This window comes from Pseudomonas sp. URIL14HWK12:I5 (genome assembly GCF_900176445.1).
GTDB classification, from domain to species: Bacteria; Pseudomonadota; Gammaproteobacteria; order Pseudomonadales; family Pseudomonadaceae; genus Aquipseudomonas; species Aquipseudomonas monteilii.
In genome coordinates this window covers 167,360-223,369 of record NZ_FWXQ01000006.1, presented here as the reverse complement: position 1 = coordinate 223,369, position 56,010 = coordinate 167,360, and the positions used below count along the sequence as shown (strand labels likewise).

Here is a 56,010-nt window from a genome sequence, read left to right as displayed (position 1 = left end):
CATTTCTGCGCGAAACCCTGGTGAGTGATCGTTACTCCACGCCCGCCCTGGTACGCGGTGTGTATTGGTCGTCTGTGATGCAGCAAGGCGACATGCGCAATGCCTTTGTCCGTGAAGCCGCACAACCCTACAAGACGAAACTTCCGTTGCGTGAAGGCAAGGCACAAGGCAAGGCATTGGCCTTCTTCATTCAGCAAGCCTTCAGGCGGGTCATCTATCAGGAGGCCGGCCTGGCGGGCGACAACGTTCGGGTGGCGCGCAGCAAGCGTCAACTGCTGTGGGTCAGCTCGGGCGTGGGCATCCTTGCGTTCAGCATCGCCTTGGCGAGTTGGCAACGCTATTTCGATATCAATGGGTCCAAGGCCGCCAGCGTGCTCGCCAAAAGCCAGGAGTACAGCCATCACCAGGTCGATCAGCGCCTAGACCCGACCGGGCGCAACCTGTTGGCGCCACTGGACCAGATCCGCGATGCGGTGGCGGTGTTTGGCGACTATCGCGTGGCATGGCCAGGGGTTGCCGATCTTGGCCTTTATCAAGGGCGCAACATTGGCCCCACGGTTGACGAAGCGTACCTCAGCTTGTTGTCCAGGCGTTTTTTGCCGGCCTTGGCCAGCGGTGTGATCGATGCCATGAACGCAGCACCGCCGGGCAGCGAGCAACAAATGGCGGCGCTCAGGGTTTACCGGATGATCGAGGACCGCCACAGTCGCCGGCCTGAATGGGTGGAAGACTGGATGGCGCGCCAATGGCAAAAGGCGTTCCCTGGTCAGGGGCAGTTGCAGCGAGACCTCATGCACCATTTGGAATACGCCCTTGCCTACGCTGACACCGATTTGCCGCAGTACCGTGAGCGCGTCAGCGAAGTGCAGCAGGCATTGCGTAAATTGCCTCTACCACAGCGGGTTTATGAGGGGCTGAAGCAACAGGCTCACGAGCAATTGCACACCGGCCTGAACCTGCGTCACCAGGTAGGCCCTGCATTCGATGTCGTGTATCAGCCTTCGTTCGGGGCCAGGCAAGGGGAGGAGGATGTGCAACTGCCCCCCATGCTCACAGCCAAAGGCTTCAGGGAGTACTTTGAACCGCACAGCCAGCGGTTCGCTGAAATGGCGATGGTCGATCAGTGGGCGCTCGGGGAGCGCGCCCAGCTCGATTATTCGAGCGTTGATCGAGAGGCGCTGACCGAACGGCTGCACAACCTTTACAGCGCCGATTACGTCGACAGCTGGCGTCGCGCCTTGAACGCCTTCACCGTGGCAGACTTCCGTGATCTGAACCATGGTGTCACCGTTCTGGAGCAGTTGACTGGCCCGGCAGCACCGTTGCAGCGGCTGCTGTATACGGTCAGGGATAACACGTCGCTTGCGTCACCCACAGTTGTCGAGGCACCGGGCGAGGTGGGTTCGTTGCGGCCACAAACAGGCAACCCCGAGCAACAGCAAGCACAGGCCATCCAGCGGGCTTTTGCAGGCCTGGGCGCCATGTTGCTGGTGACAGGAGACAAACCGAGCTACTACGACGAAACCCTGGGTGCCGTATCGGCTGTGCTGGACTATGCCAAGGCCGTACAGGACAGCCCGGACCGCGGCAAGGCTGCGCTGCAAGCCGTGCATCAGCGCTTCTCGATGACCGGGCAGGACCCGATTGGCACCCTGCAACGTGTTGCCACAGGTTTGCCGGAACCGATCAACCACCAGGTCAGAAAGCTTGCCGACCAGACAGCCAAAGTGCTGAACGTTGAAGCACTGCGCGAACTGGAGCGACGTTGGGATGCTGAGGTGTACAGCTTCTTCCAGCAACGTCTGGCAGGCCGCTACCCCTTTGTGGTGAGGGCACCTGATGCTTCACTGGATGACTTCGAAGCATTCTTTGGGCCCAAAGGGCGTTTGAAGCAGTTTGATGATCAGTATCTCAAGGTCTTCCTCAAGGACAACCTTGAGGCGTTGCAATCTGGCCAGCACGGGCATTCCCTGATTCGCCCCGACGTGATCGAGCAGCTCGAGCTGGCCGAACGTATTCGCGAAACCTTCTTCGATCAGCGCGGCAAGTTGAGTGTGCAGTTCAGTGTCGAACCGTTGGGGCTCAGTGCGAATCAGCGTACCAGCCTGCTGGACCTGGATGGCCAGTTGATCTCCTACACCCATGGGCCTACCCAGATCACCGGTATCGTCTGGCCCAATACCATGGGGCAGCAGGTACGCAGCAACCTGACTTTACTCAGGCAGAACGGCAATAGCAGCAGCCTCGAATACCGTGGCCCATGGTCGATGTTCCGCTTGCTCAGCCGCGGCTCGCTCAATGGGCGAACGGCGACCAGCGTGGACCTGAGCTTCAGGACAGGCGACGGTGTAATGCGCTATCGGTTGAATGCTGAAAAGGCCTTCAACCCCATTACCCAGCAACCGTTCAAAGGTTTCCGCTTGCCACGCGGGTTAATGCAACAGCCAACCAAGGTTGCTCAAACCGGGCAACCGCATGAACAGCCTTTATGACGCCATGTCTCGCTGAGGTCATGCCGAGCCCAAGCCGCTCAACGCCCTACCGGCCAGATACCCAAAGGTCATCCCCGGACCAAGGGTAATGCCGCCGCTGGGGTAGTGCCCACCCATCACGCTGTGCATGTCGTTGCCCACCGCAAACAGCCCGGGTATCGGCTGCCCTGCGCGGTCCAGCACACGGGCCGAGGCGTCGGTGCCCAGGCCGGCGAAGGTGCCCAGGCTGCCCGGCAGTAGCTTCACGGCGTGAAACGGCCCATGCAGCAAGGGCCGCAGCGACGGGTTGGGGGCTTGCAACGGTTCGCCCTGAGCCCGGTTGTAGGCCGATGCGCCACGCTGGAATACGGGGTCCTCACCTTGGGCTGCATGCCGGTTGAAGTCGTGCACCGTGCGCTGCAGCTGCGCGGCATCGATCCCGCAGCGCTGCGCCAGTTCCGCCAGGCTGGCGCTACTGTGCAAGTAGCCACGGCGTTGATAGAAGCGGGTTGAGAACGGAAAGGGCTTGGCCCAGCCAATGCCATAGCGGCGTTGTGCTGCGTGGTCGCAGATCAGCCAGGCTTCAGGTGTTTCGCCGTGCGGTGTTGCGGCGAACAGTGCGTTCATGAAGTCATGGTAGCAATCGGCTTCGTTTACGAAGCGTCGGCCATCGCGACGTACCGCGATGAAGCCAGGTTTGGCGCGGTCCATCAGGTGCGGGAAATGGCCGAAACTGCCATCGCCGCATGGCACCTTCGATACAGGCGCCCAGGCGCCAGCCTGGGCCAGTGCCGTACTGACCAGGCCACCGGCTTGTTCACCCAACCGCAGGCCGTCGCCGCTGTTTTCCCTGGGTGCAGCGGAGTAGTGCTGGTCACCCTGCGGCGCATGCGGCATCAGTTGCGCGATGCGCTGGCGATCATGCGGGAAGCCACCGCAGGCCAACACCACACCACGGCGTGCCTGGATGACCTGGCCGTCGGCAAACAGTGCGCCACTGACTCGGCCTTCGCCCAGCAGGTGGCAGGCCGGTTTGTCGGTCAGCAATGTCACATCAAGGTCGAGGGCGCTGCGTAGCAGGCGCGCCATCAGCGCATTGCCATTGACCAACTGCTGGCCGCGACGATGCAGCAGCAGGTCTCGCCCATGGCGCAGCAGGCGCTTGCTGACATGCAGCGCCGCCTTGGCCGAGCGCGTGGCGTTGAAGAAGGCGGCCATGTCTGTGCCACCGGCAATGCCCATGCCGGCCAGGCTGACGATGTCCAGCGGTGGGCGTAATGTGTGCAGCCAAGGCCCGAGCTGGCGCCCGTCGTAGGGCAGGGCACACAGTGAGCGCCCGCCGTGTGCACTGCCATCGCCTTCACGCATGTCGGGCATGCGGCTGCCGCTCTGGAACTGTACCGCCGTGTGCTGCTGGAAAAACGCCACCATTTCCGGGCCATGGCGCAGGAACGCACGTTGACGCGGGTCCAGTTCGTGGGTGTGGGTTTGCGCACGCAGGTAGCGCTCTGGGGCATCGTCGGCTTCGACGATGCCTTCGGCGATGGCCAGCGGGTTACGCGGTATCCACAACCAGCCCCCCGACCAGGCGCTGGTGCCGCCCAGCTGGCGGGCTTTTTCCGCAACGATCACATGCAGGCCGTGATGCGCGGCGGTTACGGCGGCAGCCAGGCCCGAAGCGCCGGAGCCAATGACGAGTACGTCACATTCGAGGGGGTGCATGAAGGGGTCCGCTCAGGCGTTGGTAGAGGGTGGCGCGCTTTACTGCAGCGGCGAAAAACCGGTGGGCCGCAGCAGCCGCGATTGCAGGCGCACAACGGCCCCGAGCTCGCGGTTAAGCCGCGAAAACGCTGCCCAGCGCGGGTCCGCTGCCATGGCTGTGCGCCGTGCGATGCGATCGTCGAGGCTGGCATAGCCCCAGATGTGCACCACCTGGTTGACGTCGCCGAACTCGCTGGTGAAAAAGCCGACCAGGTTACCCAGGTGTTCGCTTTGAACGTCCAGCGCATGGCTTTGGTACAGGGCTAGCCAGTCGGCCATTTTCAGTGGGTCGAGGGTGTAGGTTCTCAGTTCGTAGTACATGCCGGGGTCTCCGTGTGGGTGGCCGGCGCCTGCAGGCGCGCGGTGATGTGGTTGGCAGCGAGCCAGCCGAAGGTGAGGGCAGGGCCCAGGGTGATGCCGGGGCCGGGGTAGGTGCCCTTCATCAGTGAGTTCATGTCGTTGCCGACCGCATACAGCCCGGCAATTGGCTGGCCGCTACGGTCAAGCACGTTGGCGTCGGCGTTGGTCACCAGGCCACGGGCCGACCCGAGGTCGCCGGTGTGAATGCGGATGGCGTAGAACGGCCCGTTGCTCAACGGCGCCAGGCAGGGGTTGGGCGTGTGTTGCGGGTCGCCCATGTAGCGGTTGTAGCTGTTGCCGCCTTTGCCGAACGCACGGTCGATGCCATTGCGGGCATCCGTGTTGAACTGCTCGAGGGTTTGCGCGAACATTTTGGGCTCTACGCCAATGGCCTGGGCCAGGGCTTGCGGTGTCGCGGCCCGGTACAGGTAGCCGGCGTCGATCAACGCCTGGTTGTTCACAGGCTTCGGCCGCGCCAGGCCGAGCCCATAGCGGTTCATCGCCTCGGCATCGCACACCAGCCAGCAGCTGGCAATGCCGTTGGCGAACATGGTCTGCACGAAGTGGTGGTAGGAGTCGGACTCGTTGACGAAGCGCCGCCCGGTCGGGTCTACCGCAATCACGCCAGGCTTGGCGCGGTCGGTGACCAGGTGCGGGAAGCGCTCCCGCTGGCCACCGGGATGGCGCCGTTCGGAAACCGGCGCCCAGAAGAAGTTGGCCGCCAGGCCTTCGCCCTCGGCGGCCGACACCGCCTGACCAAGGCGCAGGGCGGCACCGTCGTTGAAGGGGGGCGACATGGTCAGGTGCGGCGCCTCTTGGGCGGGGCGGTAGCTGGCGGCCAGTGCGCCTGCAGCGAACCCGCCCATGGCGCACACCACACCGCCACGTGCCATTACCCGCTGACGCCGGCCCTCGTGCAGTACAACCACGCCGGTCACCACGCCGTGCTCGACAATCAGCTCTTCGGCTTCGCTGCGCAACCACAGTTGCGTGCCATGGGCGAAGGCACTGGTGGCCAGGCGGGCGATCAATGCGTTGCCGGTGGTAAGCCGAGTGCCACGCGGGTGCTTTAGGCGGTCCCGCGCGTAGCGCACTATCAGTTTCAGGCAATGCCACAGCGAGCCGGGCGAGCGGCGAATACTGAGAAAATGCTGGATATCCACGCGGTTGACCATCATGCCGCCGAACAGCAGCATGCCGGGCGGTGGCATCTGCAGGTCCTTGAAGCGCGGGCCAAGGTGCTTGCCGTCGTACTCGACCATTTCCAGTGCCCGGCCGAACTGCGTGGCGCCGGGTGCATCCGGGTAATAATCGGGTGAGTGCGGGCGTAAGGCATAGCGCAGTTCGGTGTGGCGCTCCAGCCAACGCAGTGCCTGGTGCCCATGCTCGATGAAGGCGTCGCCCAGCATGGGGTCGTAGCCATCACCGATGACGTGTTTGAGGTAGGTGCGCATGGCCTCGGGGGAGTCCTTGGCACCCGCGTCCCGGGCCTGATCGGTGCCGTACAGCCATACCGCACCGCCGGAAATCGCCGAGGTGCCGCCAAAGCGTTCGGCCTTTTCCACGACCAGCACCTTCAGCCCGCGGCAGGCCGCCGTGGCCGCCGCAGCCAAGCCGCCGGCACCACTGCCCAGTACCACCAGGTCAACGCTGTGTTGTGTGTGTTCAAGGGTCGCCATGGCTTCAGATCTCCAGCGGCGTCACGCCCATGAAGGCGCCAAGGTGGCCGAGTTGGGCGTAGGCCATTTCCGGGCCCGTCTGGATCGGGCAGCCGACTTGCCGTGCGCGGTTCAGCAGTGGGGTGATTTCGGGCGAAGTGACCACGTCGGCCACCAAGGTGTCGGGTTGCAGGGTAGCCAGCAGGGCGGCGGGCAGTGGCAGCTCTGCGCTTGTGCCCATGCCGACCGGGGAGGCGTTGGCCACCAGGTCGAAGTCTTCCAGCCCACTGAACTGTGTGCTGACCGTAAGCCCGGGGAAGGCATTGCCGAGCAGTTCGCACACCGCCCCCATGCGCGTTGTGCTGGGGTCGCTGAGGGTAATGTTGGCAATGCCTGCCTCGCCCAGCGCATAGGCGATGGCACTGCCAACACCGCCGCAACCGATCACCAATGCCCGCTTGCCCGTCGCTTTGAAGCCATGTTTGCGCGCAGCGCCCAGGAAGCCGGCGCCGTCGAGGTTGTCGCCCAGCAGGCGCCCGTCGCGCTCGCGGCGTATCACATTGACCGACCCCAGTGCCGCCGCACGTTCGCTCAGGCTATCCAGGCGGTTGGCCAGGGCCTGCTTGTACGGCACGGTGACCACGCAGCCGCGCAGGTTTTGCCAGCCGCGCAGGGTGCCGGCAAAGCTGTCCAGCGCCGCCTGGTGCAGGTCGATGGGCAGCATGGCGAGGTTGCAGTTGTTGTGGGTGAACCAGGTGTTGAAGTTTTCCGGGGACTTCACCTGGGCGATGGGCGAACCGACGATGGCGACCAGTTCAGTGGAACCACGAATCATGCTGACCTCCTTATTGGCGTTGTTATGACGGCAAGCGTGAAGCAGCGGGGTGCGGGCAACAATGCGCTAATCGGTGGTTTAGTGCGATAATCGCAATCATGTTCCGGTTATCGCGGTAATCGGCTGTTTTTTCTCCCCACTTGCGAGTGAAGGCATGAACACCCCCGCCATTCATCCCCGTGACCTGATTGCCGGCTTGCAGAAAGGCCTGGCCCTGATGCAGCTGTTCAGCGCCGAGCAGCCACGCCTGAGCGTGCCGCAGGCAGCCAGGCTGTCTGGCCTTACGCCCAGCGCCACCCGGCGCTTTTTACTGACTTTGGTGCATGAGGGCTTTGCCGAAACCGACAGCCGCGAGTACTGGCTGACGCCCAAGGCGTTGCGCCTTGGCCAGGCGTATGTCGACTCGGCGCAACTGCCGCGCATGCTGCGGCCGATCGTCGAGCAGGTGGCGCGGCAGACCCAGGAGCATGTATCAGTGGGCACCCGCGATGGCGACGAGATCATCCACCTGGTGCGCAGCCGCTACAGCCATGTGGCGTCGTTGTCGATCAGGCCTGGTTCGCGGGTGCCGATGTATTGCACGGCGGGGGGACGGATATGGCTGGCTTGGCTGGATGAAAGCGAGCGGGATGACTACTTTGCACGCAACCCGCTGCGGGCACTGACGCCTTACACACAGACTGACCGTGGGCTGCTGGAGGCGGAGTTGCTGCGGGTGAAAACGCAGGGCTTCTGTATTGTCGACCAGGAATATGAGATGGGTATGCGTGTGTTGGGGGTACCGCTGCTGGATCGGGCCGGGCAGTTGAAAGCAACGCTCACCATCACGACCCATGCTTCGCGCCTGAGCGTGGATGAAATTAGGTTGCGGTATGTGCCGACACTGTATGAGGCGCAGGCGTTGTTGCAGCCAGTGATGGCTTGAGGCGGCATGGCTGGGGAATTGCGTAGCCATCTTCGCGGGCAAGCCCGCTCCCACAGGTATCGTGCAGAGTGCCGGGCTTGCGCAATCCCTTAGGAGCGGGCAGTACATACCCTTAGAAAATATTGAGCGGGTACTCGGTAATTACCCGCACTTCATCAATCTGGCCACCACGCTCCGAGCTACGGTAGCTGGCCTGCCGCACCCGGAACGACAAGTCCTTGGCTACGCCGGCCTGCACCACATAGCGTACTTCAACGTCACGCTCCCAGGCCTTGCCATCCAGGTCGCCGCCGGTGCCGCTCTTGAAGTCGGTGCCTTTCACATAGCGGGTCATGAAGCTCAGCCCTGGTACGCCATAAGCGGCCATGTTCAGGTCGTATCGGGCCTGCCAGGACTTTTCGTTCTCGTAGTCGAAGTCCGAGTACTGCACCGAGTTGGCAAAGTTGTAGACCGCGTTGCCGTCTGGCCCGTACACGTAGTCGCCGGTGCCGGACACCTTCTGGTAGGCCAGGGTGAAGGCATGAGCGCCCAGCGTCCAGGTCCCCCCCAGGCTCCAGATGCGGTTGTCCAGGTCGCCACTGCGGGCCTGGCCGATGCTTTGCGTGTCGTAGGCGTTGAAGTCGAACTTAAGCGACTGGCCGGAACCCAGCGGCAACAGGTAGCGGGTGTTCACGTAGTACTTGCGAAAGTGCTCGGCAGTTTTGGCGTAGTACAGGCTGCTGGAGAGCCGCTCATTGAACGTGTACACCCCGCCCAGGTAGTCCACGGCGGTCATGCGCCCGCTGTCGCGGGATGACTGGTTGCGGTTGGTCAGGCCGGTGAAGTGCCCCGCGTCCAACTGCAGATTGCGGATTTCCTTGCTGGTGAGCGAGAAGCCGTCGACGGTTTCCGGCAGCAGGCGGCTGTCGGAGGTGGCCAGCACAGGCACTGCCATGACCTGCGTGCCGTATTTGAGCACGGTGTTGGACGCGCGCATTTTCAGCACTGCCCCGGCTTTGCTCATGTCTTGCTTGGCGCCATGGTTGTCCTGCTCCAGCAAGCCCGTACCGCCCCCCGTGCGGCCGTCACCCGTGTCGAGCCTGAAGGCGTACTGGCCGATCAGGTCGATGCCAAAGCCGACGGTGCCTTGGGTGAAGCCGGACTGAAAGGTACCGATAAAGCCCTGGGCCCATTCCTCGCCGTAGTTTTGCCGTGCGCCGCTGGCGCGGTTGTCACGCTGCATGTACATGTTGCGTGCCTTGACAGACAGCTTGCTGCCTTCGATGAAACCCGCCGATTCGGACTGCTCGCTGGCCTGCAGCAAGGGGCTGGCAGACGCCAGCAACAGGGCGGTGACGCCGAGTGTGTTGATGCTCATTTCATGCTCCGTTTGCTTGTTCTAGTTAGGTGGCAGCGTGATGCAAGGGGTGCCTGAGCCGTTTTGCAGGCGTGCAGAAGCCCTGTCCGCGCCTGTGCAGGGCAGAGCATTCTTACGTTTACAGATGGCTCAAGCGGGTGGTGCGCCCGCGGGCCGGCATCCGAGGTACCGGCCAGCGGGCCAGGTGGCGTCGGCCTATCGCTCGATCTGGCGATTCCAGCGGGCGTTCCATTCCGGACGTTGGGTATTGACCTGGTCCCAATCGATGGTAACGGCCGTTTGCAGGTAGGTCTGCATGGCCTCGACCTGACCACGGGTCTTGTCGCTGGTCGGGGTGTTGGGGTTGGACGGGATCTGGTCACCTAGCTCCAGAGCCGGAGCCTGCGCTTCGGGGCTCAGCAGGAATTCGGCGAGCTTTTGCGCAAGCTCCGGCTGGTCGTTGTTGGCGGTGACGCATTCGGCCTGGTTGAGCACCACGGCGCCTTCCTTGGGCGCTGCGTACTCCACCGGGATGCCTTTGAGCTTCAGTGCCGTCACTTGGGTGGGGGTGAGCGGGAACAGCGCGGCTTCGTCGGTTTGCACCATTTCCGAGAGCTTGGCCGAGTTGGGGATGTACTCCAGCACGTTCGGGCCAACGTTCTGCTTCCAGGCAGCGAAGCCCGGGTTGACGTCGGTATCGGTGCCGCCGTGCAGGCGGTTGTACATCAGAAAACCGTGCAGGCCGAAGGTGGACGAGGCCATCGACTGGAACACTACCTTGTCTTTGAAGCGCGGGTCGGCCAGGTCATTCCACGAGGTGGGTGCGGCCCAGCCCTTTTCCTTGAACAGGCGGCTGTTGTAGGCCAGCCCGGTTACCCCCAGGCTGACGGCGGCGGCCTTGTCCTTGATCAGGGCTTTTTCCGGCAGCTGGGCCAGGGTTGGGTTGGGCTTGAGCGTGCTGCACAGCCCCATGCCAATGGCGCGGTACATGATGCCGTCATCCAGCACCATCACATGGATCGACGGCTTGTTCGGCGTAGCCTGGACCTTGGCCAGGATGTCGGCCGACGTACCGGGCACGATCACCACCTTTACATCGTTGGCCTTCTCGAACCGGGGCAGGATGTTGTCGCTGAACAGCCGTTCCATGGTGCCACCGTTCATGCCCAGGTACAGCGTGGGTTGGGCCATGGCGGGCAGGCAGGCGAACAGGCCGGGCACGGTGCAGAACAGGGCGAGCAAACGTTGCTTGTGCGTCATGACAGGTTTTCCTTGTGGTGGTGGTTGGGCTGAAAACGGTGGATGGAGAAGGCCGCGAGGCTGATGGCGGGTGTGCCCTGCAGGATGCATTGCGCCAGTGCTTCACCCGCCGCCGGGCCAATCTGGAAACCCGCGCCGGCAAAGCCGAAGCCGTGCAGCAGGCCGGGTCGGTGCAGGCTGGGGCCAAGCACCGGTTCGTCGTCGGGCAGGTAGCCTTCGGTGCCGCTCCAGGTGCGGATGGCCTGGGCACCGGCCAGGGCCGGGTACAGCTCAGTGGCGTTGCGCAATATGTCGAGCACGGCGGCCTGGCCCGGGCGTGCGGTGGTCGGGGTCAGGGCAAAGCCGCGCCCGCCGCCGAGCACGCAGTTGCCACGCGCTACCTGGCGGGCGTAGATACCGCCGCCTTCGACCCCGGTGCTGGCGGTCATGAACAGCGGCAGCGGCTCGGTGACCAGCATGGCCGGGTGGGCGGCGGTGAGTGGCACCGGTTCGCCGAACTGTTCGGCCAGCTGCGCCGACCAGGCGCCGGCGCAGTTCAACAGCCAGGGTGCCTTGAAGCACTGGCCGGTGCTGGTGTGTACGCTGAAGCGCTGGCCGTCGTGGTCCACATCAAGCACGTTGCACTGCTCGTGCACCTCGGCACCGCTGTGCCGGGCTGCCTGGGCGAACGCCGGCGATACAAGGCGAGGGTTGGCGTGGCCATCCTCGGGGCAATACGAGGCACCGACGGCGATGTCGCCCACCCAGGGAAAGCGTTGGCGCAGCTCGCGGCGTTCCAGCAGTTGCAGGCGCAGGTCAAAGGCCTGGGTACGGCGTGCATAGGCCTTCAGGGCATCGAAATCGGTTTCGCTGCGGGCCAGCTTCAGGTGGCCGCTGCGGGCGTACTCGCCGTCGATGCCGATCCATTCGCGCAGCTGCCCCCAAATGGCATGGGCGCGCATCGACAACGGCAGCTGGGCCAGCGAGCGTCCCTGACGGCGCACGCCGCCGTAGTTCACCCCGCTGGAATGCGAACCGCAGAAGTCGCGTTCCAGCAGCGCCACCTGCTGGCCAGCACGGGCCAGGGTCAAGGCAGCGCTGCTGCCGACGATGCCGGCACCCACGATGATGGCGTCCACTTCAAGCAGCCTCATGGCTTTATCTCCAGACCAAAGGGCAGCGGCTTGACCGGTGCCTGGCCGCGCAAGCGCCCGACCTGATCAAGGGGCCGACCGCTTTCGCAGGCAATCAGCTCGGCGGCAGCGGCGCCGCACACACGGCCTTGGCAGCGGCCCATGCCGACCCGGCACATGGCCTTGACCCGGTTGATTTCCCAGTGCCCGGCGCGCACGGTTGCGCGGATTTCCCCGGCGCTGACCTGCTCGCAACGGCACACGGTCAGCAGGTCGGAGGCTTGGCTGGCCCATTGTTCGGGGAACGGGAAGGCTTGCTCCAGGCCCTGACGAAAGCGCTGCAACGTGGCCAAGCGCTTTTCCAGCTGTCGCTGGCGTTGCGGGTTGCCAGGCTTGCCGAGATCGTCCAGCAGCGTCAGGGCTGCCAGTTCACCGGTCATTTCCGCACCATCGGCACCCAGGATGCCGGCACCGTCGCCCGCCAGGTACACGCCGGGGCTGCTGGCGCGGCCCTGGGGGTCACGTACCGGTAGCCAAGCGCGGTTGAGGGTGTTCCAGGCAAACTCGCAGCCCAGCAGGTCGGCCAGCTGGGTTTCGCTGCGCAGGGCGTGGGCGAAGGCCACGGCGTCGCAGGGCAGCTGATGCTGCTGACCGTTGAGTGACCAGCGAACGCCGCTGGCGCGTTGTTCGCCGTCAATGCCGAGCAGGGTTACTCCCTGGTGCACCGGTATGCCTTTGCGGGCAAGCCAGGCGCGGTAGTAAAGGCCTTTGGCAAAGGTGCCCGGCTGCAGCAGCAGGCGTGGCAGGGCACGTACCTGGGCGCTGAACGGCGAGGTGTCGAGCACTGCGCTGACCGTGGCGCCGGCCTTGGCGTACTGATAGGCCACCAGGTACAACAGCGGCCCACTGCCTGCCAGCACCACCCGCTCGCCGATGGCGCAGCCCTGGAACTTCAGGGCAATCTGTGCGGCGCCCAGGGTATAGACCCCAGGCAAGGTCCAGCCGGGGATCGGCAACACGCGGTCGGTGGCGCCGGTGGCGACAATCACCCGGTCGAACGCCAGGCGGTCGGCCAACTCGCCCTGTTGCAAGGTGTCCAGCACCTGCTGCTCGGCGTTCCACACCAAGGTATCCGGGCGGTAGTCGAGTTGCCCGCGCAGTTGCTCAAGGGTGGTATGCACGGCTTGTGCCTTGCCAGCCTCGAAACCGTACAACGCCTTGGCCGACCGGCGAAAGTTGGCTGGCTGCTGGCGGTAGATCTGCCCACCGCCGCGGCTGGCTTCGTCCAACAGCACCGGGCGAACGCCGTGGGCCACCAGGGTTTGCGCGGCGCGGATGCCGGCGGGGCCGGCACCGATGATCACGATTGCAGTCATGGCCGGCGCCCCGGATCGCGGGTGATGCACTGGCCGGCTTCCAGAAAGGTCGAGCAGGCGCGCACCCGGCGCCCATCCTGCAGGCGTACCCAACAGTCCTGGCAGGCACCCATCAGGCAGAAACCGGCGCGCGGCTCGGCGCTGAAATCGCTGCCGCGCAGGTGCGTGGCATTGGTCAGGATAGCGGTCAGCAGGGTGTCGCCGTTCATGCCCTGGGCTGGCTGGCCGTCGAGCAAAAAGGGCAGCGGCTCGCGGTCGTGCTCGGCCACGCGCTTGAACAGGGGCATAGGGGCATTCCTTGTCATTGCTTGCCCACCAGGACGCGGTCCAGGCCGTAAACCCGGTCCAGGGCGACCATGGTCAGGGCGGTGACGGCGATCACCAGTGCCGAAACGGCGGCCATCATCGGGTCGATCGATTCGGTGGCGTACACGTACATGCGCACGGGCAGAGTCTGCGTGGCGGGTGAGGTGACGAAGATCGACAGCGTGACTTCGTCGAAGCTGTTGATGAACGCCAGCAGCCAGCCACCGGCCACCCCCGGCAAGATCATCGGCAGGGTCACTTTGCAGAACAGCGTGACGCGGCCTGCGCCCAGGCTCTGTGCGGCCTGCTCGGCGCTGCGGTCGATGCCAATGGCGGCAGCCAGCACCAGGCGCAGCACGTAGGGTGTAATGACCACCACATGGGCAAACACCAGCCAGGCGAAGCTGCCATTGACCCCAAGCAAGGCGAACAGCCGCAGCAGGGCTACACCCAGCACCAGGTGCGGGATGATGATGGGTGACAGCAGCAGCCCGTTGACAAAGCCCTGGCCCGGGAAGCTGTAGCGGGTCAGCGCCAGGCCAGCGGGTACGGCGATCAGGGTGGCCAGCGAGGCCGCCAGGGCGGCGAGTTTCAGGCTGTTGTAGAACGCGTCAAGGAAGTCGGCGCGCTCGAACACGGCGCTGAACCAGCGCAGCGAGAAGCCGGCGGTGGGCAGGCTCAGGGTGTTTTCCGGGGTGAATGCCACCAGGCACACCACCACCAGCGGGGCGAGCATGAACAGCATCACCAGGGCGTGAAAAGACAGGGCCAGCGGGCCGTTACGGGTCATGGGTTCAAACTCCAAGTGCGCGTTTGTAGCGGCGTTCCACCAGCCGGTTCCAGCTGAGCATCACCAGCAGGTTGATCAGCAGCAGGGCGACCGCGATGGTGGCGCCCATCGGCCAGTTCAGTTCGGCCAGGTACTGGTCGTAAATCATGGTGGCGACCATCTTCAGTCGGCGCCCGCCCAGCAGCCCGGGGATGGCGAACGAGCTGGCCGCCAGGCCGAACACGATCAGCGTGCCCGACAGCACGCCCGGCATGATCTGTGGCAGCACGATGCGGCGGAACACCGTCCACTGGCTGGCGCCCAGCGACAGTGCAGCCTGTTCGGCGGCCGGGTCGAGCTTCTGCAACGAGGTCCATACCGGGATGATCATGAACGGCAGCATCACGTGGACCAGGCCGATGATCACCGCGAACGGGGTGTACAACAGCTTTACCGGCTGCCCACCGAGGGCGCTGATGCCTTGGTTGATCAGGCCGTCAGAGCCCAGCAGCAGGCTCCAGCCGAAGGCGCGCACCACCACCGAAATCAGCAGCGGGGTCAGCACCAGGATCAGAAAGATCGAGCGCCACGGCGCGCCCATGCGGCTAAGCACCATGGCCTCGGGGATGCCGATCAGCACGCACAGCAAGGTGACCAGGGCGCTGATCCAGAAGGTGCGGAAGAAAATCTCGTAGTAATAGGTGTCGGTCACCAGGCTCAGGTAATGGCTGAGGGTGTACTGGCCGGCCTGGATGCCGCTGGTGTAGTCGAACGCGTTGAACGACAGCAGCACGGTCAGCCCCAGCGGCATCACCAGCAAGGCCAGGAACAACAGCAGGGCCGGGCTGCTCAGGCCGTAGCCCCAGGCATTGTTGCGCAGTTTTGCCGTACTCATGCCGCCACCTCGGCCGCATTCAGCACCCGCAGCAGGGCATCGTTCCAGTCCAGGCCAACCGGCGCACCTTCGTCCAGCGGCGCGCTGCCATCGTTGGCGCGGACCACGGCCAGGTTGCCCAGGGCAGTATCAACGCGGTACAGCCACTGGCTGCCGAGGAAGTAGCGGCAGCTGATGCGCCCTGCCAGTTTGCCGCTGCCCGCCGGGCCGAGGCTGATCTTTTCCGGGCGCAGGCTGAGGGTGAGCGGCCCCTGGGGCGCTGCCTGCGGTTGGCCGCCGGGGCCGGTGACACCACGCAGGCGGTTGGCCTTGCCGACAAAGTCGGAAATGAACGGTGTGCCCGGGTGTTCGTAGAGACGGTAAGGGTCATCGACCTGGGTGATGCGCCCGGCTTCCATCACCACCACCCGGTCGCTGATCGACAAGGCTTCGGCCTGGTCGTGGGTGACCATCAACGTGGTAATGCCGACTTCATTCTGGATACGGCAGATCTCGAACTGCATTTCTTCACGCAGGTGTGCGTCCAGGTTGGACAGCGGCTCGTCCAGCAGCAGCACGGGCGGTTCGATCACCAGCGCGCGTGCCAGTGCCACGCGCTGGCGCTGGCCGCCGGACAATTCCCGTGGGTAGCGGTCGGCATGCTTGTCCAGGCGCACCAGCGCCAGCGCCTGGTCCACGCGGCGGGCGATGTCGGCATTGCCTACCTTGCGCATGCGCAGGCCAAAGGCAACGTTGTCGCGCACGGTCATGTGCGGGAACAGCGCGTAGCTCTGGAACACCACGCCCAGGCCGCGGCTGGCTGGTTTGGCGTGGGTGATGTCGCGGCCATCGAGCACGATGCGGCCACTGGTGACCTCGACGAAGCCGGCAATCATCTGCAGGGTGGTGGTCTTGCCGCAGCCGGAAGGGCCGAGCAGGGAGACAAACTCGCCTTTTTCGATGGCCAGTGACGAACTGGCCACGGCCTCCGTGGCGCCATAGCGCTTGCAGAGTTTGTCGATCAACAGAAAGGTCATGGCTGTGCTCCATCGCAAACGGAACCGGGATGAACCGGCAGTTTCAGGGTGGGCAGAGCGCCAGCGGCGAAAAGCAATGCTTTTACGGACGTTGGCGCTCGCTTCTGTGGCGGCGGCCGATGTTGTGATATCGCCCTATGGACCGGAGAGTAGGGCAATGATTAGGATGGCGACAAAGGGTAATTTCACTGAGTGACAGCTATTTTGAAATTATTCCACTCAATGAAATTTGAAAGGTTTTAGCGAAAAATGGATTCCGATAAACGAAATGAGAAAGCCAGGGAAGTGGGTGTCAGTGCCGTGTCCCGTTTGTTCGCCGTGTTGCGTGCGCTGGGTGATTGCGGTGGCGAGGGCGAGAAGGTCAGCCAGCTGGCCCAGCGGGTTGGCCTGGCACAGCCCACCACACACCGGCTACTGCGCAGCCTGATCGAAGAGGGCATGGTCGACCAGTGTGCGACCAGCAAGCGCTACCGCCTGAGCCTGGATTTCTTTGCCCTGGCGGCCAAGGCCGGGCAGGCCGGCAATTTGCGCGATGTGGTGCGCCCCAGCCTGTTGCGGCTGTCGGCTTCGCTGGGGGATTCGCTGTTTCTGCTGGCGCGTTCGGGGTTTGACGCCGTGTGCCTGGACCGCAGCGAAGGGCCTTACCCGATCCGCACCTTTACCGGCGACATCGGCGGCCGTGTGGCGTTGGGCGTGGGGCAGGGCAGCCTGGCCATTCTGGCTTTCCTGCCTGAGGAAGAACGTGACGAGGTGATCCGTTACAACCTGCCGCGGCTCAAGGATTTTCACCATTACGACGAAGTGCTGCTGCGCGCCGAAATCGACAATGTGCGCAGCCTCGGGTATGCCGGGCGCAATACCGGGGTACTCGACGGCATGGCCGGCCTGGCTGTGCCGATTCTCGACCGCAACGGCCACGCTGTGGCTGCGCTGAGCGTGGCGACCATCAGCGACCGCCTTGGGCCTAACCGCATGCCGACTGTGGTGGCCTTGCTCAAGCGTGAGGCGGCGGCGATCGGCGAGCGGGTGAACCCGTTCGACCCGGTGCTGCGCCGCCCCTCGCATGTGTTTGGCTAAGGCCTATTCCACCGCCTCGGCCACTCCTTGGTCCTCACCCAGGAACCCGCCGCTCTGGTGTTGCCACAGCCGGGCATAGGTGCCCTTTTTCGCCAGCAACTCAGCGTGGGTACCTTGCTCGATGATGCGGCCTTCATCCATCACGATCAGACGGTCCATGGCCGCAATCGTCGACAGCCGGTGGGCGATGGCGATGACGGTTTTGCCTTGCATCATTTCATCCAGGCTTTCCTGAATGGCCACTTCCACTTCCGAGTCCAGCGCGCTGGTGGCTTCGTCCAGCAGCAGGATCGGTGCGTTCTTCAGCATCACTCGGGCAATGGCGATGCGCTGGCGCTGACCGCCGGACAGCTTGATACCGCGTTCACCCACCAGTGTGTCGTAGCCACTGCGGCCTTGGCGGTCACTGAGCTGGCTGATGAACCCATCGGCCTGGGCATTGACCGCAGCAGCGCGGATCTGCGCTTCGGTGGCATCCGGGCGGCCGTAGGCGATGTTGTCGCGGATCGAGCGGTGTAACAGCGAAGTGTCTTGTGTGACCATGCCGATGGCGCTGCGCAGGCTGTCCTGGGTGACCTTGGCGACGTCCTGCCCATCAATGCGGATGACACCGCTGTCCACGTCATAGAAGCGCAGCAGCAAGTTGATCAAGGTGGATTTGCCTGCGCCTGAGCGGCCGACCAGCCCGACCTTTTCGCCTGGGCGAATGTGCAGGCTCAGGTCGTTCAACACCTGGCGCTCGCCGTTGTAGTTGAAGCTGACCTTGTCGAACGTCACTGCGCCGCCCTGGGTCACCAGTTCGCCTGCATCGGTTGCATCCTGCACCTTGGGGCCGCGGGTGAGGGTGGCCATGCCGTCCTGCACGGTGCCGATGCTCTCGAACAACGAGGTCATCTGCCACATGATCCAGTGCGACATCCCGTTGATACGCAGGGCCATGGCGGTGATTGCCGCGACTGCACCGGTGCCGACCTGGCCTTGGTGCCACAGCCACAGCGCATAGCCGCCGGAGCCGAAGATCAAGCCCACCACCAGCGCCTGGTTGACGATTTCGAACTGGCTGACCAGGCGCATCTGGCGAAAGCCGGTCTGCTTGAAGTCCTCCATGGCCGCACGGGCGAAGTGCGCTTCGCGCCTGGAGTGCGAGAACAGCTTTACCGTCGTGATGTTGGTGTAGGCATCGGAAACCCGCCCGGTCATCGACGACCGCGCGTTGGCCTGTTCCTGCCCGACCTTGCCCAGGCGCGGCACGAAGTACAGCATCGCCAGCCCGAACAGAGCCAGCCAGGCAATGAACGGCAGCATCAGCTTCAGGGCAAAACCACCCGCCAGGGCGATGATTGCAATGAAATACACGCCGATACCGGGCAGTATTTCGATGACGGTGAACAGCACCTCGCGTACCGCCAAGGCTGTCTGCATCACTTTGGTAGTGACCCGGCCCGAAAACTCGTCAGAGAAGAACGACAAGCTCTGGCGCAGCATCAGCCGGTGAAAGTCCCAGCGCAACCGCAGCGGCAAGTTGATCGCCAGCACTTGGTGCTGAACCATGGTACGCATTGCCACCAGCCCGATGCTGGCCACCAGGACGATACCGATGCCCCACAACACGCGGCTTTCCTCAGCACCTACGGCGCCCCCGGCCTGCCAGTTCGATAGCAGGTCAACCACCTGGCCGAGGAAGGCAAACAGCCAGGCTTCGTAAACCGATACCCCGGCACTGAGCAGGGCCAGGGCAAGGATATAGCCACGGGCGCCCCGGGTGCAGGCCCACATGAAGCGCAGCAGGCCCACCGGGGGTGGCGGCACTTCGTCAGGGGGGAAGGGGTCGAGCCAGCGTTCAAAAACACGAAACATGTGGGTCTCCGCAAATCAGGTTTTGCTTACCGGGTAACCATACCGCACATCCAGGCATTCGCCTGCCGGCATAACCTTTTCTCATCAAGTCATCGCCCGAAATGTCGCTGTATGCACGGTGAACGAAAGTTCAGGCTTCTGCACTGAGCCGGCTTCGAGCTTTGCGACGCTGCAGCAAGGTCGAGGGTTGACACCCCGCGTGTCGCTCCACCATTATCCAGCCTAATCCACGCAACGGGCTTTCCCCCATGTCCATGTCCAACCACGCCATCTTCGCTTCGGGCTTCATTGCCCAGGCATGCGCGTGCGTTGCCGTTGCCAAGAAATCCAAGAAACAGCCGCTCATCTGACCGAGGCGCGCTGTCTCGTCAGGTGGGCTGACGAGACAGAAGGCGCCAGGTATCCCTGCCAGACCACTTCGACTCTTCACCCTCTGACGCTGACTTTCGGTCAACATCAGGAGTTTTTGCATGTCGAATTTCCGTGGTATCTGGATCGCCCTCGTCACGCCAATGCGCGCCAATGAAATCGACTTTGCCGCCTTGGAAAAGCTGGTGAAGAAGCTGCTCGAGGACGGCGTGGCCGGTTTTGTGGTGTGCGGTACCACGGGTGAGGCGGCGGCACTGTCCAAGGCCGAGCAGCTGGCGGTGCTGGATGCGGTGCTGGCCTGGGTGGAGCCGGGCAGGGTGGTGATGGGCCTGTCGGGTTACAACCTGCGTGAGCTGCTAGCGTTTCAGGCTGAAGTCCAGCAGCGTGACATTGGCGGGTTGCTAGTCCCCGCACCGTGCTACATCCGCCCTTCGCAGGCCGGTCTCGAAGCCTTCTTCGCCACTGTGGCCGATGCCGCCCGCGTGCCGGTGATCGTATACGACATTCCCTATCGCACGGGCGTGCGCATCGAGCGTGAAACCCTGCGCCGAATCGTGCGCCACCCGCGCATTGCAGCGGTCAAGGATTGCAGCGGCGACAGCGAGACCACCCTGTCCCTGATCGAGGATGGCCATGCCCAGGTGCTGGCCGGTGAAGACCTGCAGATCTTCAACAACCTGTGCCTGGGGGGGGCCGGGGCCATTTCAGCCTCCGCGCACGTGCGCGCCGACCTGTATGTGCGCATGCAGCAGCAGGTCGACAGCGGTGACTGGGTGGCAGCGCGTGGCACGTTCTACCAGTTGCTGCCCTGGATCAAGCTGGCGTTTGCCGAGCCCAACCCGACGGTGGTGAAGGCAGCGTTGCAGTTGCAAAACCTGATGGCAGACGAGCTGCGCGAGCCGATGCAAGCGTGCACGGATACGACCCGGGACAGGCTACAACGCGTGCTGGGCTCACTCGGCGCCTGAAGAGGCAGCAGCTGTTGCCGGGTTGACAAGCCGCCACACCCGGCATATACCGTTGGTTGTCAGGAGCTGCGCATCAATGGCGATGCCGCTGCCTCCACCCCGAACCCCAAGAGCAAATGAGCTCTCTCCGCATGCGGAGAGGGCTTTTTGTCGTCCCTGAAAAATAACAACAAGAGGTGTTCAACATGCGTCATGGTGATATTTCCAGCAGCAACGACACCGTCGGTGTGGCCGTGGTCAACTACAAGATGCCGCGCCTGCATACCCGCGATGAAGTGCTCGAAAACGCGAGGAAGATCGCCGACATCATTGTCGGCATGAAGCAGGGGTTGCCGGGCATGGACCTGGTGATTTTCCCGGAGTACAGCCTGCAGGGCATCATGTACGACCCGGCAGAAATGATGGAAACCGCCGTGGCCGTACCCGGCGTGGAAACCGAAGTGTTCGCCCAGGCCTGCCGCAAGGCCAATGTCTGGGGCGTGTTCTCGCTGACCGGCGAACGCCATGAAGAGCACCCGCGCAAGTCGCCCTACAACACCCTGGTGCTGATCGACAACAACGGCGAGATCGTGCAGAAGTACCGCAAGATCATCCCTTGGTGCCCGATCGAAGGCTGGTACCCCGGCGGCCAGACCTACGTTGCCGATGGCCCCAAGGGCTTGAAAATCAGCATGATCATCTGCGATGACGGCAACTACCCGGAAATCTGGCGCGACTGCGCCATGAAAGGCGCCGAGCTGATCGTGCGTTGCCAGGGCTACATGTACCCGGCCAAGGACCAGCAGGTGCTGATGGCCAAAGCCATGGCCTGGGCCAACAACTGCTACGTGGCAGTGGCCAACGCCGCCGGCTTCGATGGTGTGTATTCCTACTTCGGCCACTCGGCGATCATCGGTTTCGATGGCCGCACCCTGGGCGAGTGTGGTGAAGAGGAAATGGGCATTCAGTACGCCCAGCTGTCGATCTCGCAGATTCGCGATGCGCGGCAGAACGACCAGTCACAAAACCACCTGTACAAGATTCTGCACCGCGGTTACAGCGGCATGCATTTGTCCGGCGACGGTGACCGTGGCATCGCCGAATGCCCGTTCGACTTCTACCGCACCTGGGTGCTGGATGCCGAGAAGGCCCGCGAAAATGTCGAGGCCATTACCCGGCGCACCTCGGGGGTGGCGCAGTGCCCGGTTGGCAACCTTCCCTACGACGCGAAGGAAAAGGAAGCCCGCTAAAGGGCGTGCCCGGCGTGCCTGCGGGCACGCTGTTTCACCGTTGAGGGGAAGACCATGCCGTTCTTGAACGACCTGCTGGAGCAGACGCGCCGCGACGCGTCCTCCAGCGCTGCACTGAATGCCGAAAACTGTCACACGCTGACAATCGTCGAAACCCACCTGCGTAGCGAAGACACCCTGCAGTCGCGATTCCGCTTCGATGTCGCCGCTATCATGCAGGTGTTACGCAGCGAAGTACTGGGCCAGGACGAAGCCCTGCAGGCCATCGAAGATGTGCTCACGGTGGTGCGGGCGGATATTCTCGACCCGCGCCGGCCACTGTTCACGGCGTTGTTCCTCGGCCCGACCGGGGTTGGCAAGACCGAGATCGTGCGCGCCCTGGCCCGCGCACTGCACGGTGATGCCGATGCCTTCTGCCGGGTCGACATGAACACGCTGGCCCAGGAGCACTACGCCGCTGCCCTGACCGGTGCGCCGCCGGGCTATGCTGGCGCCAAGGAGGGCCGCACGCTGTTCGACCAGGCGCTGCTCGACGGCAGCCAGGGGCGCCCGGGGATCGTGCTGTTCGATGAGCTGGAAAAGGCCAGCAAGGAGGTGTCCCAGGCGCTGCTCAATGTGTTCGACAATGGCCTGCTGCGCTTGGCTTCCGGGGAAAAGAGCTTCAATTTCCGCAATACCCTGGTGTTCATGACCAGCAACCTGGCGGCAGACGAAATACGCCAGCACCGGCTTGGCCCACTGGCATCGCTGCGGCGTTTGCTGGGGCAGCGGGCAGGGCAACGGGAGCGTTTGCTGGCCGTTGTGCGGCGACGCCTGGTGAAGCGTTTTTCTGCCGAGTTCGTCAACCGCATCGACAGCACCGTGGTGTTCAACGCCATCGAACAGGAAGTGAGCGAGCGCATCGTCGAGCTTGAAGTGTCGCGCCTGAACCGGCGTCTGGCCAAGCATCACTGCCGCCTGCAACTGGATGCGGCAGTGGTCGGCAAGCTGGCCAGCGAAGGGCATGACGTGGAGTTCGGCGCCCGTGCACTCAAGCGGTTCATCCGCCACGAACTGGAGGTGCCGCTGGCCGAGTACCTGCTCGGCAACCGCATCCCCTGCCGGGCCGAAGTGGCCTGCATCACGGTGGCCGGGCACCTCGAGCGCGGGCGTATCCGTTTTTCGGTGCCTACATGATGGCTGCCACAGGACAGTGTGATGAGTAGACAAGACAGGCAATTGAAGGTGGGCTTGCTGTTCGCCGAAAGCGGCGTTACTGCAGCCATCGAGCGCTCGCAGCGCTGCGGTGCGTTGCTGGCGGCAGAACAGGTGAACCGCGAAGGCGGTGTACTTGGCCAGCCGGTGCTGACCCTGGTCGGTGACCCCGGGGGCGACCCGGACCGGTACCGCGACCTGTGCGACGACTATGTGCGCAACCACGGCGTGCGCCTGATGCTCGGCTGCTACATGTCGCATACCCGCAAAGCCGTGATGCCGGTGGTCGAGCGCGCGGATGGCTTGCTGTTCTATCCCACGCCTTACGAGGGTTTCGAGTACTCGCCCAACATCATCTACGGCGGGCCGGCACCCAACCAGAACAGCGCGCCGCTGGCGGCCTACCTGACCCGCCATTATGGTGCCAGGGTCGCCTTCGTCGGCTCGGACTACATCTACCCGCGGGAAAGCAACCACGTCATGCGCCACCTGTACAAGCAGCATGGCGGCGAAGTGGTGGAGGAGGCTTACATGCCACTGTACCCCTCGGCCGATGACCTGGCCCAGGTGGTGGAGCGGGTGGTTCGCGCTGCCCCGGATGTGGTGTTCTCGACCGTGGTCGGTACGGGTACGGCAAGTTTCTATCAGGCATTGGCGCAGCGTTACGGTAATGGTCCTCGGCCGCCCATTGCCAGCCTGACCACCAGTGAGGCCGAAATCGCCGAGATGGGCGCCAAGGTGGCCTGTGGCAACATCGTCGTGGCGCCGTATTTCACCAGTGTCGACTCGCCACAAAGCCACGCGTTCGTCAGCGCGTGTCGGGCGTTTTTCCCTGCTGATGTGCGCATCACCGCCTGGGCCGAGGCCGCCTACAGCCAGATGCGCATGTTGTGCCAGGCGGTGAATGCCACCGGCAGCCTGGAGGTGGAGGTGATCCGCAATCACCTGTACCACGCCAGCTTGGACAGCCCCCAGGGCAGGGTGCATGTGGAGCAGCAGAACAACCATTCGCACCTGTTCGCGCGCATAGGCGAGATCGATGCGAGCGGGCAGATCTGCATCAAATGGCAGTCGCCAGTGGCTATCCGCCCCGACCCCTATGTGGTAGTGCACAACCTCGATGACTGGACGGCGAGCATGGCGGGAGGCGGCCCCTCATGAGCACCTCGAACATCCTGAATACGCTGCGTGAGCTGCATGTCGGCATTGTTTGCCCGCCCAGTGAAATCACCGATGCCCTGGTGTTGCAACTGATGCGCATCGGTTGTTCGGTAAAGCAGTACTGGCCACCGCCCAAGGCGTTCGACACCCACACCGACCTGGTGTTTTGCGGGGTGTTCGAAGGGCGCCACCATGGCGAACTGGGCAAGCTGCTGGCCCAGGGCGGGGTTCGCCTGACCGCTGTCGCGCTGGTTGAGTACGAAAGCCCGACCATCCTCTCGCAGATTCTGGAGCTGGGGTGCCATGGCGTGATCGTGCTGCCGCTGGACAGCCACAAGGTGCTGCCTGCGCTGGTGTGCGCCAGAAGGAATAGCGAAGCCCACGCCCGTTTGATGCAGAAAAACGCCCAGTTACAGGAGCGCCTGGAACACCAGGCCGACATCAACAAGGCCAAGGTCCTGCTGATGGCGGCTCAGGGCTGGCAGGAGCCTGAAGCCCATGCCTACCTGTCGAAAGAGGCAATGAAACAGCGGTTGTCGATGTTGGAAATGGCAAGAAAAACCCTAGAACAATTCGAATGAGAAGAGGTTGCCATGTTGTACGGACTGGTTCTGCTGTATGTGGGTGCGGTGTTGTTCATCAACGGCATCTGGCTGATGGGGCGTATCACCGACCGTGAAGTGGCGGTGATCAACCTGTTTTTCGGGTTGCTCAGCCTGTTGGTGGCGGTCTACCTGATTTTCGTGGTGGGGGCGGCCGAAGGCATCAAGGCGGGTGCCTTGACCATCCTGTTCGCCTTTACCTACCTGTGGGTGGCCGCCAACCAGTTGTTGCAGGTCGATGGCCGCGGGTTGGGCTGGTTCTGCCTGTTCGTCAGCGTGACAGCGCTGGTGGTGACAGTCAGCTCCATCCCGGGCGCCGAGGGCCTGATGAAGGTGTGGGATGTGCTGAACTGGGCCGCGTGGACGGTGTTGTGGTTCAGTTTTTTCCTGTTGTTGGCCTTGGCCAGGAAAATCCAGCGGCTGGTGGCGGTGATGACCCTGGTATGCGCGATCTTCACCGCGTGGGTGCCTGGGTTGCTGATCCTGTGGCAGCAGATGGGCTAAGGGCAACACTATCGCCCTGAAACAGGGCCCGATTCCTGCAGGAGCGGGTAAACCCGCTACTACAGGTCTCAGCCTTCAGAGTCTGCCTCATGGGTGAGGTGCGACTCACGAGATTCACGACCCGAAGAAAACCGTTCCGCTGGGCATGGTGCCTCTGGTGCTTGCGGGTCCGGTGATATCCCACCTTCGGGCTGCAAAAGGTCTTGGGTCGGCAAGCCTGCTGCAGTCAGATGCTCAGCCAGGCCTTGGATTTGATCGGTACCAAGCAACCGGACAGAGATATCAGGCTGGTTCATTGGAGAGTCTGGGGATGGTGTCGACGGCCAGTATAGGGCCCAGAGCGCGGGCATTTTCCGGTTTTTATGACGTCCCGTAAGGCGAGTCGATTGTAAATATCTGCTTTACCGCATATCTGAATCGTCATATATTCGGATTTCCAGATATTGGCCGTACACGCATTTCCCAGGAGGTCACATGCGGGAAACACTGACACCCCCCATCGTTTTCAAATGCCTAGCTGATGACACCCGGGCCCGGATGACCCTGCTGATCGCCCGTGAAGGCGAACTCTGTGTCTGCGAACTTACCCACGCGCTGGAACTGAGCCAGCCGAAGATCTCCCGGCACCTGGCCCAGTTGCGCGAGGCTGGAATCCTGATGGATCGCCGCAAGGGTCAGTGGGTGTACTACCGACTGCACCCCGAACTGCCGCAGTGGGTGGACGCGATACTGAAGGGCGTTGTCGAAGCCAACCAGGAATGGTTGAGCCCCGATGCATTGCGCCTTGCCGAAATGGGCGAGCGGCCGCAGAGCCCTGTTGCCTGTGCTTAAGACTTCCCTTCGCTGATTGAGTTGTAGCCATGCTGATCGCATTTTTGATTTTCCTGGTGACGATCGTTCTCGTCATCTGGCAGCCCAAAGGCCTGGGCGTGGGCTGGAGCGCCGCACTGGGGGCCGTCGTGGCACTGCTGGCGGGCGTCGTGAGCCTGTCCGATATCCCCGTGGTCTGGCAGATCGTCTGGAACGCTACCGCCACTTTCATCGCCGTCATCATCATCAGCCTGCTGCTGGATGAGGCGGGGTTCTTCGAGTGGGCGGCATTGCACGTGGCCCGCTGGGGCAATGGCAGCAGCCGCAAGCTGTTCGCCTTCATCATCCTGCTGGGCGCCGCCGTCTCGGCGCTGTTCGCTAACGACGGTGCGGCACTGATCCTGACCCCGATCGTCATCGCCATGCTGCTGGCCCTGCGCTTCTCCCCGGCGGCGACGCTGGCATTCGTCATGGCGGCGGGCTTCATCGCCGATACCGCGAGCTTGCCGCTGGTGGTATCCAACCTGGTGAACATCGTTTCCGCCGACTACTTTGGCATTGGCTTCAGCGAGTACGCCTCGGTCATGGTGCCGGTGAACCTGGTCAGCATCGCCGCCACGTTGGGCATGCTGCTGTGGTTCTTCCGCAAGGACCTGCCGCGTACCTATGAACTCGACCAACTGAAGGCTCCCGAAGCCGCTATCCGCGACAAGGCGACGTTCGTTGCCGGCTGGTGGGTGCTTGCGCTGTTGCTGGTCGGCTTCTTCGCCATCGAGCCGCTGGGTGTACCAATCAGCGCCATCGCTGCTGCCTGTGCGCTGATCCTCTACCTGATCGCCGCGCGCGGGCACGTTATTTCTACCCGTAAGGTGCTCAAGGACGCGCCTTGGCAGGTCGTGGTGTTCTCACTTGGCATGTACCTCGTGGTCTATGGCCTGCGTAACGCCGGCCTCACCGAGTACCTGACGCAGATCCTCAATGTCTTCGCCGGCTATGGGATCTGGGGCGCATCCCTCGGGACGGGGCTGCTCGCCGCTGGCCTGTCGTCGGTCATGAACAACATGCCCACCGTGCTGGTAGGGGCCTTGTCGATCCATTCTGCCGAAGCCACCGGCATTGTGCGCGAGGCCATGATCTACGCCAACGTCATCGGCTGTGACCTCGGTCCGAAAATCACCCCCATCGGCAGCCTGGCCACCTTGCTGTGGCTGCACGTGCTGGCCCGCAAGAACATCGTCATCACCTGGGGTTACTACTTCCGCACCGGCATCGTCCTGACGCTGCCGATCCTGCTTGCCACCTTGGCCGCATTGGCCATCCGCCTGAGCTTTTGAACCGGAGATACCTGATGAAAGTCTTGTTCATGTGCACCCACAACAGCTGCCGCAGCATTCTGTCCGAGGCGCTGTTCAATCATCTGGCCCCCGAGGGTATGGATGCTGTGAGCTCGGGCAGCTTCCCAAGCGGCAAGGTCAATGAGCGGGCACTGAAAACCTTGGAAGCCGCCGGTATCCCCACCGCTGGTCTTTCAAGCAAGGCCTCGGATGCCTTCGAGAGCTCTCCTCCCGACATCGTTGTCACCGTGTGCGACCGCGCTGCTGGCGAAGCCTGCCCGATCTTCTTCGGTCCATCGCTCAAAGCCCACTGGGGCCTGGCCGACCCTTCGGCGGTCACCGGGAGTGAGGCAGAAATCGAAGAAGCCTTCCAGACCACACTGGCGAAGATCGATGAGCGCGTGCGCGCCTTCATTGCGCTGCCTTTCTCGCAACTGAGCCAAGCTGAACTGAAAGCCGAACTTGCCCGCATCGGCGCGCTGTAGGCCCTGGATTGATGGAGACCGAAATGAACGACCACCTGCCAAATGTCCAACCAGACCTGATTGATCTGCCGTCGCTTGAGCGCCTGGCGCCGAAGGATCCTTCCACACACAAACCGCGCATCCTGCTGCTGTACGGATCGACCCGCGAACGCTCATTCAGCCGCTTGATGGTCCAGGAAGCTGCGCGCCTGCTGGAAGAGTTCGGCGCCGAAACCCGTATTTTCGACCCTTCCGGCCTGCCGCTGCCGGATGACGCTCCGGACTCCCACGAGAAGGTGCTGGAACTCCGCGCGCTGATGCAGTGGTCCGAGGGCCAGGTGTGGTGCTCACCCGAGCGGCACGGCTCAATGAGTGCTGTCTTCAAGGCGCAGATCGATTGGGTACCGCTGGCCATGGGCGCCGTCCGCCCGACCCAGGGCAAGACCCTCGCCGTGATGCAGGTTTGCGGTGGCTCGCAGTCTTTTAACGTGGTGAACCAACTGCGTGTGCTTGGCCGCTGGATGCGTATGTTTACCATCCCGAACCAGTCGTCGGTGCCGAAAGCCTTCCTGGAGTTCGATGAGGCCGGGCGCATGAAGCCGTCTTCTTTCTACGATCGACTGGTCGACGTGATGGAGGAATTGACCAAGTTCACGCTGCTGCTGCGTGATCGCCAGGATTATTTGGTAGATCGCTACTCCGAGCGCAAAGAGTCGGCGGAAGAACTATCCAAGAGAGTCAATATCCGGTCTATTTGAGGTCATGAGCATGTCGTATTCTTACTCATTGAAATCGTTGCCCCACACTCCGGGTGAACTGATTTTTACACCTTGTCCGGGCACGCCGTGGCGATGGTTACCCTGATGTCGGATACAGAACTTCAGTAAAACGGCATTGGCGGCGCCTGGGTTTCCAGCACATCGGTACTTTTGCGCAGGTCGGATTCAAGCTCGATGCTTGGCATGGTGTGGGGTATTGGCGGTTTTTGATTTCGCAGACGAAGGCCTTCGCACCGAGGCTCCAATGAGCTTCCTATCTCAAATCCCAAGGCCACGTTAGAGCGTCCCAGTGGGTTTAGCTGTCTTGCGCGAAAGGCAGCTATGGGTCGATAGCTGCCGGTCGTGAATGACCGCTATCGACCCATAGCGGACATTGGCTGCGAGCCACTGATATTTCGGTTGAGCGTTAATGCGAAAGGTGCGACAACGCCTGGATGACTTTTACCGTCATTTTTCAATGCTGATCGTCCCCGTCAACCTGCAAGATGAGATAATTCGCTACTTCAAGTATTTGCCATCAAGGAACGGACATGGCACTGACCAGCAAGATCGCTCTCTACAACCCCGCATGGCCCCTCCAATTTCTGGCAGACAAGTCACTCATCGCTTCGGCCTTTGGCGATGAACTGGTTGCCATACACCACGTTGGAAGCACTTCTGTTCCAGGTCTCGCGGCGAAGCCCGAGATCGATGTACTCATCGAGGTCCGCGATCATTGCAATGTCTCGGCGCGAGACGAGGTGTTAAAGGATTTGGGGTATGTTCGAGGAAGTGACCTATCGGAAGGGCATTATTTTTACCGACGAAATGTGGATGGGATCCGCACGCACAAGCTCCACGTTTGTTCCCGCGACCACATTTCGATCACTCAGATGCTTGGGTTCAGAGATTTGCTCAGGAGCGATGCCTCGATCCGCCAGCAGTATGAAGCGCTGAAGCTTCAGTTGGAGTCGAGCAATACTGGTGGAATGGCTGAATATCTTGATAAAAAGGGACCATTCATTACCGCCGCGCTCATGAACGCTGGTATCCATGGTTGAATGATCGTTGGGCCGCAAGGGAACTCCATTTTAGAATGTCCACTATGGGTCGAAAGCAGCCGTTCACGCGTGTCCGCTTTCGCCCTTGGCAGGCATAGCGTTCGCTGCTGATTTGGGCACTTCAGTAGGTCTAAACCCATCAGAGCCAACAACCCTTGAGATTGCGCCTTGCGTTGGCGCAGACTCGATCAGCCCGGTCATGGCTTGGGCCACAGGCATGCCGAAGGGGTTGCGCGCCTGATTGACGCGCACCTTGCCTCCTGACGGTCGTTTCAAGCTGCCGTAGCCACGACTGGCCTGGCCTCGCCAATCAGGATGTCTTCAAAAAACGCCCCGACGGGTTCGGTAGGGTGGCACAACTGTATTTCCAGTACCCATACCACCTCGCTAGGGACGATCTCTATCTCGGCCAGTTTGTCCTGCCCATAAAGCACATGGGGGAAATCGGCGATGCGGTGCCCGGCCAGGTTGCGCTCGAGCTGCCAGCCTTTGGCCTGGGCACTGCGCTCGGCGAAGTCATACAGTTCGCGCCCCGTCAGCCCACGCCCCCAGGCCTGACGGGTTTCGTCGAACACGTCATGCAATGCCTTGACGCAGGCGTGGTGCAGTGCGTGCTCGCCGAACACGAAGGTGTCCCCATAGTCACCTTCGTAGCCATCCCAGACCGGGCCGACGTCGACCACGACGATATCCGTAGTGCGTAGTACGCGTTGAAGATCAATACCTTGCCGGGGGGTACGCACGGTGTCATCACCGAAGCGGATGTAGGTGGGGTGCCAGGTGTGCGATGCGCCCATGGCCTGCAGGGTTTGTGCGGCCATCTCAAGCGCCTGGGCAGTGGTCATGCCGACCTGCAGTTGGCTGGCAATCGCGGCCACGGCCCGTACCGACTGCTCGCGGGCTGCAAGCATGCCGTCCAGCGAATAGCGCGGGCCGACCTTTTCCAGCTCTGGGTGCAGTGTACTGGCCGATGAGGCCTGCGCTGCCGGTGTGCCACTGGCGACGAAGGCTTCGGCGACAAAACGATGGGGGTGTACGCCTGCGGCAATGCAGTGTTCGCGGGCCTGGCTGATCATTGTGGCATTTCCGCAGGCGTAGACCTGGGTATCGGCCCAGCGATGCGGGTGGGCCAGCGCGGCCTGCTGCACTTGCGCCTGGTCCGAGCGTATCGGGTACCAGCGAAAGTGAGGGTGCGCACGGCTGGCCTGTTCGAGAAAATCATGGTCGTAGAAATCCGCTTGCGATGAACCGCCCCAATACAGCGTGACCTCGGCATCGCGGGCCAAGGCAGTCAGCAGCAGGGGCTTGATACCGGCATACCCTGTGCCGGTGGCGAACAGCACCAACGGGTGTTGGTCCTCGTGTTGCCAGGTGCACGCGCCCAGTGGGCCTTCGAGCGTTACTGAAGCACCTGCTTGCAGGGCGGGCAGCACGCCTTCGGAGAACAGGCCACCGCTGACCTTGCGAATGTGAAACACCAGTTGCCCCTGTTCCAGGGCCGGCAGGTTGGCAATGGAGAAACAGCGGCTGTCGCCATTGCCCAGCTGGAACCGCACATACTGGCCAGCCCGAACATCCAGTGGCTGGGCAGGCTGCAGCACGAGCTCGACGATATCTGTGCTCAGCGCGCGCTGGCCAACCACCTGGGCGCCGACTTCCAGTGCCGGGGTATCCAGTGACCAGCCGGGTATCTCCAGGCGCATGTCGCTGCAGGCGTGGCTCTGGCACAGCAGCATCTCGTCGGCAGCCAGGGGATAGGAGGGGGCCGGTGTGTCCGCATCTCGCTGCTTGTCGTGATACTGCCCCGACACCACCTTGACCTTGCACGAGCCACAGGCGCCTCGGCGGCAGGAGAAGGGTACCGGCAGGCCGCTGGCGAGCATGGCATCGAGCAGCAATTCGTGGCTGGCTTCGAACGTTTTGCCCGAGGGCGACAATTCAATGACGTGGCGGCTTTGCATGAACACCTCGGCTCAAATGGAGCTTCCGATTGTTGCTATAGTCCAGGACCAGCAGAACCTCCAGATTTGGATAATTCACATGGTCCAGCTTCGTAAATGGCAGCCGCTGCTCAAACTCGACGGGGTGCAAGCTTCGTACCGGCAGATTGTCGAGGGCTTGGTGGCTGCGATCAGCGAGGGTCGCCTGCGCCCTGGCACGCCCTTGCCGGGCACGCGGGAGATGGCGCAATTGCTGAACGTCAACCGCAAGACGGTGATCCTGGCCTATGAGGAAGCCGAAACCAAAGGCTGGCTGCAAAGCGTGCAGCGCCGGGGCACCTTTGTCAGTCAGCAACTGGCGGCCAGCGCACGGGCCGAACATGATGCCACCCGGCGCTTTGCCCTGGCGCTGCCCGAGGAACCCGCCGTTGCCTACTTTGCGGCGAACGAGCAGGCCGCCGCGCAGCAGGGGCGGCCAGGTGCGTTGTTTTTCGACAACGGTGCGTGTGACCACCGCCTGCTGCCGCAGGCTGTACTGCACCGCTATTACCGCAATGCCTTGCGCAGCAGCTTCACCAGCAACAGCGTGCGCCACGGCAGTGAATGCAGCAGCCGCTACCTGCGCAGCGCCCTGGCCGACATGCTGCGGCACAATCGCAGCCTGAACGTTGGCGCCGAGCATATCTGCCTGACCCAGGGGGTGCAGATGTCGTTGTCGCTGGTGGCCAGCGTGTTGCTCAAGCCGGGTGATGTTGTGCTGGTCGAGCGCCTGAGTTATCCGCCTGCGTGGGAGATTTTCCGTCAGCGGGGTGCCCGGCTGGTCACTGTGGAACTGGACCATGAGGGCTGCCGGGTCGATCAGCTCGATGCCCTGTGCAGGCAGCACAAGGTACGGATGATGTACATCACGCCCCATCACCAGTTCCCCACCACGGTCAGCCTGCCGGCCGGGCGCCGGCAGCAGTTGCTGGAGCTGGCGCGCCAGCACGACTTTTGCGTGGTCGAGGAAGACTACGACTACGAATACCACTTCTCCGGGCGGCCCTACCTGCCTTTGGCCAGCGACCGCCAGCAGCGGCATGTGATCTACATTGGCACGATGTCCAAGCCCTTGGGCAGCACGTTCCGCTGCAGTTATATCGTGGCGCCCGTGGAGGTGATTGCCGTGCTGGAGCGCAGGGCGACGCTGACCTTGGGGCAGGGCGATGCGGTGATGCAGCGCATGCTGGCGGACTTGATCAATGAGGGCGAGCTGAAGAAGCACTTGCGCCGGGTCAACCGTGAGTACCGTCGACGCCGTGAGACCCTGTTGGCGTGTTTGCACGAAGCGTTTGGCGAGCACATTTGCGTACAGGAGCCGGAGGGGGGACTGGCGCTGTGGGTGCGCTTTGCCGACGAAATCAATGTGGATGAGTTGGTCGAGAAAGCACTGGAGCTGGACCTGGTGGTGCGCAGTGGGCGGCAGTTTTCCCCGTTTGGCCATGCCGAGAACGCCCTGCGCCTGGGGTTTGCTTCGCTGGATGTGGATGAGATCCGGCTGGCCACGCAACGTTTGGCACAGGCCGCACAGCGGCCCCCTTGTCGAGCCGCTATCGCCGCCGCCACACCTCGCCTTGCTCGCTGACCACCCAAGGCCTGTCCGCCGCATCGATCAGCACCCCGCCAACCCAACGCGGTGCGGGGTTGCAATCAAGCCACTGTACCTTCCCGGCAAGCACCTGTTCGGCAAGCGGGCTCAGCCGCAATTGCCGCTGTGCCCAGGCCTCCCCAGGGCCTCGCCTTTAACGGTGTAGCGTACCGGGTTGCAAACGATAGTTTACCCATGCCGTGTGGCACGCCTTATAGTGGCGGGCTTTTCCAGGTTCAAGTCAAAGGAATGGCCACTATGCGTGTACGAACCCTGCTTGCGGCAATCGGTGCCAGCGTTGCCCTGTCTTCGGCGTTAGCCGCACCAGGCCAATCAGTACCTATGGCTGATGAACGCATTTCTGTGCAGGTCGAGGGCGCCGGGCCAGACGTTATCCTGATCCCTGGGTTGGCCTCATCGCGTGAAGTATGGGCAGGGCTTGCCAGTGCGCTGCGCCAGCAGCACCGCCTTCATCTGGTGCAGGTTGCAGGTTTTGCCGGCGCGCCTGCCGTGCCCGCTGCGCAGGGGCGCGTGGCAGCTCCCGTGGCCGAGGCAGTCGCAGGCTACATTCGCAGCCAGCACCTGGAGGCACCGGCCATCATTGGTCATTCGCTGGGCGGCGAGGTTGCGCTGATGCTCGGCGCGCGTCACCCCGAGCAGGTGGGGCGGCTGATGGTGGTCGACGCGCTGCCGTTCTACACGTTATTGATCGATCCGGCGGCAACCGCTGAAACGGCAGCACCACAGGCTGCCGCCTTGCGCGATGCGATGTTGGCGGCACCGGCAGCGCAGGCCGAAACGATGCAGCGGGCAGCCATCGACCGGTTGGCCAAGACCACAGCGGCCAGGCCTGCACTGGTTGAGGCAGCGCTGCGCTCGGACCGCAAGACGGTAGCCGATGCCACCCATGAACTGATGACCACCGACTTGCGCCCGGAACTCGGGCGTATCCAGGCACCGGTAGAGGTCGTGTATGCCTATGATCCCCTGTATGGCATACCCGCGACCCGTGTTGATGCAACCTTCGCTGATGCCTATGCCGGCACGCGGGGCATCAGTTTCAAGCGGATCGACGGCAGCTTCCACTTCGTCATGCTGGATCAACCCCAGGCGTTCGCCGAGGCAGTGGTCGATTTCCTCGGTCGCTGAGTTTTTGTTGGCGCTTGGCCGATCATCAATGCGCAGCCGTCGGCAGCATGCCTGAGCGTTGGGCGTTGTGTGCGGCTTCAATCAACTGCAGATTGCGATTGCGCAGCGCGTGGTTGGCCCCGACACGCAGGTTGGAACGCAGCGCCAGCGTCTCTGCCTGTTCAAACTGCCCTTGCTGCAGGCGCAGAACGCCAAGGTAGTGCAAGGTTGCCGGGTTGTTCGGCTGGATGTGCAGCGCGCGCTCAAGGGTTGCCGCAGCCTGGTCCAGTTTGCCGTCGGCATACTGCTGCGAAGCCGTTTCGATCAGCACGGTCGATGCCGTGTTGCTGCGTGCAGGCGCCGAGCGCTCGCCGGCCAGCGAGTGGGTTGTTGCCACTACGCTCAACAACAAAAGCAAGGCTGACAGGGCAGGTGTGCTGGGCATTGGCAGTGAACTCGACAGGTCTTTGGCAAGCCGCTCGCGGGTAAGGGGCGAGGGGTCGCTATAGACCGGGAACCCGGGATGAAGTTCAAGCGTGGGCGGCGCACTGCCGCCGCTCCCGCCCCTGGGCTGGGCAACATCTGTTCGGTTACCGCCCATAACCGCTTCCAGGCACCTCAAGCCTGCGCCGGCACCTCCGATAGCAGCACACCCACCGTCGAATCATCGACCAGAAGTGGTGCCAACCAGGAGTACTGCCCGCATGCTTGCCAACCTGAAGATACGTACCGGAATGTTCTGGGTATTGTCGCTGTTCAGCCTGACCTTGCTGTTTTCTACCGTGAGCGCCTGGTGGGCAGCTGTGGGCAGTGACCAGCAGATCACCGAACTGGACCAGACCGCACACCAGTCGGACCGGTTGAACAATGCGTTGCTCATGGCGATTCGTTCCAGTGCCAATGTGTCCTCGGGTTTCATCGAGCAGTTGGGTGGCCATGACGAGAGCGCAGGCAAGCGCATGGCGCTGTCGGTCGAGCTGAACGACAAGAGCCAGAAGCTGGTCGACGAATTTGTCGAAAGCGCGCGCGAGACCGCCCTTCGCACACTGGCTATCGAGCTGCAGGCTACCTTTGCCGAGTACGCCAAGGCGGTGGCGGGGCAGCGGGAAGCGACCCGCCAGCGTTCGCTGGAGCAGTACTTCAAGGTCAACAGCGATGCCGGCAATGCCATGGGCCGGTTGCAGGCGTTGCGTCAGCAACTGGTTGGCGCACTGAGTGAGCGGAGCCAGCAGATCATGCTTGAGTCCGACCGGCGCCTGGCCCGTGCGCAATGGTTGAGCCTGGGCCTGCTGGGTGTGACCTTGCTGTTGGCGGTGCTGTGCTGGGCCTTCATTGCCCAGCGGGTACTGCGCCCGTTGCGTGAAGCCGGTCGGCATTTCCAGCGCATTGCCGGTGGCGACCTGAGCGTGCCGGTGCAAGGCCAGGGCACTAACGAGATCGGCCAGCTGTTCCATGAGCTGCAACGCATGCAGCAGAGCCAGCGCGATACCCTTGGGCAAATCGACCACTGCGCCCGGCAGCTGGACGCTGCTGCCACGGCTTTGAACGCAGTCACCGAGGAAAGCGCCAACAACCTGCGCCAGCAGGGGCAGGAGCTGGAGCAGGCCGCTACCGCCGTGACCGAAATGACCACGGCTGTGGAGGAGGTTGCACGTAATGCCATCACCACTTCGCAGACCACCAGTGAGTCCAACCAGCTGGCCGCACAAAGCCGTCGTCAGGTCAGCGACAACATCGACGGCACCGAGGCCATGACCCGCGAGATCCAGACCAGCAGTGCGCACCTTGAGCAGTTGGTCGGGCAGGTACGGGATATCGGCAAGGTGCTGGAGGTGATCCGCTCGGTGTCCGAGCAAACCAACCTGCTGGCGCTCAATGCCGCCATCGAGGCCGCCCGCGCGGGTGAGGCCGGCCGTGGCTTCGCGGTGGTGGCGGATGAAGTGCGCACATTGGCCTACCGCACACAACAGTCGACCCAGGAAATCGAGCAGATGATCGGCCGCGTGCAGGCCGGTACCGAGGCCGCAGTGGCTTCGATGCAAGCCAGTACCAACCGTGCCCAGTCGACGCTGGACGTGACCCTGGCCTCAGGGCAGGTGCTGGAGGGCATCTACAGTGCGATCGGCGAAATCAACGAGCGCAACCTGGTCATTGCCAGTGCGGCCGAAGAGCAGGCCCAAGTGGCGCGGGAGGTGGACCGTAACTTGCTGAACATTCGCGAGCTGTCGAACCACTCGGCGGCGGGCGCACAGCAAACCAGCGAAGCGAGCAAGGCGCTGTCGGGGTTGGTCGGGCAGATGACAGCGCTGGCGGGCAGGTTCAGGTTGTGACGTTCAGTGCAGGGTGCGCCTGTGTGCAGACGCGGGCTTGCCTACAAGGGGCTGCACAGCAGCCCCGGCAATACAACTCAGCCTGGCTGCGCCACCAGGCTGTTGCTGACGTTGCGGCCCAGCACCAACACCGTGACAAAGCCGCAGCCTACCAGCGCCGTGGCCAGGCTCAGCAGCACCGCTGTGCCCATGTGGTCGACCACCTGGCCGCCGAAGAATGAGCCCACGGCAATGATCACCTGGAACATGGCCACGAACAGCGGCATGCCACGCTCGACATCCTTGGGGGCTACGACAAACATCCAGATGTTGGCGCAGGCCGGGAACGCACCGAAGGCGAAGCCCCACAGTGCGATCAGCATCGCCGCGCCGGTCATGCCGGTGGCGAAGTGCGGGAACAGGGCAGTGCTGACGGCAATCATCAACGCGACCAGCATCAGGGTATGCCGCACGCTGCGGTTGGCTGCAAAGCCGGCGAAGATGTTACCCATGAAGCCGGCCACACCATACAGCAGCAACAAGGAGCCGATCGTAGGCCCGTCGAACCCGGCATTTTGCTTGAAGAACGGTGCGACATAGGTGTACGCGGCAAAGTGCGCCAGGCCAATCAGCAACACGGCGATCAAGCCGACCCGTGCTTGCGGGTTGATGAACAGCGCCGGCAGGTCGCTGATGCGAATGGCCTTTTCCGGCATCAGCCGCGGCAGCAGGAACACTTGGGCCAGCAGCACAGGCACACCCACCAGTGCGGTCACCAGGAAGGTCATGCGCCAGCCCATCAGGCCACTGAGCCAGGTGCCCACGGGTACACCCACGACGGTTGCCAGGGTTACGCCAGCCATGATGATGGAGTTGGCCTTGGCCACGCCCATGCCATCAGGTGCCAGTCGGCCGCTAAGGGCAATGGCGGTCGCCCAGAAACCACCAATGCTCACACCCAGCAGCACGCGGCCGACCAACAGCAGGTTGAAGTCGCCGGCATAGGCCACGATCGCGTTGGCGATGATCATGATCAGTGTCAGGCCGATCAGCAGGTAGCGTCGGTCCAGCGCACCCACGCCGACGGAAATCAGGGGGGCGGCCAATGCGGCCATGATGCCGGGCAGGGTCACCATCAGGCCGGCAAGCCCGGCACTGATGCCCAGGTCGCTGGCCACATCGTTGAGCACCCCCACCGGGAGGAACTCACTGGTGACCAGGGCGAAGGCACCCACGGCGACCGAGAGGATTGCCAGCCATTGCTGCAGGACACTCTGTTGACTATGTTCGGGAAGGCCGCGAGGGGCCTGGCGGTTGCTTGGCATGGGTTTGGTTCCATGAGGGATATCGCCTGTAGCAGGCGCAGGAGCGGGGGGATTTGCAGGGGATTATAGGGACGCCCTTGTCAGGACGACAGGCAGGCCGCTTGATAGTAAACATCAGCGCAATCGATGAAACACCGTGAGCAGAGCGCTTGCAATGGCAGTGTCACTGTAGGCAGTTGTTGCGGAACCTGGGAATGCTGCGGGTAGGGCAGCATTCGGAAAAAGGCTGCCCGCCTGGTCCGGTGTGTTATGGCGACACCAGCACATCACACTGCGATTCGTTCAGTACATGCTTGGTGACGCTACCCACCAACAGCTCCTCCAGCGCGCTAGTACCCTGCTTGCCGACCACGATCAGGTCGCATTCCAGCTCCTGTTCCTGTTCGGCAATGCGCCAGCCAGGGTCGCCATGCACAACGATCTGCCGTGCATCGGGCATGCCGGCTGCCTGGCTCAGGGCGGCAAGCTGTGTCACAGCATCCTTGCGGATCACATTGCGGTAATGGGTGAGGGTGTCGTGGTCGATGTGGGCGAAGCGCACGCTGCTTTCGAACGGTGCTTCGTACACATGTAACAGAATGATCTCGGCCTGTGGGGCAATACGCCTGGCCAACTCGATGGCGCGCAGCGATACGGGGGAAAAGTCGACGGGAACCAGCACGGTGCGGTAGGCATCGCGAGGAGCAGGCTTGACCACCAGCAAAGGGCAGGGCATGCGGTTGAGCATTTTCTGCACGGTCGAGCCGAGCAGCAGGCGCCGGGCCACGCCTTGGCCCCTGGCGCCGCACACCAGCAGGCTGCTGTGCTTGTCCTGTACCACCCGGGTGATTTCCGTGGTCACCGAGCCGCTGGCAACCTGCACACCTGCAGAGATGTCGTAGCGCTGGAACAGCATGGCGGCCAGCGCATGGATTTTTTCTCCGGCGCTATCCAGTACGCGCTTCAACAGGTCGTCGTCAGGCACTACCAACTGCTTCAGGCGCTCGAAGGGTGCCGGGTTGGCAACGTAGAGCAGGTCAAGCGAAGCCTGTTGCGCTTTGCTCAGGTAGGCGGCGCGCTCCGCAGCGTTGCGGGCATAGGGGGACAGGTCGGTGGCAACCAGTATGTGTTTCAGCGGGTTCATGTGGGGCTCCTTGTCCAAGGCCGCGCACAGTGATATTGGGTAAATCCCTATTGCTGTGCGGCTGGCGGTGCTTGAGTCATTCCTTGCTTGAAGCCATCCTCGCGCGAACCCGGCGTGAGGGCTTGATGTGTGTCAATGGAATGGAGAAGCTGCAGCTGCAGCTGCAGCGAATCATGCTGGCAACAGCACGCGCAGCACCCCTGTGACGACAATGGCAAACACCACCACCGGCAAGAAGGAAAACCATTGTTTCTACTTTACGTTGGGCAGCAGGGGGCTGCCGGGCCGTTGTTGCAGAATCTGGGTAGCTTGTGGACGGCGCCGTTGGTACAGCTTTCGGTCTGAAGGTCTTTTGGCAGGTACTATCGCCGGGAGGCCTTGTCCTCTGTGTCGGGGTTGGCTGCCGGTTATGAGGTCACCCCGATAGATCCCGATTCAGCGCATTATTCCGGCTCAATGTTATCAAGTAGTTGGATTGAGTCTAGGCGGTAAAGGTGGTATTTCGCCACGGACAGCAGCGTTGTCCGTGGCGAGAGAGTTAGATCCATTTCCTAAGTTAATTTCAGATTGTATTGCCGTTTGTAGCGGATGTCCCTGGGGTAGGGTGTTTAATATCATTATGTTATGTTCGTTGGCATAGTTCTGTCGGCTTGCTTGGTCGAAAATGTTAAATGAGCCGATATCAATGTCGTTCTGAGAATAGGTGCGTTTATTTTTCAGGATGGATTTTGGTTCGTCGTTGACTCCGTGAGAGATATTACTGGGCATCAGATGTTTATTGAAGTGCACGGATCTTTTGTCGCCGGATATTAGTTTCTCCCCTTTGATAGGGTGTGTGACGCTATCTCGTTGCAATGGGGGGCGTTTGCTTAGGTCTTTGGATGCCTGGGCTTGGCGTTTGAATACCTGGGCTTTTACTCCTCCGCGAGGTACGCCGATAGTACTGACTACGCGTCTTGTCTGTGCGGATGGGTCTGAATAGTTAATGGGGTCGGAAGAGCAGTAAGCGTATGTGTTTATCCCTCCGTCCCTGAAGGGGCTTAAGCTGTCAGGGCTTAGGAAGCGCATAAGAATAGGGCTGTAATTGCGATGCCCCGCTCCAAGCGCGTAACAGTTTGTCATGGAGTCCAATGCCTGACCAGTGAAGCTGATTAACTCCAATATTGAGTTTTCAGCGGGGTCATAGCCATAGGGTGAATAAACATTTGTTTTTTTTTGGTTGGTGTTTTGGTAGTTAAGAACTGAGTGGCTAGCATTGATTGCAATAAGGCAGGAATCACCTGTTTTGCTCGAATCCATTAGCGCGAGTGGCTGTTCGCCATTTCTGAAAGCAGAATGAGTTCTAGCGTGCTCTTTGATTGAAATAAGACTTTTGTTCTGGTAAAAATATAACCTGAAAATAGGTGTGGCATTCATCGTGCTATTACCTCGGTCCATTGAGAAGTGTGCAAGCGTGCAGGTATAAGTCTCTCGTGATTTCAAGTCGGGTACTACTGGCAAAAATGATAGGTATACGCATCCATGGCCGGCTGACCAAGGCGGTCACGGGTTTGTACCTGTTACCTTGCGCCGTGGCGGTTGCAGTAGCTTGGGTAACAGGGTTGGTTGGCCATTTATCCAGGCTTTTTTAGTAAGACCGCAGCGAAGGTCATGTCGAAGCCGTAGTTGCGCGGGTCGCCGAGCAACGGCCCGATTTGCGCGCCAAGGCTGGTGAAAGCCACCCAGGTGGCCCGCCGGCACAACGCTATGCCCATGAAGTATCGCAGGCTGAAGGCGCCGCGCTGATGTGCGCGCCACCTGCGTCACCTTCGAAGTGGTGCGCTCGCGCTTTGTCGACCGCAAGAGCGTCGGCTGGCCAAGCTTCGTGGCGGACAACGTGGGGTTTGAAGCCTTGGTCGTGGGCAGCAGCCTCGGCGCAGGCATCGACGTGCCTTTGCTGGCCGACCTGGCCGAGACCACCGAGGTGCATGTTGATGGCGAACTACGCGTGCGGGGCTTGACGGGCGATGCCGCAACCGACCCGTTGGTGTCGCTGGCCCACCTGTATGCCCATGCTGCCGAACGTGGCTTTACCCTGAATGCCGGGGATGTGGTAACCACGGGGGCCATGTGCCAGCCCTTCGACCTGAAGGCAGCAGGGCATCAGGTCAGTGCCAGGTTCCTTGGCCAGACGTTGTCGTTCACCCTGTAACGGCCGACCACTGTTCGAATGCCGCCTGCATCCGCTGCCGTGTCTGCGGGTCGGCAGGGATCAGGTGCTCGATGCGCAGTGATTGCACGGTAATGTCCTGCGGCATGCCGAATGTGGTGAAGGTGGACAGAAACGTCAGCACACCGTAAGGCGTGCATACACGGGTGAGCAACACGGGAGCCGCCGCCGTTTCAAGTGGGCTGGCCGGGGCCGGCAGGCTGTGCAAGCGCTCGGCCAGTGCCGGGTTGCCGGCGGCCTCCCTGGTGGCGCGCTGCCAGGCAGCGGCGCGGATCTCTTGCGCATTGGCCAGGTGGTCGCCCAGGCCGCCAGGGCAGAGCAGTGTTTGCAACAGGTTAAGCCCTGTCACCGGTTGTGCCGTAACGCCTGCCATCGCCAACAGCAGGCCCGTACTGGTATTGGCGGCGATGACGTCCCAGTTGCTGTCGATGACGATTGCCGGTGCGGGGTTGTTCACCTGCAGGATATGGTCGATAGCGGTGTGTACCAAGGCCAGTTCAGGCGCATCGAGTGGCGAGGCCGCGTAGCGGGGCGCGTACCCGGCGGCGACGAACACCTCATTACATAACGCCAGCGGCGCGCCAAGCGCCGAAAGCAGGGCATGCAAGGTGCTCGGGCTGGGCTTGGCGCGCCCGGTTTCCACACAGCTCAGATGACGCTGCGACAGCCCCGCCAGCAGCGCCAGTTCCAGTTGGCTGAGGTTGGCCTGCCGGCGCAGCTGACGCAGATGCTGGCCCGCCGTGGTCTGTGGGGCAGGGGTATTTCGATGGAAAAGATGCGGATTCATGCGTTGCCCTGATCGTCCTTGAGTGCAATGTCCATGACCTCACGGGTCATTGAGCGCAAGCAACCCTATCACTACTGTGGTGGCAAACCCTACCAAGGAGAGGACGATGGGCTTGCATGTCTTTGCGCTTTGCGTGGTCGCGTTGTTCCTGAAGATGTTCCTGGTCTCCTGTTATCAGGGTTACCACCGCTTGCGCGTTGTCGCGTTCACCAACCCGGAGGATGCCGCTGTCTTCAAGCGCGCCCCTCAGCCAGCGGAGCGCCCGCAGGTAATCCGCGCCGCCAGAGTGTGGGCCAATGATCTTGAGAACATCCCGGCTTTTTTTGCCCTTGGCGGGCTGGCCATTGCACTGGATTCGCCTGCCGCACTCACTGCCTGGCTGTGCGTCGTGTTCACCTTGGCCAGGGGCCTGCACACAGGGGCCTACCTGGCGGCGCTGCAGCCTTGGCGAACACTCTTCTATGGTATCGGTGTGCTCTGCCTGCTGGGCTTTTGCGTGCTCATCCTGATGAGGGTATTCAGCCTTTACCGGGCCTGATGACCGCCCGCGCAATTTTGCATGAGTCAGCTTGATGCTTTCCTCTAGCAGTACTAATACTAAAGCACTGCCGAAGAGGGATGATCATGCAGACGCGCTTCGTTGTGGTTCCTGCCGTGCCGCTCCAGAAAGAAATCTACCCACGCCGCCTCGGCTTTCCTGCCGTGTTGGGGGAGGGCTACGACCTTTATGACACGCAAGACAAGATGCGCCTGAGCCTCAACTTTCCGACCCGGGCTGCGGCGGAGTTCGAGTGCCTATGCCGTAACCGCTGCCCAGAAACAGATGAGGGGGGTATTGCCGGCCTTGGTTGATGCCGGTGAGCCGCGCATGGCATCAATCTGCCGTGATGGCGCAACCAGAAAGCTCTAACGTGCGGCCTGCCATTCAATAGTCACAAAGCTGTAACACAGCTGATGCAAAGTGTGCCGGCCATCACACGGAGCACATTTTGATGAAACGCCTGATGAAGTCTGCTGCACTCGCTGTTGCCGTTTCCCTCTGCGCCACTTCGGCAGCCTTTGCTTCCGAAAACGTTCGCCTGACCGGTTCCGGTGCCAGCTTCCCTGCACCCATCTACCTGACCTGGTTCAAGGACTTCAGCAAGAACACCGCTGGCGTCACCGTTGATTACCAGTCCAAGGGGAGCGGGGCGGGTGTACAGGACTTCCTGAACAAGACCGTCGACTTCGCCGCCAGCGACTCGGCCATGAGCGAAGCAGACATTGCCAAGGTTGGCGAAGGCGTGCAGTTGCTGCCAATGACCGCCGGTGAAATCGTGCTGGCTTACAACCTGCCGGGCAACCCTAAAGGCCTGAAGCTGCCGCGCGATGTGTACTCCAACATCTTCCTCGGCAAGATCACCCAGTGGAACGACCCGCAAATCGCTGCGGCCAACCCTGAGCTGAAGCTGCCTGCCACCCCGATCACTGTGGTGGTACGTGCCGACTCCAGCGGTACCACCGCCGTCTTCACCAAGCACCTGTCGGCCATCAACGCTGACTTCAAGCAAGGGCTGGGTGAAGGCAACACCGTTAACTGGCCGGCCACTGACAAGTTCATCAAATCGCCGAAAAACGATGGCGTAACCGCCACCGTCCGCCAGACCCCAGGCGCCATCGGCTACATCGAGTACGGTTTTGCCAAGCTGGCCAAGGTCGACTTCGCCGTGCTGCAGAACAAGGCTGGCCAATACGTCGTGCCGAACGCCGAGAGCGGTGCCGAAGCACTGGCTGCGGTGAACATGCCGGAAAACCTGGTGGCCTGGCTGCCAGACCCGACCGGTGCCAAGTCCTACCCGATCACCTCCTACACCTGGATGATCTTCCGCAAGGACAACGGCAACCCGGCCAAGGCCAAAGCCATGCGTGAAATGGTCGAGTACAGCCTGACCAAAGGCCAGACCATCGCCGATTCGATGGGTTACATCCCGCTGCCACCGTCGGTTGTCGACCAGGTGCGCAAAGCGTCGGCCAACATCCAGTAATACCCAGGCGCTCCCGGTATGGCAGTGAAGCCGTGCCGGGCGTGTTTGTCCCTTGTCCCGGAATTTGCCCATGAACACACCCTTTGCCATACCGGATAACCCCGACTCTGCGTGCCAGCCACCGTCAGCGAAAGACTTCCTGGTTGATCGCACTTTCCGTGCGCTTGCGCGCATTGGTGTGGTGCTGGTACTGGCGCTGGTCGTCGCGCTGGTCTACGAAGTGGGCCGCAAGGCACTGCCAGGCATTGAAAAACACGGTTTTGACGTGCTGTTCGGCAGCGTCTGGGATGTTAACCAAGGCAAGTACGGTATTCTGCCAGCGATCTGGGGCACGCTTTACAGCGCCTTCATCGCACTGTTGATCGCCGGTTTCTTCGGCGTCAGCATGGCCATTTTCCTCACCCAGGATTTCCTGCCGGCACGGCTGGCTGCCGTGTTCCGCACCATTGTCGAGTTGCTCGCCGCCATCCCCAGCGTGGTTTATGGCCTGTGGGGCATCTACGTCGTTATCCCGGCCATCCGCCCGCTGACCACCTGGTTGAACAGCGAGCTGGGCTGGATCCCGTTTTTCGGCACTTCCTTGAGCGGGCCAGGCCTGCTGCCTGCGGCGCTGGTGTTGGCCATCATGATCCTGCCGACCATTGCCGCCGTTTCCCAGGATGCGCTCACCAGCGTGCCGATGAAAACCAAGCAGGCGGCCTACGGCATGGGGACTACCCACTGGGAAGCCATCCTCAAGGTGATGGTGCCATCCGCCGCCACCGGTATTTTCGGTTCGCTGGTGCTCGGCCTGGGCCGTGCCTTGGGTGAAACCATGGCGCTGGCCATGCTGGTCGGCAACGCCAACACCATTTCCGTGTCCCTGTTCGCACCGGCCAACACCCTGGCGGCGCTGTTGGCGCTGAACTTCCCGGAAGCCGGCCCGAACGAGGTCGAAGTACTGATGTACGCCGCACTGGTGCTGATGTTCATCACCCTGCTGGTGAACGTGCTCGGCTCGATGATCATGCTCTACGCCCAGCGGGGTAACAAATAATGACGGACCTCAGCACCCCAACAACTGCTTTGCCCAGCCTGCAGCGCAAGCTGGAAGGCCGTGCCCTGCGCAGCCTGATACTGACCACGCTGGCCTGGGTTGCGGCGCTGGTGGCCAGCGTGCCGCTGATTTCCGTGCTGTACATGCTGGTTACCCGCGGCGGTGCACGCCTTAACCTGGAAGTGTTCACCGAGCTGCCGCCCACCGGCTTCGAGATGGGCGGTGGCTTCGGCAACGCCATGGCCGGTACGTTCGTCATGGTCGGTATCGCCGCAGCCATCGCGGTGCCGGTTGGCATCCTGGCGGCGGTATTTCTGGCCGAACTCGGGCCGGACAGCAAGCTGGCCAACGCCGCGCGCTTTGCCGCCAAGATGCTCACTGGCCTGCCGTCGATCCTGGCCGGTGTATTTGCCTACGCCCTGGTGGTGATGACCACCGGTACCTATTCGGCGCCGGCAGGTGGCGTGGCACTGGCGGTACTGATGCTGCCGATCGTGGTGCTGACCGCCGAAGAGTCGATGAAGATGGTGCCCAAGATCATGAAAGATGCTGCCTACGGCATGGGTTGCACCCGTGCACAGGTGATCTGGAAGATCGTCTTGCCCACCGGCCTGCCCGCCATCCTGACCGGCGTCATGCTGGCCGTGGCCCGCGCCGCTGGCGAAACCGCGCCACTGCTGTTCACCGCGCTGTTCAGCAACTACTGGATTTATCACGACGGCAGCCTGGCGGTCATGAACCCCACGGCCTCGCTGGCCGTGCTGATTTACAACTTCTCCGGCATGCCGTTCGACAACCAGCTGGAGCTCGCCTGGGCGGCTTCGCTGGTACTGGTAATGATCGTGCTGGTAATCAACATTCTTAGCCGTGTTTTCGGCAAGCCCAAGTATTGAGAAAGGGAGCATCCAAACTTGAACGTATCCACTGCGCAAAAGGTCGCTCCCGTGGTCAACGAAACCCCCATCGTCATGGACTGCAAGCTGGACAAGATCTTCTACGGCAACTTCATGGCCGTACGCGACAGCCATGTGCCGATCCGCAAGAACGAGATCACCGGCTTCATCGGGCCATCCGGCTGCGGCAAGAGTACCGTGCTGCGTAGCCTCAACCGCATGAACGACCTGGTAAAGGGCTTCCGCTTCGAAGGGCATGTGCACTTCCTGGGCCAGGATGTCTACGGCAAGGGCGTCGACCCGGTAGTCGTGCGCCGCTACATCGGCATGGTGTTCCAGCAGCCCAACCCGTTCTCGATGAGCATTTTTGACAACGTCGCGTTCGGCCTGCGCCTGAACCGCTACAAGGGCGACCTGGGTGACCGCGTGAAGCACGCGCTGCAAGGCGCCGCCCTGTGGGACGAAGTAAAGGACAAGCTCAAGGTCAGCGGCCTGTCCCTGTCCGGCGGCCAGCAGCAGCGCCTGTGCATCGCGCGCGCCATCGCCACCGAACCGGAGGTGCTGCTGCTGGACGAGCCGTGCTCGGCACTTGACCCGATCGCTACCCGCCGCGTGGAAGAGCTGATGGTCGAACTGAAGAAGGACTACACCATCGCGCTGGTAACCCACAACATGCAGCAGGCGATTCGTGTCGCCGACACCACCGCGTTCTTCTCGGTCGATATCTCCCAGGGTACCCGTACCGGTTACCTGGTCGAGATGGGCCCGACCACGCAGATTTTCCAGAACCCGCGTGAACAACTGACTGCCGACTACATCAGCGGCAAGTTCAGCTGATCACTTTTCAAGGTGGCCGGGCGTTGCAGCCAGGAAGGGTGCAACGCCCGGCCGCGTTACCTTCCCTTAAAGTGTTACCCGGGATTTCCAATGCCAGCGATGCGTCGTCTTGATCTGTCAGCGGTAGAGCGCGCACTGCGCGAGGTGCAAGGCCGCTTTGCCGAACTCAGCCAGCATTTCACCGAACCGAGGGACCCGTTCACCGACGAGGTGCTGCTGAATGTGCTTGAAGGCTATGCCCTGATTGACGACTATGTCGCTCGCGGTATCGACCTGTTCGACCTGCAACAGCTGAACCTGATGCTGGAAATCAATGCCACCGTGCTGTGCGGCAGCGACCCGGCCCGCCGCCTGGAGTTCGCCCCCCACCTGGCTGCAACCGAGGCGCACTTTTTCAACAACGTCGAAGGTGGCATCAAGGATTTGTACAACTGGTACTGCGCGTACCGCAGCGATTCGGTCTGGAAGCGGGCTGCCGGTGTGTATGTACGTATCCTCAGCAAGCCGCAGCTGTTCATCGAAGGCAACAACCGCACGGGTTCGCTCATTGTCAGCTATTTGCTGATGCGTGCCGGGCTGCCGCCATTCGTGCTGTCGCTGGATAACGCCGAGGGTTACTTCAACCCGTCCTCGGTCATTCGCAACTCCGCCAAACACGGTGTCAAGGCTTTGTACGAACTACCCAAAATCAAGAAAAAGTACGCCGCTTTCCTTGAAGCGAAGGCGCCTGAGCCCGGCAAGTTCTTCCTGAGCGGTACGCCCGTGCCTGCCTGCGAGAGGAGCCGCTGATGCTTCGTTCATCCATGCTCCAGCGCGGGCGCCAAGCCATCGAGCGCAAGCTCAAGCGTGGCCAGGTACGTATTTCCTTCGATATCGACGACACGCTCGCCTGCCTGCCTGAGCACGCTGACGCCGAGGACAGCAAGCTGCCGGGCTTCGTCCACCGCTGGTTGGGCGAGCCCCTGCGCAGTGGCACGCGTTCGCTGATCCGCGACCTGCGCCGCCAGGGTTGCAGCATCTGGATCTATACCTCCTCGGGGCGCACCCCGGCCTACATTCGCCGCTGGCTGATGCTGTATGGCATCCATGTCGATGGCGTGGTCAACAGCGACCGGCACCAACACATCCTGGCCCAGAAAGGCCTGGAGAATTCCCCCTCGAAGTTACCCTCGGCGTTCGATATCGACCTGCATGTCGATGACTCCGAAGGTGTGCGGCTGGAAGGTGTCGACCATGGTTTTCGTGTGGTGGTGGTGTGCCCGAAGGATGAGCACTGGGCGCAGAAGGTGAAGGACGCGGTGGTCGATGTGCAGGCACGGCTGGCCTGGCAGCAACCGCACCGCTACCAAATGCCACTGCGCCAGCGTTCGCAGGCGCTTGCTTCCTGAGCACACGTTAATGGGGCCGCAAAGCGGCCCCAGTTCGTTCAGCCGTACTGATACCAGCCGGTTATTCATGCGTACACCGTAAGTCTTGCATCCCGGTCCCATCAGGTTGCGCTTCCAAATCATCACGCCTCACGAGCCGATCTAAAGCACCCACCACCCCGCCCCAAAGCAGCGTATCTGGCAATTTGCCCTGTTCTGATAATCGCCTCCGACATCCAGTCCCCTGTTTGGAGCGCGCCATGTACAACAACAATAAGCACCTGCCGCCTCGTTTCCTCGCCGCCGCCATCGCCAGCTTTTCTGCCCTGGGCCTGAGTGGTGTCGCCGAAGCCGAGATCATGCTGTACGACAAAGACCAGACCACCTTTTCCACCGACGGCTACATCAATGCCTTCTACGTCAACAGCAAGGTCGACCGCGAAGGCGAGCAGTTCGATCGCCGCCAGTCGCGGGTGAAAATGGGCTTCCTGCCCAACTACCTGGGCTTCAACATGGGCAAGCAGGTGGATGACCTGAAGCTCGGCGCACGTGCCTCGTTCTGGGTCACCATCAACGACAGTGAAACCAACGGCACCGACACCGCCATCGACGTGCGCCAGTTCTACGGCACCGTGGCCAATCCCGAGTGGGGCGAGGTGCTGATCGGCAAGGACTTCGGGCTGTTCGCCCGTTCCAACATCCTGCTCGACGAACTGCTGGCCGGCTACGGCCAGGTCAGTGACACCTTGGGGCTGGTGGACGGCGGCGGGGTGTCGTTCGGCAACATCGGCAGTGGCTACCCGTACCCGTTCCCCACCTCGCAGATCACCTACCGCACCCCGGTAATGGACGGCCTGCGCGTGGCGGTAGGCATCATGGACCCGGTGGACACCAACGACAGCAGCCCGACCGGCAAGGCCTACCAGGAAAACCCGCGTACCGAGAGCGAGATTACCTACCAGTTCGACCTGGGCGGGGCGCAGATCTACAGCTGGGTCAACGGCAGTTACCAGACCTCCGACAACACCGACTCGACGGTGGAGACGATCACGTCCAAAGGTGTTGGCTATGGCGTGCAGGCGAAGATGGGCGGGCTGTCGCTGACCGGCTCGGGGTTCCAGGCCAAGGGTATCAACCCGTTCTTTACCAACAATGCCGGCGAACCGGTCTTGCGTAACGTCGACAGTGACGGCTACCTGTTGCAGGGTTCGTACAAAGTCGGCAAGAACCGCATTGCCTTGTCGTATGGCAAGACCAAGGACGATGGCAACGGTGCGGTGGGCAGCGGGGCGGACTACGAGACCCGTGGCGTGGCACTGTTCCATGACGTCAACGACAACCTGAAGCTGGTGGCCGAGTACAACCAGTTTTCCATCGATGGGCATGACACCAGTGCGCAGAACGAAGACACCGATACCTTTGCAGTGGGTGCGGTGTTGACCTGGTAGGCACCCGGGGCCGCAAAGCGGCCCCAACATTTACGCCCATGGAACCGCCCACCCGCTACCCAAGTAGCATTCGTCCCCCGCAAACACCTTCGTACACTGACCCCTCAGCCACCCCGCGCCGGAGACCCCAATGCAGCAGGCTCAAAACGACGGTGTGGTCAGCGCCATGTCCCAGGCCACCGACGCCCGGTTGGCCGCCCAGGACCTGGCGCGGCAATTGCTGCACCCGCACCTGGGTTTCGTGCTGTTCTTCTGTTCCGCCGAATACGACTTGCAGGCCTTGGGCGAGGCCCTGGAGCAAGGTTTCGGCGGCATCCGCCTGGTCGGCTGCACCAGCGCCGGCGAAATCACGCCGCAGGGCTACGGCCGTAATTGCGTCACAGCCGTAGGCTTTGATCACCGGCACTTTTCTATCGCCACTGCGTTGATCGATGAAATGGAGCGCTTCAGCCTGATCGACGCCCAGCAGATGGTCGAGCGCCTGGTCGGCACCTGCCGCAGCAATACGTTAGCCCCCATCAAGGGCCACAGCTTTGCCCTGACCTTGCTCGACGGCCTGTCCAGCCGCGAGGAAATGGTGCTTGCCGCGCTCAGCGCGGCGTTAGGTGAAATCCCGCATTTCGGGGGCTCTGCCGGTGACGACAACTACCTGACACGTACCCACGTGTACTACGGCGGCGCCTTCCACAACGGGGCGGCCGTGGTGGTGCTGGTCAACACCTGGCTCGATTTTGAAGTGTTCACCACGCACCACATCTTGCCACGCCAGGAAAAGCTGGTGGTAACCGGCGCCGACAGCGCCCAGCGCCGGGTCATTGAACTGAATGCCGAGCCCGCAGCCGAAGAATACGCCCGCCACATCGGTGTACCGGTGGCTGCGCTTGACCATAGAGTGTTCGCCGCTCACCCGCTGGCCGTGCGCATTCACGACCAGTACTACGTGCGAGCGATCCAGCAGGTGCACCCGGACCTGAGCCTGAGTTTTTACTGTGCAGTGGAAAACGGCATCGTGCTTACGGCCATGACCCCAGGCCCGCTGTTGCCTAACCTGCACCAGCTGTTCGACGGCCTGCGCCAGCGCCTCGGGCCGCTGTTGCTGACCATTGGTTGTGATTGCTTCCTGCGGCGGCTGGAACTGGAGGCCCGGCATGGCCTGGAACCGGTCGGCGCGTTTCTGCGTGAGCAGCGGGTGATCGGTTTCAACACCTACGGAGAACAGTTCAATGGCATGCACATCAACCAGACCTTCACCGGGGTCGCCATTGCCCGCAACCGGCCTCCTGTCGGGCGCTGAGCTGCAGGCCGAGGTCACCCGGCTGCAGCACGAAAACCAAAAGCTGCAGCGGATCAACGGCGCGTTGATTGAACGCATCGAGTCTGGGGTAACCCGGGGTAACGATCCCTATGCGGCGTTTCAGCATTCCGTGGTGCTGGCCGAGCAGGTGCGTGAACGCACCGATGCCCTGAACCAGGCCATGGCCGAGCTCAAGGCCGTCAACCGCTTGCTCAGCGAGGCCCGCCAGCGGGCCGAGACCGCCCACCAGCATCAGATTCGCCTGATTACCGATAATGTACCGGCGCTGATCGCTTACCTGAACGCCGATCTGGTCTACGAGTTCACCAACAAGGTGTATGAAGAATGGTATTGCTGGCCCCACGGCGTAATGCTTGGCCAGAGCCTGCGCGAGGCCCACAGCGAACAGCATTACCAGCGCCTGGAAGCCTATGTGGCGCGGGCGCTGGCGGGGGAGAGCGTCACCTTCGAATTTGCCGAAACCAATATCAATGGCCAGGAACGCTACATGCTGCGCTCCTACGTGCCGAACCGCCTGGCCAGCGGCGAGGTGGTGGGCATCTTCGTGTTGATCCGCGACATTACCGAGCGGCGCAACACCGCCCAGGCGCTGCACCAGGCCTATCAGCACCTGGAGCAGCGGGTGCGCGAACGCACCGCCGAACTGACCAGCCTCAATGACCAGTTGCTGCGTGAAATCGAAGAGCGAAGCCAAGCCGAGGCTCGCCTGCGCGAGGCCAAGCGCGAGGCCGAACAGGCCAACTTGTCGAAAACCAAGTTCCTCGCAGCGGTCAGCCATGACCTGCTGCAACCGCTGAACGCGGCGCGGCTGTTCACCAGCGCATTGCTGGAGCGCCGCGACCCGCAAGACAGCGCCCACCTGGTACGTAACGTCAGCAATTCGCTCGAAGATGTGGAGAACTTGCTCGGCACTCTGGTCGACATTTCCAAGCTCGATGCCGGGGTGATCAAAGCCGATGTCGCCCCGTTTGCCCTGCGGGAACTGATGGACAACCTTGCTGCCGAATACGCACAGGTGGCGCGCAGTGAAGGCCTTGAACTGCATTTCGTGGGCTGTTCGGCGGTGGTGCGCAGTGACATCCAGCTGCTGGCGCGGATCCTGCGCAACCTGCTCAGCAATGCCATTCGCTACACCCGCAGCGGGCGTGTGGTGCTGGGCTGCCGGCGCCTGCGTGGCGGCCTGCGGATCGAAGTGTGGGACAGTGGCATCGGCATTGCCGAAGAGCACCTGGACGACATGTTCCAGGAGTTCAAGCGCGGTGATGTGCAGCGCCCGGACCAGGACCGCGGGCTAGGCCTGGGCCTGGCGATTGTAGAAAAGATCGCCGGCATCCTTGGGCATCGGATACGGGTACGTTCATGGCTTGGCAAAGGCTCGGTATTCGCCGTCGAAGTGCCACTGAGCACCACCGCGCCCAAAACCCAGCCGAGCCAGGTGGTCAGCGAGCCAATGCTCGAACGCCTGCGCGGGGCGCGGGTGTGGGTGCTGGATAACGACGCGGCGATTTGCGCCGGCATGCGCACCTTGCTGGAGGGGTGGGGCTGCCGGGTGGTCACGGCGCTGTCGGAGGAAGACCTGGCACGCCAGGTGGACAACTACCATGCCGAAGCCGACCTGCTGATAGCCGATTACCATCTGGACAACGACTGCAACGGTGTCGACGCCGTGGCGCGGATCAATGCCCGGCGCACCCAGCCATTACCGGCGCTGATGATTACCGCGAACTACAGCAACGACCTCAAGCAGCAGATTCGCGAGCTGGGCCACACCCTGATGCACAAGCCGGTGCGGCCGATGAAGCTCAAGACGGCGATGAGTCACCTGCTGGCCGGCAGCATGACATAGCCGCTGGCCTCTTCGCGGGCTCGCCCGCGAAGAGGCCAGAACAGGCTAACGCCGCAGGTAGTCGGCAAAATCGATATCCCCGGCACTGAGAATGGCCTGCACCCGGTTATGCACATTGAGCTTGCGCAAGATCGCCGAAACATGAGCCTTCACCGTGGTTTCGGCGATGTCCAGCGTATAGGCAATCTGCTTGTTCGACTCACCCTTGGTCATGCGCTCCAGTACCAGCAGCTGCTTGCGGGTCAGGGCCTGGAGCATTTCCGGCGGGAAGCTCGGCGCCTCGTTGTGGCGCCGGCTGGTGTTGCTTTTCTGGGCGCGGATGATGTCGGGCGGCAGGTAGACATTGCCGTTGAGGATCTGCTCGATCGCTTCGATCATCTGCGAACGGGGCGAAGACTTGGTAATGAAACCCACGGCACCGTAGGTGATGGCCTGCAGCACGATCTGCTTTTCCTGCTCGGCCGAAACGATCACCACCGGGGTGGTCGGCGCCTCGTTGCGCAGGGTAATCAGCCCGTTAAGGCCATGCATGCCGGGCATGTTCAGGTCGAGCAGGATCAGGTCGAGGTCGTCGTGCGCCTGGGTCAGGGCCAGGGCGCTGTCCAGGTCGGCGGTTTCCATGACCTCGCTGCCCTGGAAGCCATCGCTGATGACGTTGTGGATGGCTTCGCGAAACAGCGGGTGATCGTCGGCAATCAAAATTTTGTACATGGCCTTTTCACCTTGTTTTTATTGGAGGGGGCGGGGCACGCATTTACAGGCAGTTCAGGGAAAGGGTACAGGTTGCGCTGGCTGCAGCGGCAGGTTGGCCTGCTGCCAGGCGTCCAGGCCGTCGCGGTACCAGTACAGGTTGTTGTAGCCCAGGGCTTTAGCGCGTTTTACCGCGTTCCAGCTTAACCAGCAATCGGAGCGGCAATAAAAAACCAGGGGGTGCTCCGGGTGCCCGGCAGTGGCTTTTTGCAGGTTGCGCACGAAGTAGTCCTGCCAGGCCGGGCTCAGCTCGCCGTCGCCGGTGTTGGCCAGCCAAAGGCTACCCGGGAGGTTGGCGTGCGGTTCGTCTTCGATGAATTGGCCTTGCAGCCATTGGCGGCGATAGACGTCGATCAATACTGGCCTGGGGCTTTGTGCCAGCAGGTTTTGCAGCGTGGCGGTGTCGATGACTTGGCCGCCCTCGACCTGTTGCGGGGTCGGGCTGCGGTAGAGGGTGGCGCGGTAGCCTTCGGCGGAAAACAGCGGGGTGGTGTCGGCCTGGGCGATACCCAGTGACAGACACAGCGAAAGGGCAGCCAGCAAAGGGCGCGGGGCACGTGGCATGGTTTTATCCTTTTTGTTATAGGCCCATTACATGCCAGTGGTGGTGTGTTGTGAATGCGACGATCAGACAGCAAAGGCAGTACTAAAGTAGTAGGCACTGCTCAGGAAGATGGGGCCATAAAGCAGCCCCAGGCAGGAGGCTTCAGCGCGGCTTGCGCAGCGCGGCATGCTGAGGGTTGAAAGTGAGTATCGCCAGCAGGGTGAACAGCACGGTCAAGCCAAGGCATACAGCCAGTGCCAGCAGGTTCAACCGCTCATACAGGGCGAACCGCACCAGCTCCACGGCATGGGTGAACGGGTTCACCGCACACAGCCAGTACAGCCACTGGCTGGCCTCGCGCATCTTCCACAGCGGGTACAACGCCGAAGACAGGAAAAACAGCGGGAAGATCACGAAGTTCATCACCCCGGCAAAGTTCTCCAGCTGGCGGATCGCGTTCGACAGCAGCAGCCCCAGGGCACTGAGCATCAACGCTACCAGCAGTATTGCCGGCAGCGCCAGCAGCAGGCCCGCCGCTGGCGGCTGTACGCCGTACAGCCAGGCGATGGCGAGGAAGGCATACACCTGCAGCAGGGAAATCAACGCGGTCGCCAACAGCTTGCTGCCCAGCAGGAACGGCCGTGGCAACGGGCTGGTCAGCAGCACGCGCATGCTGCCCATCTCCCGGTCATACACCATCGACAGCGAGCCCTGCATGCCATTGAACAGCAAGATCATGCAGGCCAGGCCCGGGATGATGTACACCTCATAGGGAATGTAGGTGTCGTAGGGCTCGATGATGGCAATGCCCAGGGCCGCACGAAACCCGGCGGCGAACACCAGCAACCACAGCAGCGGACGCACCAGCGCACTGAGCAGGCGCGTGCGCTGCATCACGAAGCGTAGCCATTCGCGCAGCATGATGCCGTTGAAACATTGCCAGTAAGCGTTCATTGGGCATTGGCTCCTGAGGGCGCGCTGGTCAGCCGGGCAAAGGCATTGTCGAGGTCGCCACCGTGCTCCAGGCTCAGGGCGTCGGCGGTACCGCGTGCTACCAGGCGGCCTTGATGCAGAATCAGCAGGTCATCGCTGGGCTGGACCTCGTCCAGCAGGTGGGTGGTCCACAGCACGCTGAGCTGCTGCTCGCGGCACAGCCGCCGCACGTGCTGGTTGAGGGCCAGGCGGCTGGCCGGGTCGAGGCCGACACTGGCTTCGTCAAGCAGTAGCAGGCGTGGTTCGTGCAGCAGGGCGCGTGCAATCTCCACCCGGCGCCGATGGCCGATATTCAGCGCACGAACACGCTCATGCCGACGTTCGCCCAGGCCTTGACGGGCCAGTTCGGCGTCGACCCGTTGGCTGCTCTGGCGCCGCGACAGGCCATGCAGCGCCGCGTGGTAGCGCAAGTTCTGTTCAACGGTCAGGTCCAGGTCGAGGGTGCTTTGCTGAAACACCACGCCCAGCTGGCGCAAGGCCGGGCGTGCGGCATTGCGCAGCGAGCAGCCGCCTACGCGGATGTCGCCGTGCTGCAGGTCGTACAGGCGCGTAAGCAGGGCGATAAGTGTCGATTTGCCGGCCCCGTTGGGGCCCAGCAATGCGGCGAATCGCCCTGGCGCCAGGCTGAACCCGACCTGTTTGAGTGCTGCGCGTTGGCCATAGGCAAAGCTTACATCACTGACGTCGAGGGCGTTCATGGTGTGACCACCACACCCCAGGGGTAGCGCCCGACCTTCACCGACTTGAGCACTTTGAGGTTTTTTGCATCGATGACCGAGACATCGCCGCTGACGCCGTTGGTGGCCAGCAACTGGCTCTGGTCCGGGGTGAACGCCAGCTGCCAGACACGCCGCCCGACCAGCAGGTAGTCGAGCACCTCGTAGGTGTTGGCATCGATCACCGCCACATGGTTGGCCGGGCCCAGGGCGACGAAGGCGTACTTGCCATCGGCGCTGAGCTTGATGCCCACCGGCTGGACCTTGTCCGGGTGTACGCCCTTGATCTGGAAGTTCAGGGTTTTGAGTACCTGGCGCGTGGCCA

53 protein-coding genes and 2 pseudogenes (2 of these 55 only partly in view) are annotated in these 56,010 nt (G+C 62.3%); 30 read left to right on the top strand and 25 right to left on the bottom strand.

Annotated elements, in window-relative coordinates:
• Positions 1-2,492, top strand: partial view of a type VI secretion system membrane subunit TssM gene (tssM, locus tag B9A31_RS15830; RefSeq protein WP_028614267.1) — the 3' portion only. It extends 1,135 nt beyond the left edge of the window; only the last 2,492 of its 3,627 coding nucleotides appear in the window; its start codon lies off the left edge, out of view; its stop codon occupies positions 2,490-2,492.
• A gap of 18 nt (positions 2,493-2,510) precedes the next feature.
• On the opposite strand, the gene B9A31_RS15825 is transcribed toward tssM, so the two are convergent.
• Genes B9A31_RS15825 through B9A31_RS15810 form a run of 4 tightly spaced genes read right to left on the bottom strand, consistent with a single transcriptional unit; the run spans position 2,511 to position 7,085 of the window.
• Complete coding sequence (locus B9A31_RS15825) at positions 2,511-4,193, bottom strand: FAD-dependent oxidoreductase (protein ID WP_027615148.1); 1,683 nt, start codon at positions 4,191-4,193, stop codon at positions 2,511-2,513.
• A gap of 39 nt (positions 4,194-4,232) precedes the next feature.
• Positions 4,233-4,553, bottom strand: a complete 321-nt coding sequence (locus B9A31_RS15820) for an NIPSNAP family protein (protein WP_025753224.1) — start codon at positions 4,551-4,553, stop codon at positions 4,233-4,235.
• Entirely contained in the window at positions 4,538-6,271 is a 1,734-nt protein-coding gene (locus B9A31_RS15815; protein WP_025753222.1) for an FAD-dependent oxidoreductase, read from the bottom strand. Before B9A31_RS15815 ends, B9A31_RS15820 begins: the two co-directional genes overlap by 16 nt.
• Positions 6,272-6,275: 4 nt before the next feature.
• Entirely contained in the window at positions 6,276-7,085 is an 810-nt protein-coding gene (locus B9A31_RS15810) for a shikimate dehydrogenase family protein (RefSeq protein ID WP_084297133.1), read from the bottom strand.
• Between the two features lie 154 nt (positions 7,086-7,239).
• Between B9A31_RS15810 and B9A31_RS15805 the strand changes: the two genes are divergently transcribed.
• Positions 7,240-8,010 carry an IclR family transcriptional regulator gene (locus B9A31_RS15805; RefSeq protein WP_019099334.1) on the top strand — a complete coding sequence of 257 codons (771 nt, stop codon included), beginning with the start codon at positions 7,240-7,242 and terminating at the stop codon, positions 8,008-8,010.
• Between the two features lie 112 nt (positions 8,011-8,122).
• On the opposite strand, the gene B9A31_RS15800 is transcribed toward B9A31_RS15805, so the two are convergent.
• The 8 genes from B9A31_RS15800 to B9A31_RS15765 form a co-directional block, all read right to left on the bottom strand.
• Entirely contained in the window at positions 8,123-9,367 is a 1,245-nt protein-coding gene (locus B9A31_RS15800) for an OprD family porin (RefSeq protein ID WP_019099335.1), read from the bottom strand.
• 195 nt (positions 9,368-9,562) lie between these two features.
• Positions 9,563-10,606 (bottom strand): polyamine ABC transporter substrate-binding protein, encoded by a 1,044-nt coding sequence (locus B9A31_RS15795; RefSeq protein WP_019099336.1) that lies wholly within the window; start codon positions 10,604-10,606, stop codon positions 9,563-9,565.
• Positions 10,603-11,739, bottom strand: a complete 1,137-nt coding sequence (locus B9A31_RS15790; protein WP_019099337.1) for an NAD(P)/FAD-dependent oxidoreductase — start codon at positions 11,737-11,739, stop codon at positions 10,603-10,605. The genes B9A31_RS15795 and B9A31_RS15790 overlap by 4 nt, the downstream gene beginning before the upstream one ends.
• Positions 11,736-13,094: an FAD/NAD(P)-dependent oxidoreductase gene (locus tag B9A31_RS15785; RefSeq protein ID WP_019099338.1), complete on the bottom strand. Its 1,359-nt coding sequence runs from the start codon at positions 13,092-13,094 to the stop codon at positions 11,736-11,738. The genes B9A31_RS15790 and B9A31_RS15785 overlap by 4 nt, the downstream gene beginning before the upstream one ends.
• On the bottom strand, positions 13,091-13,381 hold the full coding sequence (locus B9A31_RS15780; RefSeq protein WP_016714352.1) for a (2Fe-2S)-binding protein: 291 nt from the start codon (positions 13,379-13,381) through the stop codon (positions 13,091-13,093). The genes B9A31_RS15785 and B9A31_RS15780 overlap by 4 nt, the downstream gene beginning before the upstream one ends.
• 14 nt (positions 13,382-13,395) lie before the next feature.
• Positions 13,396-14,190, bottom strand: a complete 795-nt coding sequence (locus B9A31_RS15775) for an ABC transporter permease (RefSeq protein ID WP_016714351.1) — start codon at positions 14,188-14,190, stop codon at positions 13,396-13,398.
• Between the two features lie 4 nt (positions 14,191-14,194).
• Positions 14,195-15,064 carry an ABC transporter permease gene (locus tag B9A31_RS15770; RefSeq protein WP_019099339.1) on the bottom strand — a complete coding sequence of 290 codons (870 nt, stop codon included), beginning with the start codon at positions 15,062-15,064 and terminating at the stop codon, positions 14,195-14,197.
• Positions 15,061-16,080, bottom strand: coding sequence for an ABC transporter ATP-binding protein (locus B9A31_RS15765; RefSeq protein ID WP_019099340.1), 1,020 nt, complete (start codon positions 16,078-16,080; stop codon positions 15,061-15,063). The genes B9A31_RS15770 and B9A31_RS15765 overlap by 4 nt, the downstream gene beginning before the upstream one ends.
• A 249-nt stretch (positions 16,081-16,329) precedes the next feature.
• On the opposite strand from B9A31_RS15765, the gene B9A31_RS15760 reads away from it, so the two are divergent.
• Positions 16,330-17,157: an IclR family transcriptional regulator gene (locus B9A31_RS15760; protein WP_026020493.1), complete on the top strand. Its 828-nt coding sequence runs from the start codon at positions 16,330-16,332 to the stop codon at positions 17,155-17,157.
• A 3-nt stretch (positions 17,158-17,160) separates the two neighbouring features.
• On the opposite strand, the gene B9A31_RS15755 is transcribed toward B9A31_RS15760, so the two are convergent.
• Positions 17,161-19,014 carry an ABC transporter ATP-binding protein gene (locus B9A31_RS15755; RefSeq protein ID WP_019099342.1) on the bottom strand — a complete coding sequence of 618 codons (1,854 nt, stop codon included), beginning with the start codon at positions 19,012-19,014 and terminating at the stop codon, positions 17,161-17,163.
• 130 nt (positions 19,015-19,144) lie between these two features.
• Positions 19,145-19,486 (bottom strand): hypothetical protein, encoded by a 342-nt coding sequence (locus B9A31_RS27320; protein ID WP_178092347.1) that lies wholly within the window; start codon positions 19,484-19,486, stop codon positions 19,145-19,147.
• On the opposite strand from B9A31_RS27320, the gene dapA reads away from it, so the two are divergent.
• From dapA to B9A31_RS15690, 11 genes are all read left to right on the top strand, one after another.
• Positions 19,485-20,351, top strand: a complete 867-nt coding sequence (gene dapA, locus B9A31_RS15750) for a 4-hydroxy-tetrahydrodipicolinate synthase (protein WP_084297132.1) — start codon at positions 19,485-19,487, stop codon at positions 20,349-20,351. The genes B9A31_RS27320 and dapA overlap by 2 nt on opposite strands.
• Positions 20,352-20,536: 185 nt before the next feature.
• A complete protein-coding gene (locus B9A31_RS15745; RefSeq protein WP_027609037.1) occupies positions 20,537-21,580 on the top strand; it encodes an aliphatic amidase in 1,044 nt (347 codons plus the stop codon).
• Positions 21,581-21,634: 54 nt separating this feature from the next.
• A complete protein-coding gene (locus B9A31_RS15740; protein ID WP_019099347.1) occupies positions 21,635-22,756 on the top strand; it encodes an AAA family ATPase in 1,122 nt (373 codons plus the stop codon).
• A 21-nt stretch (positions 22,757-22,777) separates the two neighbouring features.
• The gene (locus B9A31_RS15735; RefSeq protein WP_084297131.1) at positions 22,778-23,935 is read left to right on the top strand and encodes a transporter substrate-binding domain-containing protein; all 1,158 of its coding nucleotides are present in this window, start codon (positions 22,778-22,780) and stop codon (positions 23,933-23,935) included.
• Positions 23,932-24,516, top strand: a complete 585-nt coding sequence (locus B9A31_RS15730; protein ID WP_019099349.1) for an ANTAR domain-containing response regulator — start codon at positions 23,932-23,934, stop codon at positions 24,514-24,516. The genes B9A31_RS15735 and B9A31_RS15730 overlap by 4 nt, the downstream gene beginning before the upstream one ends.
• Before the next feature lie 12 nt (positions 24,517-24,528).
• On the top strand, positions 24,529-25,041 hold the full coding sequence (locus tag B9A31_RS15725; RefSeq protein WP_084297130.1) for an AmiS/UreI family transporter: 513 nt from the start codon (positions 24,529-24,531) through the stop codon (positions 25,039-25,041).
• Between the two features lie 474 nt (positions 25,042-25,515).
• Positions 25,516-25,872: a metalloregulator ArsR/SmtB family transcription factor gene (locus tag B9A31_RS15720; protein WP_025753212.1), complete on the top strand. Its 357-nt coding sequence runs from the start codon at positions 25,516-25,518 to the stop codon at positions 25,870-25,872.
• Positions 25,873-25,901: 29 nt separating this feature from the next.
• The gene (locus tag B9A31_RS15715) at positions 25,902-27,185 is read left to right on the top strand and encodes an arsenic transporter (protein ID WP_019099351.1); all 1,284 of its coding nucleotides are present in this window, start codon (positions 25,902-25,904) and stop codon (positions 27,183-27,185) included.
• A 14-nt stretch (positions 27,186-27,199) separates the two neighbouring features.
• Positions 27,200-27,670 carry an arsenate reductase ArsC gene (locus tag B9A31_RS15710; RefSeq protein WP_019099352.1) on the top strand — a complete coding sequence of 157 codons (471 nt, stop codon included), beginning with the start codon at positions 27,200-27,202 and terminating at the stop codon, positions 27,668-27,670.
• A 23-nt stretch (positions 27,671-27,693) separates the two neighbouring features.
• The gene (arsH, locus tag B9A31_RS15705; RefSeq protein WP_025753211.1) at positions 27,694-28,407 is read left to right on the top strand and encodes an arsenical resistance protein ArsH; all 714 of its coding nucleotides are present in this window, start codon (positions 27,694-27,696) and stop codon (positions 28,405-28,407) included.
• A gap of 551 nt (positions 28,408-28,958) precedes the next feature.
• Positions 28,959-29,468, top strand: coding sequence for a GrpB family protein (locus B9A31_RS15690; protein WP_019097707.1), 510 nt, complete (start codon positions 28,959-28,961; stop codon positions 29,466-29,468).
• 272 nt (positions 29,469-29,740) lie between these two features.
• On the opposite strand, the gene B9A31_RS15685 is transcribed toward B9A31_RS15690, so the two are convergent.
• A complete protein-coding gene (locus B9A31_RS15685; protein WP_025753210.1) occupies positions 29,741-31,429 on the bottom strand; it encodes an NAD(P)H dependent flavin oxidoreductase family protein in 1,689 nt (562 codons plus the stop codon).
• Positions 31,430-31,508: 79 nt separating this feature from the next.
• Here B9A31_RS15685 and B9A31_RS15680 point away from each other — a divergent pair, with 79 nt between their 5' ends.
• Together B9A31_RS15680 and B9A31_RS15670 are read left to right on the top strand one after the other, a co-directional pair.
• The gene (locus tag B9A31_RS15680; protein ID WP_019099355.1) at positions 31,509-33,032 is read left to right on the top strand and encodes a MocR-like pyridoxine biosynthesis transcription factor PdxR; all 1,524 of its coding nucleotides are present in this window, start codon (positions 31,509-31,511) and stop codon (positions 33,030-33,032) included.
• Between the two features lie 261 nt (positions 33,033-33,293).
• Positions 33,294-34,184 carry an alpha/beta fold hydrolase gene (locus B9A31_RS15670; protein WP_025753208.1) on the top strand — a complete coding sequence of 297 codons (891 nt, stop codon included), beginning with the start codon at positions 33,294-33,296 and terminating at the stop codon, positions 34,182-34,184.
• 25 nt (positions 34,185-34,209) lie between these two features.
• Here B9A31_RS15670 and B9A31_RS15665 read toward each other — a convergent pair whose 3' ends face one another.
• Positions 34,210-34,608 (bottom strand): tetratricopeptide repeat protein, encoded by a 399-nt coding sequence (locus B9A31_RS15665; RefSeq protein ID WP_019099475.1) that lies wholly within the window; start codon positions 34,606-34,608, stop codon positions 34,210-34,212.
• 259 nt (positions 34,609-34,867) lie between these two features.
• On the opposite strand from B9A31_RS15665, the gene B9A31_RS15660 reads away from it, so the two are divergent.
• Positions 34,868-36,493, top strand: a complete 1,626-nt coding sequence (locus B9A31_RS15660; RefSeq protein ID WP_019099476.1) for a methyl-accepting chemotaxis protein — start codon at positions 34,868-34,870, stop codon at positions 36,491-36,493.
• 77 nt (positions 36,494-36,570) lie between these two features.
• On the opposite strand, the gene B9A31_RS15655 is transcribed toward B9A31_RS15660, so the two are convergent.
• Together B9A31_RS15655 and B9A31_RS15650 are read right to left on the bottom strand one after the other, a co-directional pair.
• A complete protein-coding gene (locus B9A31_RS15655) occupies positions 36,571-37,797 on the bottom strand; it encodes an MFS transporter (protein WP_016714324.1) in 1,227 nt (408 codons plus the stop codon).
• 247 nt (positions 37,798-38,044) lie between these two features.
• A complete protein-coding gene (locus tag B9A31_RS15650) occupies positions 38,045-38,920 on the bottom strand; it encodes a universal stress protein (protein ID WP_084297129.1) in 876 nt (291 codons plus the stop codon).
• A gap of 243 nt (positions 38,921-39,163) precedes the next feature.
• On the opposite strand from B9A31_RS15650, the pseudogene B9A31_RS27515 reads away from it, so the two are divergent.
• Positions 39,164-39,265: pseudogene (locus B9A31_RS27515) on the top strand (DUF2780 domain-containing protein); the annotation flags it as partial.
• A gap of 117 nt (positions 39,266-39,382) precedes the next feature.
• Here B9A31_RS27515 and B9A31_RS15645 read toward each other — a convergent pair.
• Positions 39,383-40,336: an RHS repeat-associated core domain-containing protein gene (locus B9A31_RS15645; protein ID WP_159453280.1), complete on the bottom strand. Its 954-nt coding sequence runs from the start codon at positions 40,334-40,336 to the stop codon at positions 39,383-39,385.
• A 367-nt stretch (positions 40,337-40,703) separates the two neighbouring features.
• Between B9A31_RS15645 and B9A31_RS27510 the strand changes: the two are divergent.
• Positions 40,704-41,111, top strand: a pseudogene (locus tag B9A31_RS27510) (hydratase); the annotation flags it as partial.
• On the opposite strand, the gene B9A31_RS15630 reads toward B9A31_RS27510, so the two are convergent.
• Positions 41,101-41,916: a helix-turn-helix domain-containing protein gene (locus B9A31_RS15630; protein WP_084297127.1), complete on the bottom strand. Its 816-nt coding sequence runs from the start codon at positions 41,914-41,916 to the stop codon at positions 41,101-41,103. The pseudogene B9A31_RS27510 and the gene B9A31_RS15630 overlap by 11 nt on opposite strands.
• Positions 41,917-42,022: 106 nt before the next feature.
• Between B9A31_RS15630 and B9A31_RS15625 the strand changes: the two genes are divergently transcribed.
• From B9A31_RS15625 to B9A31_RS15575, 11 genes are all read left to right on the top strand, one after another.
• Positions 42,023-42,454, top strand: a complete 432-nt coding sequence (locus tag B9A31_RS15625; protein ID WP_025753187.1) for an MAPEG family protein — start codon at positions 42,023-42,025, stop codon at positions 42,452-42,454.
• Positions 42,455-42,534: 80 nt separating this feature from the next.
• Positions 42,535-42,768, top strand: coding sequence for a hypothetical protein (locus tag B9A31_RS15620; RefSeq protein WP_016714321.1), 234 nt, complete (start codon positions 42,535-42,537; stop codon positions 42,766-42,768).
• A gap of 140 nt (positions 42,769-42,908) precedes the next feature.
• On the top strand, positions 42,909-43,940 hold the full coding sequence (gene pstS / locus B9A31_RS15615; protein ID WP_016714320.1) for a phosphate ABC transporter substrate-binding protein PstS: 1,032 nt from the start codon (positions 42,909-42,911) through the stop codon (positions 43,938-43,940).
• Positions 43,941-44,010: 70 nt separating this feature from the next.
• Entirely contained in the window at positions 44,011-44,976 is a 966-nt protein-coding gene (gene pstC / locus B9A31_RS15610) for a phosphate ABC transporter permease subunit PstC (protein WP_016714319.1), read from the top strand.
• Positions 44,976-45,869 carry a phosphate ABC transporter permease PstA gene (gene pstA, locus B9A31_RS15605; protein ID WP_016714318.1) on the top strand — a complete coding sequence of 298 codons (894 nt, stop codon included), beginning with the start codon at positions 44,976-44,978 and terminating at the stop codon, positions 45,867-45,869. Before pstC ends, pstA begins: the two co-directional genes overlap by 1 nt.
• Positions 45,870-45,944: 75 nt before the next feature.
• Positions 45,945-46,706 (top strand): phosphate ABC transporter ATP-binding protein PstB, encoded by a 762-nt coding sequence (pstB, locus tag B9A31_RS15600; protein ID WP_042131386.1) that lies wholly within the window; start codon positions 45,945-45,947, stop codon positions 46,704-46,706.
• A gap of 90 nt (positions 46,707-46,796) precedes the next feature.
• A complete protein-coding gene (locus B9A31_RS15595; RefSeq protein ID WP_019096515.1) occupies positions 46,797-47,495 on the top strand; it encodes a hypothetical protein in 699 nt (232 codons plus the stop codon).
• A complete protein-coding gene (locus tag B9A31_RS15590) occupies positions 47,495-48,094 on the top strand; it encodes a trehalose-phosphatase (RefSeq protein WP_016714315.1) in 600 nt (199 codons plus the stop codon). Before B9A31_RS15595 ends, B9A31_RS15590 begins: the two co-directional genes overlap by 1 nt.
• Positions 48,095-48,333: 239 nt before the next feature.
• Positions 48,334-49,521, top strand: coding sequence for a porin (locus tag B9A31_RS15585; RefSeq protein ID WP_016714314.1), 1,188 nt, complete (start codon positions 48,334-48,336; stop codon positions 49,519-49,521).
• 130 nt (positions 49,522-49,651) lie between these two features.
• Positions 49,652-50,815, top strand: coding sequence for a nitric oxide-sensing protein NosP (gene nosP / locus B9A31_RS15580; RefSeq protein ID WP_027615160.1), 1,164 nt, complete (start codon positions 49,652-49,654; stop codon positions 50,813-50,815).
• Positions 50,745-52,682, top strand: coding sequence for a hybrid sensor histidine kinase/response regulator (locus B9A31_RS15575; protein ID WP_371104903.1), 1,938 nt, complete (start codon positions 50,745-50,747; stop codon positions 52,680-52,682). The genes nosP and B9A31_RS15575 overlap by 71 nt, the downstream gene beginning before the upstream one ends.
• A 45-nt stretch (positions 52,683-52,727) precedes the next feature.
• Here B9A31_RS15575 and B9A31_RS15570 read toward each other — a convergent pair whose 3' ends face one another.
• The 5 genes from B9A31_RS15570 to B9A31_RS15550 all read right to left on the bottom strand — a co-directional run.
• A complete protein-coding gene (locus B9A31_RS15570; RefSeq protein ID WP_016714311.1) occupies positions 52,728-53,393 on the bottom strand; it encodes a response regulator transcription factor in 666 nt (221 codons plus the stop codon).
• 54 nt (positions 53,394-53,447) lie between these two features.
• The gene (locus B9A31_RS15565; RefSeq protein ID WP_016714310.1) at positions 53,448-53,996 is read right to left on the bottom strand and encodes a PQQ-dependent catabolism-associated CXXCW motif protein; all 549 of its coding nucleotides are present in this window, start codon (positions 53,994-53,996) and stop codon (positions 53,448-53,450) included.
• A 142-nt stretch (positions 53,997-54,138) separates the two neighbouring features.
• Positions 54,139-54,930, bottom strand: coding sequence for an ABC transporter permease (locus B9A31_RS15560; protein WP_084297126.1), 792 nt, complete (start codon positions 54,928-54,930; stop codon positions 54,139-54,141).
• On the bottom strand, positions 54,927-55,667 hold the full coding sequence (locus B9A31_RS15555; protein ID WP_019099523.1) for an ABC transporter ATP-binding protein: 741 nt from the start codon (positions 55,665-55,667) through the stop codon (positions 54,927-54,929). Before B9A31_RS15555 ends, B9A31_RS15560 begins: the two co-directional genes overlap by 4 nt.
• Positions 55,664-56,010, bottom strand: the final stretch of a protein-coding gene (locus B9A31_RS15550) for a YVTN family beta-propeller repeat protein (RefSeq protein WP_016714307.1). 640 nt of this gene lie beyond the right edge of the window; the window shows 347 of its 987 coding nt (coding positions 641-987); its start codon lies beyond the right edge, outside the window; the stop codon is at positions 55,664-55,666. Before B9A31_RS15550 ends, B9A31_RS15555 begins: the two co-directional genes overlap by 4 nt.

Bases quoted from the DNA above. Each gene is read 5' to 3' on its own strand.
- B9A31_RS15825 (WP_027615148.1), bottom strand. From the start codon at position 4,193: ATGCACCCCCTCGAATGTGACGTACTCGTCATTGGCTCCGGCGCTTCG.
- B9A31_RS15820 (WP_025753224.1), bottom strand. From the start codon at position 4,553: ATGTACTACGAACTGAGAACCTACACCCTCGACCCACTGAAAATGGCC.
- B9A31_RS15815 (WP_025753222.1), bottom strand. From the start codon at position 6,271: ATGGCGACCCTTGAACACACACAACACAGCGTTGACCTGGTGGTACTG.
- B9A31_RS15810 (WP_084297133.1), bottom strand. From the start codon at position 7,085: ATGATTCGTGGTTCCACTGAACTGGTCGCCATCGTCGGTTCGCCCATC.
- B9A31_RS15805 (WP_019099334.1), top strand. From the start codon at position 7,240: ATGAACACCCCCGCCATTCATCCCCGTGACCTGATTGCCGGCTTGCAG.
- B9A31_RS15800 (WP_019099335.1), bottom strand. From the start codon at position 9,367: ATGAGCATCAACACACTCGGCGTCACCGCCCTGTTGCTGGCGTCTGCC.
- B9A31_RS15795 (WP_019099336.1), bottom strand. From the start codon at position 10,606: ATGACGCACAAGCAACGTTTGCTCGCCCTGTTCTGCACCGTGCCCGGC.
- B9A31_RS15790 (WP_019099337.1), bottom strand. From the start codon at position 11,739: ATGAGGCTGCTTGAAGTGGACGCCATCATCGTGGGTGCCGGCATCGTC.
- B9A31_RS15785 (WP_019099338.1), bottom strand. From the start codon at position 13,094: ATGACTGCAATCGTGATCATCGGTGCCGGCCCCGCCGGCATCCGCGCC.
- B9A31_RS15780 (WP_016714352.1), bottom strand. From the start codon at position 13,381: ATGCCCCTGTTCAAGCGCGTGGCCGAGCACGACCGCGAGCCGCTGCCC.
- B9A31_RS15775 (WP_016714351.1), bottom strand. From the start codon at position 14,190: ATGACCCGTAACGGCCCGCTGGCCCTGTCTTTTCACGCCCTGGTGATG.
- B9A31_RS15770 (WP_019099339.1), bottom strand. From the start codon at position 15,064: ATGAGTACGGCAAAACTGCGCAACAATGCCTGGGGCTACGGCCTGAGC.
- B9A31_RS15765 (WP_019099340.1), bottom strand. From the start codon at position 16,080: ATGACCTTTCTGTTGATCGACAAACTCTGCAAGCGCTATGGCGCCACG.
- B9A31_RS15760 (WP_026020493.1), top strand. From the start codon at position 16,330: ATGGATTCCGATAAACGAAATGAGAAAGCCAGGGAAGTGGGTGTCAGT.
- B9A31_RS15755 (WP_019099342.1), bottom strand. From the start codon at position 19,014: ATGTTTCGTGTTTTTGAACGCTGGCTCGACCCCTTCCCCCCTGACGAA.
- dapA (WP_084297132.1), top strand. From the start codon at position 19,485: ATGTCGAATTTCCGTGGTATCTGGATCGCCCTCGTCACGCCAATGCGC.
- B9A31_RS27320 (WP_178092347.1), bottom strand. From the start codon at position 19,486: ATGCAAAAACTCCTGATGTTGACCGAAAGTCAGCGTCAGAGGGTGAAG.
- B9A31_RS15745 (WP_027609037.1), top strand. From the start codon at position 20,537: ATGCGTCATGGTGATATTTCCAGCAGCAACGACACCGTCGGTGTGGCC.
- B9A31_RS15740 (WP_019099347.1), top strand. From the start codon at position 21,635: ATGCCGTTCTTGAACGACCTGCTGGAGCAGACGCGCCGCGACGCGTCC.
- B9A31_RS15735 (WP_084297131.1), top strand. From the start codon at position 22,778: ATGAGTAGACAAGACAGGCAATTGAAGGTGGGCTTGCTGTTCGCCGAA.
- B9A31_RS15730 (WP_019099349.1), top strand. From the start codon at position 23,932: ATGAGCACCTCGAACATCCTGAATACGCTGCGTGAGCTGCATGTCGGC.
- B9A31_RS15725 (WP_084297130.1), top strand. From the start codon at position 24,529: ATGTTGTACGGACTGGTTCTGCTGTATGTGGGTGCGGTGTTGTTCATC.
- B9A31_RS15720 (WP_025753212.1), top strand. From the start codon at position 25,516: ATGCGGGAAACACTGACACCCCCCATCGTTTTCAAATGCCTAGCTGAT.
- B9A31_RS15715 (WP_019099351.1), top strand. From the start codon at position 25,902: ATGCTGATCGCATTTTTGATTTTCCTGGTGACGATCGTTCTCGTCATC.
- B9A31_RS15710 (WP_019099352.1), top strand. From the start codon at position 27,200: ATGAAAGTCTTGTTCATGTGCACCCACAACAGCTGCCGCAGCATTCTG.
- arsH (WP_025753211.1), top strand. From the start codon at position 27,694: ATGAACGACCACCTGCCAAATGTCCAACCAGACCTGATTGATCTGCCG.
- B9A31_RS15690 (WP_019097707.1), top strand. From the start codon at position 28,959: ATGGCACTGACCAGCAAGATCGCTCTCTACAACCCCGCATGGCCCCTC.
- B9A31_RS15685 (WP_025753210.1), bottom strand. From the start codon at position 31,429: ATGCAAAGCCGCCACGTCATTGAATTGTCGCCCTCGGGCAAAACGTTC.
- B9A31_RS15680 (WP_019099355.1), top strand. From the start codon at position 31,509: ATGGTCCAGCTTCGTAAATGGCAGCCGCTGCTCAAACTCGACGGGGTG.
- B9A31_RS15670 (WP_025753208.1), top strand. From the start codon at position 33,294: ATGCGTGTACGAACCCTGCTTGCGGCAATCGGTGCCAGCGTTGCCCTG.
- B9A31_RS15665 (WP_019099475.1), bottom strand. From the start codon at position 34,608: ATGCCCAGCACACCTGCCCTGTCAGCCTTGCTTTTGTTGTTGAGCGTA.
- B9A31_RS15660 (WP_019099476.1), top strand. From the start codon at position 34,868: ATGCTTGCCAACCTGAAGATACGTACCGGAATGTTCTGGGTATTGTCG.
- B9A31_RS15655 (WP_016714324.1), bottom strand. From the start codon at position 37,797: ATGCCAAGCAACCGCCAGGCCCCTCGCGGCCTTCCCGAACATAGTCAA.
- B9A31_RS15650 (WP_084297129.1), bottom strand. From the start codon at position 38,920: ATGAACCCGCTGAAACACATACTGGTTGCCACCGACCTGTCCCCCTAT.
- B9A31_RS15645 (WP_159453280.1), bottom strand. From the start codon at position 40,336: ATGAATGCCACACCTATTTTCAGGTTATATTTTTACCAGAACAAAAGT.
- B9A31_RS15630 (WP_084297127.1), bottom strand. From the start codon at position 41,916: ATGAATCCGCATCTTTTCCATCGAAATACCCCTGCCCCACAGACCACG.
- B9A31_RS15625 (WP_025753187.1), top strand. From the start codon at position 42,023: ATGGGCTTGCATGTCTTTGCGCTTTGCGTGGTCGCGTTGTTCCTGAAG.
- B9A31_RS15620 (WP_016714321.1), top strand. From the start codon at position 42,535: ATGATCATGCAGACGCGCTTCGTTGTGGTTCCTGCCGTGCCGCTCCAG.
- pstS (WP_016714320.1), top strand. From the start codon at position 42,909: ATGAAACGCCTGATGAAGTCTGCTGCACTCGCTGTTGCCGTTTCCCTC.
- pstC (WP_016714319.1), top strand. From the start codon at position 44,011: ATGAACACACCCTTTGCCATACCGGATAACCCCGACTCTGCGTGCCAG.
- pstA (WP_016714318.1), top strand. From the start codon at position 44,976: ATGACGGACCTCAGCACCCCAACAACTGCTTTGCCCAGCCTGCAGCGC.
- pstB (WP_042131386.1), top strand. From the start codon at position 45,945: ATGGACTGCAAGCTGGACAAGATCTTCTACGGCAACTTCATGGCCGTA.
- B9A31_RS15595 (WP_019096515.1), top strand. From the start codon at position 46,797: ATGCCAGCGATGCGTCGTCTTGATCTGTCAGCGGTAGAGCGCGCACTG.
- B9A31_RS15590 (WP_016714315.1), top strand. From the start codon at position 47,495: ATGCTTCGTTCATCCATGCTCCAGCGCGGGCGCCAAGCCATCGAGCGC.
- B9A31_RS15585 (WP_016714314.1), top strand. From the start codon at position 48,334: ATGTACAACAACAATAAGCACCTGCCGCCTCGTTTCCTCGCCGCCGCC.
- nosP (WP_027615160.1), top strand. From the start codon at position 49,652: ATGCAGCAGGCTCAAAACGACGGTGTGGTCAGCGCCATGTCCCAGGCC.
- B9A31_RS15575 (WP_371104903.1), top strand. From the start codon at position 50,745: ATGGCATGCACATCAACCAGACCTTCACCGGGGTCGCCATTGCCCGCA.
- B9A31_RS15570 (WP_016714311.1), bottom strand. From the start codon at position 53,393: ATGTACAAAATTTTGATTGCCGACGATCACCCGCTGTTTCGCGAAGCC.
- B9A31_RS15565 (WP_016714310.1), bottom strand. From the start codon at position 53,996: ATGCCACGTGCCCCGCGCCCTTTGCTGGCTGCCCTTTCGCTGTGTCTG.
- B9A31_RS15560 (WP_084297126.1), bottom strand. From the start codon at position 54,930: ATGAACGCTTACTGGCAATGTTTCAACGGCATCATGCTGCGCGAATGG.
- B9A31_RS15555 (WP_019099523.1), bottom strand. From the start codon at position 55,667: ATGAACGCCCTCGACGTCAGTGATGTAAGCTTTGCCTATGGCCAACGC.